The organism is Saccharopolyspora soli, from assembly GCF_022678645.1.
Taxonomy (GTDB): domain Bacteria; phylum Actinomycetota; class Actinomycetes; order Mycobacteriales; family Pseudonocardiaceae; genus Saccharopolyspora; species Saccharopolyspora soli.
On the sequence record NZ_JALBWV010000015.1, the window covers coordinates 1 to 57,671 of the forward strand.

Sequence of the window (57,671 nt, forward strand, 5' to 3'; positions counted from 1 at the left end):
CCCCCCGCCCCCCCCCCCCCCCCCCCCCCCCCCCCCCCCCCCCCCCCCCCCCCCCCCCCCCCCCCCCCCCCCCCCCCACGACGGCAAGCGCCGCGGGCACACACCGCATGCTCAGCGGGAGCCTGGCTTGCGGCTCGCCGTCCGCGTAGGCCAGCCAGCCGTTCTCGCCGCCCAACCGCACCCGCTGCGCCCGCAGCGTGCAAACCGCTGGGTGCTCGACGTGCCTACCGGCCCGCAGCGTCGGCAGCATCCGCGCCAGATCGCGCCGGGACACCTCGCCGACCACGGTCAGGTCGAAGAAACCGTCGCCCGCGTCCGCGTCCGGGCAGATCGGAATGCCGCCGCCGTAGCAGGCCGTGTTGCCGACCGCGACCAGCGTGGCGTCCAGCTCGGTGGTGCCCGACTCGGTCTCCACCCGCAACGGCATCGCGCGCAACCCCACCAGCTCGCGCACCACCGCCAGGTCGTACCTGCGCTTCCCGCGCGGCCACCACATCCGGTTCGCCCGCGCGTTGACCCGCGAATCGAACCCGGCGCACAGGACCGTCGCGAACCACCCCGCACCGGCGACCTTGCCGAGATCGATGCGGCGGCGCTGGTCCGTGCGCAGCGCCCGCGCCACGGCGCGCGACGCGGCGATCGGGTCTAGCGGAACACCGAGCCCGCGGGCGAGGTCGTTACCGGTCCCCGCTGGGATCAGGGCCAGCGCCGTCTCCGACTCCGCGCACGCCTGCACCGCCAGATGCGCGGCCCCGTCACCGCCGACCACCGCGAGCACGTCAGCTCCGTCGGCCACCGCGCGCTTCGCCGCGTCGGAGGTGCCGCCGGAATCCGTGGCGACCACCGTTCGCACGTCGCAGGCAGCACGGAGCTGGCCGACGAGTTCGCCAGCGAACTTCGCGGAGAGCCCACCACCGGCCGCGGGATTGATCACCAGGACACAGCGCACGACGCAGCATCCTCGTCCACCCGACCCCGGATTGGCCAGCGGATCAGGTGACGTCGTCGTGCTGCTTCGGACTCGGCGAAGGCGTCGGGTCCAGTTCGGAGGCCCGGTAGTCGATCTTCGACGCCTCGTCCAGCCCCAGACCGTCCAGACCCTGGTCCGCGAGCTTCTTGGCCTTGCGCTTGTCGTTGGCCCGGCAAATGGCCAACGCGATGCCGAACAGCACCGACAGCGCCGCGGCCAGCGCCAGCATCGAGAACGGGTCCTGCCCCGGCGTGGCGACCGCGGCGAACACGAACAGCGCGAACACCAGGCCCCGCCACCAGCTCTTCAGCTTGGCGTAGCTGACGATCCCGGCCAGGTTGAGCATCACCAGGACCAACGGCAGCTCGAAGCTGACGCCGAAGATCAGCAGCAGGAGCAGCATGAAGTTGATGTACTTGCCACCGGTGAACGCGGAGAAGAAGGCATCCCCGCCGAACCCGGACATGAAGGTCAACGCCTCCGGCAGCACGAAGTACGCCAGCACGGCGCCCGCGATGAACAGGATGGTCGCGAAGAACACGAACGTCCGGGCGAACTTGCGTTCCTTGTCGTACAGCCCCGGCGTGATGAACGCCCACAGCTGGTACAGCCACACCGGGCTGAACAGCACCGCGCCAACCGACAGACCGACCTTCAGCGTCAGCATGAAGATCTCGAACGGCTCGGTCTGCAACAGCTGGCAACGGCCGTTCGGGCTCAGCCGCTGTTCAACGGGCAACTGGCAGTACGGCCCCAGCAGGAGGTCGCTGAGGGTGGGCAGCCCGAAGGGAGCGTAGGTGAACCAAATGAACCCGAAGATGCCGCCGATGACCACCGCCGTGATCGCCACGCCCAACCGGTACCGCAACTCGTAGAGGTGGTCGACGAGCGTCATCGTGCCGTCTGGGTTGTGCCTGCGTCCCCACCGGCGACGGCCCTTGCGGAACGGGTTCAGGCGACGCAGTGCGCTGGCACCCACCGTGTTGTCCCGTCCTCAGTCAGTTCTTGGACTCGTTGCGCTGCTTGTCCTCGACCGGCGACGTGACCGGGGGCGGGCTCGGCTCGCCAGCAGTCAGCTCCGGCTTCTGCTCCTTCTCGGAGTGCGCCTTCTTCGCCGCTTCCTCGTCGGCCTTCATGCCGCGCGCCTCGGCCTTGAACACGCGTGCGGACTGGCCGAGCGAGCGGGCCATCTGCGGAAGCTTGGTGGCACCGAAGAGCAGCACCAAGACCAAGACGATGAGAATTAGCTCCCAGCCACCTGGCAAACCCATCCGTGCACAACCTTTCGTGATGTTCCTGCAGGCGCAATGGTACGCGCGGCAGGGGTCGACAAATAGGGCCGTTGCGCGTCACCGGTGGCGACGTTCGGAGAACGCCACCTTCAAACCGGCCACCCGCGCCTTCACCAGGCCGCTGCGGTCGCCGAGGTCGTGGGCGACCTGTCGCTGCACGGCTTTGAACCGGCGGAGTTCCCGGAACAGTCGCAACAGCAGCAGCGCGAGCAGGACCAAGCCCACGGCCAGCAGCACAAGACTCCACACGTACGGCACGTCGATCACCGTATCCCGCTCAGGTGGACGGCAGGTGACGCGCCCGTGCCAATGCGTCTTCTGCTCGTTGACGCACGTCACAGGCCAGCTCCGGCGGGCTGATCACCCGAACCTGGCCGCCCAGCCCCAGCAGCAGCCGGGTCATCCAGGACTGGTCCGAATACCGCATCCGCACCCTGGCCCGTCCCTGCGGCAACTCGACCAGCTCGTCCACCTGGTAGTACTCGGCAACCCAGCGCACGTCCGGTGCCAGCTCCAGCTCCGCGACGGACTGGTCGGGCGTCGGCTGGAACAGCCCGGCCGAGACATCGGTGGGTTCGGCTTCCGAAGGCGGTTGCGCGGCCTCGTCCAGCACCGCGACGTCGTCGATGCGGTCCAGCCGGAACAGCCGCACCCCGGACGCGCTGCGGCACCACGCCTCCAGGTAGCTGCGCCCGTCGATGAGCAGCAACCGCATCGGATCCACGATCCGCTCGCTGATCTCGTCGCGGGACGGGGTGTAGTACCGCATCCGCAGCGCCTTGCGGCGGGTCGTCGCGTCCTGCACCGCCGAGCGCACCCCGGATGGCACCCCGCCTTCCCGGCCTTCCAAGCCGACGACCACGCCCGCCGGGCGGGCCTGCCCGACCGCGTCCTCCACCTTCGCCAGCGTGCGCTGCACCGCGTCGGTGTCGGCGATCCCCGGCGTGTCGGCCAGCGCCCGCAGGGCCACCAGCAGCGCGGTCGCCTCGGACGCGGTCAGCCGCAGCGGTCGGCGCATGCCCGCGTCGTAGGTGACGGTGATCGAATCGCTCTCGAAGGACAGGTCGATCAGGTCACCGGGTCCGTAGCCCGGCAGCCCGCACATCCACAGCAGTTCGAGGTCCTTGCGCAGCTGCTGCTCGCCGACCCCGAAATCCGCCGCCGCGTCGGCGATCGGGATCCCGGGACGGCTCAGCAGGTACGGCACCAGCGCCAGCAACCTGGGCAGCCGTTCGGTAGCGCTCGTCATGAGGCCCCCCGGTCGACGACGTCCAGGTGGAGCTCGTGCACCGTCTTGCGCAGCGTGTCCGGCTCCAGCACCACGACGTCCGGCCCGTACCCGGCGATCCAGCTCGCCGCCGACTCCGGGTAGATCAGCTCCAGTTCCAGCACGTCGCCCGGATCGCCGCCCAGCTGCATGGTGTCCACGACGGTCGCCTTGCGCCGCAGGCCCTGCGCCCGACCGGCCGCCACCCACACCCTGGCGGGCGTGCGGGGCGGGGGCTCGCGCTGCTCGCCCGCCACGAACCGCAGCAGGTCGGTGTCCGGCGGTCGCTGCACCTGCCCGGCGGCTCCCACCGTCCGAACCTGCCCCAGGATCCGGGACAGCCGGAAGCAGCGGGGCGCCTGCCGGTCGCGGTCGTGCCCGACCACGTACCACCGGCCCCGCCAGGACACCACGCCCCACGGTTCGACGGTGCGGCGATGCACTTCCGGGCTGCTCGGGCGCCGGTAGTCGAACTCCACCACGCGACCGGACTGCACCGCTGCCAGCAGCGGCGCGAACGCGGGCTCGCTGGTGCGCACCTTGGGTTCGACGGCAGCCGAGGAGCGTTCGTCGACGTCCACCCCCGCGGCACGCAGCTTCAGCAGCGCCCCGCGGGCAGCCGCGGTGAACTCCGGCGAATCCCACAGCCGCACCGCCAAGGCGACCGCGGCGGCTTCGTCGGGTTCCAGGTCGATGTCGCCGAGTTCGTAGTCGCGGCGGGCGATGCGGTATCCGTCGGCCGCGTCGAACGCCGAGTTCCGCCCGGTCTCCAGCGGGATCCCCAGATCGCGCAGCTCGGCCTTGTCGCGTTCGAAGGTTCGGAAGAACGCCTCGCTGGTGGGCGCGTCGGCATAGCCCGGCACGATCGCCCGGATCCGCTCCGCGGTGAGGTACTGGCGCGTCGACAGCAGGCACAGCACCAGGTTCACCAAGCGTTCAGCACGCACAGTGGCCACTTCGAAACTCTAGCTCCGCAGTATTCGATCATGTGTTTGGGTCGGGACCCATCATCCCTAGTGGTGCGGGGTGAGACCACTGTGGCGCGCCGAGCGCGGCCAAATCCGACCGAAACCTGGTGTTCGAATCCCGCGAGGATCGGACTCGGCTCCGGCGCTTCGCGCTCCGACACACCGAAGCGAGCCGGATTTCCCGGCCGATCCAGCCGAATGCCCTTGTCGCGGCATGTATTTTGATCGGCACTGAAGATATCGCGGAGATGAAGAATGTTCATGTGCCGCCCGCGCCTTCCTAGGCTGGCGGCATGTCCGATCCCGTCATGTTGATCACCGGCGCATCGCGCGGCATCGGCGCGGCCACCGCGCGGGTCGCCGCCGCGGCCGGTTACCGCCTGGCCCTGCTGGCCCGTTCCGCCGATGCCCTGACCGCTCTGGTCGACGAAATAGGCGCCGCGAAGGCGCTCGCCCTGCCCTGCGACATCACCAGCTGGCCCGACCTCACCGCCATCGTCCAGCAGGTCGAAGACCACTTCGGACGCCTGGACGTGGCCTTCGCCAACGCCGCGATGAGCGTGCCGTCGTCGTTCCTCGGCACCAGCGGCGCGGAACCCGAGAAGTGGCGCGACATGGTCCTGACCAATGTCTACGGCGCCGCCATCACCGCCCGAGCGGTGCTACCGGCGCTGACCCGCACCAAGGGCCACCTGCTGCTGACCGGCTCGAACGCCGGGCGCGGCATCCGCCCCGGAAACCTCTACTCGGCGACCAAGTGGGCGGTGACCGGCATGGCGCAGAACATCCGCGCGGAGTGCGTCGGCACCGGCGTCCGAGTGACCCTGATCCAACCGGGCATGGTCGAAACCGAAATGACCGCAGCCACCCTGGATGTCCCCAAACTCCACCCGGAAGACATCGCCAACGCAGTCCTCTACGCCGTCAACCAACCCCCCACGGTCGACGTCAACGAACTGACCATCCGCCCCACCGGCCAACACCCGAACCGCTGATTCGTTCGAGGCGAGGGGCACCTGTGACCCAGTAAGTTGGTCACAGGTGCCCCTCACTTTTCACTCGATCGAGTGATTTGCGGTCAGAGGGAGCTGATCAGGCGCTCCACCCGCTCGTCCACCGCTCGGAACGGGTCCTTGCACAGCACCGTGCGCTGGGCCTGGTCGTTGAGCTTGAGGTGCACCCAGTCGACCGTGAAGTCCCGGCCCGCGGCCTGCGCGGCGGCGATGAAGTCACCGCGCAGCTTGGCCCGGGTGCTCTGCGGCGGGGTGTCCTTGGCCGCCTCGATCTCGCCGTCCTCGGTGGCCCGGTCCACCAGGTCCTTGCGCTGCAGCATGTCGAACAGCCCGCGACCCCGGCGGATGTCGTGGTAGGCGAGGTCGAGCTGGGCGATGCGCGGGCTGGACAGCTCCAGGCCGTGCTTGTTGCGGTAGCGCTCCAGCAGCCGGTGCTTGATCGCCCAGTCGATCTCCCGGTCGATCAGCGAGTACTCCTGCTGCTCGATCGCCTCCAGCGTCCGGCCCCACAGCTCCAGGATGCGTTCGGTCATCGGGTCCGAACCGCGCCGCGCCACGTGGTCGACCGCCCTGCCGTAGTACTCCCGCTGGATGTCCAGCGCGGACGCCTCCCGGCCACCGGCCAACCGGACCGTGCGCCGCCCGGTGAGGTCGTGGCTGATCTCCCGGATGGCGCGGATCGGGTTGTCCAGGCTGAAGTCCCGGAACTGCACGCCCTGCTCGACCATCTCCAGCACCAGGTTCGCCGAGCCGACTTTGAGCAGCGTGGTGACCTCGGACATGTTGGAGTCGCCGACGATGACGTGCAGTCGGCGGTACCGCTCGGCGTCGGCGTGCGGTTCGTCGCGGGTGTTGATGATCGGCCGCGACCGCGTCGTCGCGCTGGAGACGCCTTCCCAGATGTGCTCGGCGCGCTGCGACAGGCAGTACACCGCGCCGCGCGGCGTCTGCAACACCTTCCCGGCACCGCAGATGAGCTGGCGGGTCACCAGGAACGGCAGCAGGACGTCCGCGATCCGGGAGAACTCCCCGGACCGGCCGACCAAGTAGTTCTCGTGGCAGCCGTAGGAGTTGCCCGCCGAGTCGGTGTTGTTCTTGAACAGGAAGATGTCGCCACCGATGCCCTCGTCGGACAGTCGGCGTTCAGCGTCGATGAGCAGGTCCTCCAGGATCCGCTCGCCTGCTTTGTCGTGGGTGACGAGCTGGACGAGGTCGTCGCATTCGGCCGTGGCGTACTCGGGGTGCGAGCCCACGTCGAGGTAGAGCCGGGCCCCGTTGCGCAGGAAGACGTTCGACGACCTTCCCCACGACACGACCCGCCGGAACAGGTACCTGGCCACCTCGTCCGGGGACAGTCGACGCTGCCCGTGGAACGTGCAGGTGACCCCGAACTCGGTTTCGATGCCGAAGATCCGCCGCTGCATGCCTCCACACTAGGCGCAAACACCGGTCCTCGGCGGTCCGCCGTTCGGGCACCGGTAGCGTGTTCCACGTGCTGGACCGGTTGCACCGCGTCATCAGCGGCGTCGGCAAGACCGACCGCGACCTGGCCATGCGCAGCGCGCGAATGCCGCGAACGACCGCCGACGTGGCACTGAGGGTGCTCGGCAACGCGGCCAACCACAGCATGTTGTGGCTGACCGCTGCGGCGGTCCTGGGCTTGCGCAGCGGCAGCACCCGTCGTGCAGCCATCCGGGGAATCGCGGCCATCGCCTGCGCCAGCGCGGTCACGAATTTGCTGGGCAAACCGTTGCTGCCGCGCCGCCGACCGCCCGCCGAACTCGTCGCCTCGCACCGCAGGTTGACCGAGCCTCCGATGTCGTCGTCGTTCCCGTCCGGGCACGCCGCGTCGGCCGCAGCGTTCGCCACTGCCGTAACCATGGAATCTCCGGTCACCGGTGCGATCATCGCGCCGATCGCCGCCGCGGTCGCTTATTCGCGGGTGCACACGGGCGTGCACTGGCCCAGCGATGTGGTGTGCGGCGCCGCGTTGGGCGCCGGGATGGCCTGGGCGACCCGGCGGTGGTGGCCGGTGCGCCCGGCCGAGCAGGCCGCCTACGCCAGCCCGGCGCAGCTCCCGGCGCTGCCCGACGGGGCGGGGCTCGCGGTGCTGGTCAACCCGGAGGCCGGGGACGGCACGCTGGTTCCGGAGAAGTGGATCACCCAGCACTGGCCCGCAGCGAAGGTCGTCTACCCCGCCTCGACCGGTGATCTCGCCACCGAGATCGACCGGCTGGCGACTGCGAACTCGGTGCGTGCCCTCGGGGTGGCCGGTGGTGACGGCACGGTCGCGACGGTCGCCGCGGTCGCCGCCCGGCACCGCATTCCGCTGGCGGTGCTACCCACCGGCACGTTGAACCACTTCGCCACGGACCTGGGCATTCCGGGGGCGACGCCGGTGATCGACGCGGTGCGCCACGGCCGGGGGTGCACGGTGGACCTCGGCACCGCACGCGTCGACGGCCACCCGATCCGCTGGTTCCTCAACACCGCCAGCCTCGGCGGTTACCCGGACATGGTGCGGTTCCGGGAGAAGTGGGCGCCGCGCTGGGGCAAGTGGCCCGCTGCCGCGGCGGCCTCGGTCCGGGTGCTCTACGACTCGACACCGCTGGACCTGGAGATCGCGGGTGTGCGGCACCGGGTGTGGGTGCTGTTCATCGGCAACGGCGCCTACGCGCCGCGCGGATTCGCCCCGACCTGGCGGCCAAACCTGGACAACGGCCTGCTGGACGTCCGCTACGTCCGCGCCGACACCCGCTTCTCCCGGTTGCGCTTCGTCCTAGCGGCGATGGCCGGTGCCCTGAAGCACAGCCGAACCTATGTGGAGCGTTCCTGCCCCGAACTGGAAGTGGTGGTGCACGGCCGCCCGGTCACGGTAGCCACCGACGGCGAAATCGGCCTCACCGGCAACAAATTCACCTTCGCCGCCCACCAAGACGCCCTACAGGTCTACCGACCATCCACAACGGATTGAGGAAGATGCCCGACTCGTTTTGCGTGGCGGTGCGAGTAGCGGAACCTCAGAGGCATTCTCGACTCCGGGATCCCCGACTTACGTATGACCAATACGCGGCGTCGGGGCTGTCCTCGCGGGGAGAACCCCAGAAGGGTGGGCACCGTGAACCCGCGGCCGTGCAAGTTGCATAGGTGGGCCAAGCGGCTTCGCCGCTTGCGACGGGACAGGTGCGGGTCAGTTGCTTGTCGCGGTAGCGGTTCACCGCCGAAAGCGGCTACGCCGCTTGCCTGACGGGACTCACATTGAGCGCACCAACCCGCCGAACTATCCAGTCACTCGCCGGTTTCCGTCGTGCCTTCGGTGTCTTCCTTGGACTCTTCTTCCGCGTCCGACGACTCCTCTTCTGGGAGCAGGGCTTTGAGGGCTGCTCCCTGGATTCGGCGGAAGGTGCGGTGCGGGCGGGCTCGGTCGAGGACTGCCACTTCCAACTGGCCCATGCCCAGCTCTCGGGTGCTGTCCCCTCCGGAGGACAGCGCCTCGATCGCCAGCTTCGCCGCGTCGGCGAGTTCCAGCCCGTCGCTGAAGGAGTCCTTTAGCGTGCTCGCGATCGCGTCGGCTTGGCCGCCCATCACGACGTACTGCGGTTCGTCCACGATGGACCCGTCGTAGGTCAGCCGGTACAGCTGGTCGGTTTCAGCCGTGAACCCGACCTCGGCCACGCAGATCTCCACCTCGAACGGTTTGATCTGCTCGGTGAAGATCGCCCCCAGGTGCTGGGCGTAGGTGTTGGCCAGCGACCGGCCGGTGACGTCCCGGCGGTCGTAGGAATAACCGCGGACGTCGGCGATGCGCACCCCGGCCACCCGCAGCGCCTCGAACTCGCTGTAGCGGCCGACCGCCGCGAATCCGATGCGGTCGTAGATCTCGGCGACCTTGTGCAGCGTCGGCGACGGGTTCTCGGCGACGAACAGCACGCCACCGGCGTATTTCAGCACCACCACGCTGCGGCCCCGCGCGATGCCCTTGCGGGCCAACTCGGAGCGCTCCCGCATCAACTGCTCGGGAGAGGTGTAGAAGGGCATCGTCACGGCTGTGCACTCCTGGTTCGAATCTGCTCGCTCGGGCAGGCGGGATCGGGCGCGGCGTCAGCCGCCGGGGTTCTCCAGTCGACCGTTGACCACCTCGGTGGCGATCTCGGCCGCCCGGTCCTCGGACACCCGCACGGCGCCGTCCGCACCGGTGATCGTGATGATCGACGGGTAGATGCGCCGGGACACGTCGGGACCACCGGTCGCGGTGTCGTCATCGGCGGCGTCGTAGAGCGCCTCGACCGCGGTGTGCGCGGCCTCGTCGACGTCGGCGTCCGGGTCGTAGCGCTTCTTCAACGCCGATTTCGCGTACGGCGAACCCGACCCGACCGCGTGGTAGCCGCTCACCTCGTTGTACCGGCCGCCGACGACGTCGTAGGAGACGATCCGACCGGCCCGGTCCGGGTCGTCGGCTTCGGTGTCGTAGCCGACGAACAGCGGCACCACCGCGAGGCCCTGCATCGCGGCTGGGAGGTTGCCGCGCAGCTGGGTGGCCAGCTTGTTCGACTTGCCGTCCAACGAGAGCGGGACACCTTCGAGTTTCTCGTAGTGCTCCAGCTCCACCGCGTACAGCCGAACGATCTCCTGCGCGACCCCGGCGGTACCGGCGACGCCGACCGCCGAGTAGGCGTCGGTGACGAACAGCTTTTCCATGTCCCGCTGGGCGATCAGGTTGCCCATGGTGGCCCGGCGGTCACCCGCCAGCAGCACGCCGCCGCGGAAGGTCACCGCGACGATCGTCGTGCCGTGCGGGGCCTGCACAGCACCCTCCGGTACCTGCCGACCGCCGGGCAGCAGTTCGGGCGCGGCGGCGCGGAGGAAGTCGGTGAACGAAGAAGATCCCGGCGTGAGGTAGGCGGCGGGCAGGGCCTGACCCGGAAACTGGGCCGAGCTCGGTTCCATCAGCGACATCGTCTCCCGATCGAAGGCTTGCGTCAGAGTGCACTTTAGTCATGACCCGACACGCAGCGAACGCTGCCGGGCCGGTCGACACCGGCCCGGACTCGGCACGCGCGGACAGCGTCGGACTCCGGGCCCGCTGGCTACTGCCCGCCCTTCTGCACGTAGGCGCGGACGAAGTCCTCGGCGTTCTCCTCCAGGACGTCGTCGATCTCGTCCAGGATGGCGTCGACGTCCTCGCCGAGCTTTTCGCGACGTTCCTGACCGGCAGCCTCTGGGCCCTGCTCTTCGTCCCCGTCGCCGCCGCCGTGCCGCTGAACCTTTTCCTGGGACATCTTGCCTCCCGGTGGTTTCCCGTCGGGTGTCCCCTGGCCGTGGGGACATCCTGCTGTGAACACTACCTATCCGACCACCCGTTCGCCCACAGCCAGCCGGGCGTCATTTCGATCTTCGCGCACAGCTGACATGCGCGAAACGTGGTTTTCGGACCGCTAGGTCACCCTTTTGTCAGCGAGTCGACCAGTTCCTCCGCACTGGCCGCGGCCTCCAGCAGCGCGCCCACGTGGGCACGTGTGCCGCGCAGCGGTTCCAACGTCGGGATGCGCACCAGCGATTCCCGGCCCAGGTCGAAGATCACCGAGTCCCAGGACGCCGCGGCCACCTCGGCCGGGTAGCGCTCCAGGCAGCGGCCGCGGAAGTAGGCGCGGGTGTCCTCCGGCGGCGTCGTGACCGCGGTCCGCACCTCGTCCTCGCTGACCAGGCGTTTCATCGAGCCGCGGGCGACCAGCCGGTTGTACAGGCCCTTGTCCAGCCGCACGTCGGAGTACTGCAGGTCGATCATGTGCAGCCGCGGCGACGCCCAGCCCAGGCTGTCCCGGGTCCGGTAGCTCTCCAGCAGCCGCAGCTTGGCGGGCCAGTCGAGCCGGTCGGCGCAGTCCATCGGGTCGCCGCCGAGCAGGTCCAGCACCTCGCCCCAGGTCTCCAGCACGTCCCGGGCGGCGCGCTCGCCGCCGTGCTCGTCGAGGTGCTGCGCGGCACGTTCGTGGTAGGCGCGCTGCAGGTCCAGGCCGGTGAACCGGCGCCCGTCGGTGAGCTCGACGGTCTGCTTGAGGGTGGGGTCGTGGCTGATCAGGTGCACCGCCTGCACCGGATCGGCCAGCTTCAGGTCGTCGAAGCGCAGCCCGGCCTCGATCATGTCCAGCACCAGCGCGGCGGTGCCCAGTTTGAGGAACGTCGAGGTCTCCGCGAGGTTGGCATCGCCGATGATGACGTGCAGTCGGCGGTACTTGTCCGCATCGGCGTGCGGTTCGTCGCGGGTGTTGATGATGCCGCGCTTGAGGGTGGTCTCCAGGCCGACTTCGACCTCGATGTAGTCGGATCGCTGCGAGAGCTGGAAACCGGCCTTCTCCCCGGCCTGGCCGATGCCGACCCGACCCGATCCGCAGATCACCTGGCGGGACGCGAAGAACGGGGTGAGGCCACCGATCACCGAGGTGAACGGGGTGCTGCGAGCCATCAGGTAGTTCTCGTGGGTGCCGTAGCTGGCGCCCTTGCCGTCGACGTTGTTCTTGTACAGCTGGATCGGCGCGGTGCCGGGCACGCTGGCCGCCCGGATGGCCGCCTCTTCCATGACGCGTTCGCCCGCTTTGTCCCAGATGACCGCATCGCGCGGATTGGTCACCTCCGGTGCCGAGTACTCCGGGTGCGCGTGGTCGACGTACAACCGCGCGCCGTTGGTGAGGATGACGTTGGCTGCCCCGAGGTCGTCACCGTCCGAGCCGTTGGTCTGCTGCGCCGCAGTGCTGAGGTCGAAGCCGCGGGCGTCGCGCAGCGGCGACTCGACCTCGTAGTCCCAGCGCGCGCGCCGCGCCCGCGGGATGTCGGCCGCCGCCGCGTAGGCCAGCACGATGTGCGTGGAGGTCAGCACCGGGTTGGCGCTGGAGTCGCCCGGCACGACGATGCCGTACTCCACCTCGGTTCCCATGATCCGCCGCATACCTCGCAGCGTACGGGGTATCGCCGACCAAGCGGAGTGCCGCACGCCACAGGCACCCGACTCGTTCGAACTCATTTCCCGGTTCGGCGCAACACGTGTGCTTCGGCGGGCAGGTGCGACGATCGGGATGTGGGTTCAGAACGTGTCTTCGAACTCGTTTTGCATGGCGGCGCGGGTAGCGGAACCTCGGGGGCCGTCTCGGTCCGGGTCCCCGACATCATGTATGCCAAATACACCACGTCGAGGCTGTCCTTCCGAGACGGCCCTTGAGAACCCGGGGCGGTGCAAGTTGCAAGGGTGGGCTAGGCGGCTTCGCCGCTTCAAAAAACAAGAACAAGACAGCCACTCAGACGAGGAATCGGTGGCCGTGTACGACGCGGCCGGGCGTGTCGTGGGCAGCGCGTCGCGGCGGCGGATGCGCGCCGAAGGTCTTTGGCACGCGGCGTCGTCGGTGTTGGTGCTCTCCCCCGACGGCAGCGAGGTCTACGTGCACCGCCGCACTGACACCAAGGACATCTATCCCGGCATGCACGACTGCTGGGCAGGCGGCGTGGTCGCCGCCGGGGAGGACCCGGACGTCACCGCGCGGCGCGAACTCGCCGAGGAACTGGGGGTGCGCGAGGTGCCGGTGCGCTTCCTGTTCCGAACCGTCCACGAGCTGGGCAGTGTGCGGTTCCACGGATACCTCTACGAAACCCGTTGGGGCGGCTCAATCGTCCACCAGCCCGAAGAAGTCGCCGAGGGCTGGTGGATGCCGCTGAGCGAGCTCCGCGAGCGCCTGAGCGACCCGCACTGGCCATTCGTACCCGACGGACGCCAGTTCATCGAAGAATGGTTCGCCCGGTCCTAGCCTGCATCTGGACCCGTTTTGCGTGGCGGTGCGGGTAGCGGAACCTCAGAAGCCATCTCGCTGTGGGATCCCCGACATCATGTACTTCCAATTCGCAGTTTCACTGCGCTGTCGGGGCTGTCCTCGCGAGAAGACTTCTGAGAACCTGCGGCGGTGCAAGTGCCGTACGTGAGCTAAGCGGCTTCGCCGCTTCAAAACAAGAGCAAAAACACATTCAGAACGCCTTCAAACCTCAGTGCCAGGGGAGTTCGGCGCGTTGGCCCCAGTAGGTCGCCGCATCTCGCGCTAGTGGTTGGAGCGCGTTGATGTCCTGGTCGGTCAGTTCCACTCGGCAGGCCGCCAGGTTCGACTCCAGCTGGGCCACGCTGGCCGCGCCGAGCAGCACCACGTCGGCCCACGGCTGCCGCAGGACGTGCGCGAGTGCGATGGCATCGGTTCCCACCCCGTGCCGATCCGCGACCTTGACCAGTTCCGGTGGCGGGTCCACCACCAGCCGCCCGTTCGCCAGGGTTTCCTTCACCAGCACCCGCCAGCCCCCGGTGTGCACCTCGGCGAGCGTCCGGCCCACGGACGGCTCCAGCGAGTTCCAAGTGGACTGCACTGCGCCGAACAGCTGCCGCCCGCCCACCTCGATCTCCCAAGCGCGCTCGATGGTTTCGCCCTGCGCGGCGCCGCTGGTGGAGAACCCGAGCTGCACTCCGGCGTCCCGGATCCGGGCCAACTCGTGCTGCAGCGCCAGATCCTCGAACAGCGGGCTGCTGGTGGTCAGCGAATGCACCTGGTACAGGTCGATCCGGTCGCCGAGCAGGGTCCGGGTCTCCGCCCACTGGCTGCGCAGCCGTTCCACCGAGTGCTCCTTGACCTCGTGCACCTCGGTCTCGATGCGCCATTGCGCGACGTAGGCGTAGCCCCACTTGCTGGACACCGCGACGTCCTGGTGGCCGCGTTCGCGCAGCCAGTCGGCCAGGAACTGCTCGGCGCTGCCGTAGGAGCGGGCCGTGTCCACCCAACGGATCCCGTTGGCGTACGCGGCGTCGAGCACCGTGCGGGTGCGCTCCCGCATCGCCGCCGCGGTGCGCTGGGCGGGCAGCACATCGACGCGACCGACGTTGATGTAGGCCGGTCTGCCGAGCGCGGCGAGTCCGACTCCGAGCCGCTGCACCGGTTGTTGCGCTGGGATCATGCCTCGAAACCTAACCGCTGTCGGTCCTCAGCACAGCTCGGGACCGCCACCCCGCAAGGGATGGCGGTCCCGAGTTTCGGCCTTAGCTCTCTTTCTTTGTAAGCGGCGCCAGCCGCTTGCGGTGAGGCAAGCAACTGGCACCGCCGCGGGTTCTCAGACGTCGTCTCGCGAGGACAGCCCCGACGTGGTGAATTGGACATTCATGATGTCGGGGATCCCACAGCGAGACGGCGTCTGAGGTTCCGCTACCCACACCGCAACGCAAACCAGCCCTGGAACAACTCTTGTTACAGGTACTGGCCGGTGTTGGTTGCTGTGTCGATCGCTCGGCCGGATTCCTGGTTCTTCCCGCTCACCAGGGTGCGGATGTAGACGATCCGCTCGCCCTTCTTGCCGGAGATGCGGGCCCAGTCGTCCGGGTTCGTGGTGTTCGGCAGGTCCTCGTTCTCCGCGAACTCGTCGATGATGGCGTCCTGCAGGTGCTGCACCCGCAGGCCCGGCTGGCGGGTTTCCAGCACCGACTTGATCGCCGCCTTCTTCGCCCGGTCCACGATGTTCTGGATCATCGCGCCCGAGTTGAAGTCCTTGAAGTACAGGACCTCCTTGTCACCGTTGGCGTAGGTGACCTCCAGGAACCGGTTCTCCTCGGTCTCGGCGTACATCCGCTCGACCGTGGTCTGGATCATCGCCTCCACGCACGCGCCCTTGTCGCCGCCGAACTCCTTGAGGTCCTCCTCGTGGATCGGCAGTTCCTTGGTCAGGTACTTGGAGAAGATGTCCTTGGCCGACTCGGCGTCCGGACGCTCGATCTTGATCTTCACGTCCAGTCGACCGGGCCGCAGGATCGCCGGGTCGATCATGTCCTCCCGGTTGGAGGCGCCGATGACGATGACGTTCTCCAGCCCTTCGACGCCGTCGATCTCGCTGAGCAGCTGCGGCACGATGGTGGTTTCCACGTCGGAGGACACCCCGCTGCCGCGGGTCCGGAAGATCGAGTCCATCTCGTCGAAGAACACGATCACCGGAGTGCCCTCGGATGCCTTCTCCCGCGCCCGCTGGAAGATCAGGCGGATGTGCCGCTCGGTCTCCCCGACGAACTTGTTGAGCAGTTCGGGGCCCTTGATGTTCAGGAAGTAGGACTTGGCCTGACCATCGTCGTCCCCGCGGGCGGCGGCGACCTGCTTCGCCAGCGAGTTGGCGACCGCCTTGGCGATCAGCGTCTTGCCGCAGCCCGGCGGGCCGTAGAGCAACACGCCCTTGGGCGGCCGCAACTGGTACTCGATGTACAGGTCGGAGTGCAGGAACGGCAGCTCCACGGCGTCCCGGATCTGCTCGATCTGGCCAGCGAGCCCACCGATGTCCTGGTATCCGACGTCGGGGACCTCCTCCAGCACGAGGTCTTCGACCTCGGCCTTGGGCACGACGTCGTAGGCGTAGCCCGCCTTGCTGTCGACCAGCACCGAGTCGCCAGCCTTCAGCCCGGACGTGGCCAGCGGTTCGGTCACCCACACCACGCGTTCCTCGTCGGTGTGGCCCAGCACCAGCGCACGCGGACTTTCCCCGGCGCCGCTGGACAGGAGCTCCCGGAAGGTGCAGACCTCACCGGTTTGCTCGAACGCACCAGCCTCTACCACCGTCAGGGCCTCGTTGAGGCGCACTGACTGGCCCAGTCTCAGTTCCTCCGTCTCGACGTTGGGTGACACCGCCACCCGCATCTTGCGACCAGACGTGAACACGTCGACCGTGCTGTCCTCGTAGCGGTGCAGGAACACTCCGTAGCCGCTCGGCGGTTGGGCTAGTCGGTCGACTTCCTCGCGCAGGGCCATCAGCTGGCTCCGCGCTTCCTTGAGGGTCTCGGTGAGTTTGGCGTTCCGTTCGGTGAGCTGGCTCACTCTCTCGGATGCCTCGGCCAGCCGCTTTTCCAGCAACCGGACCTGTTGGGGAGACTCGTTGAGCCTGCGGCGAAGCAGAGCGACCTCGTCTTCCAGGAGACGAATCTGGCTGCGAAGTTCTGCGGAGCCACCGCTGTACTGCTCGCCGCCCTCCTCATTCGGTCGGCTGCCGGGACGGTCGTGCTGCATGTCGGCACCCTCCTCCCGTGCTCGTACCACCACGGTACCGGCGATCACCGACGACGGCGGCGTCGTGAATGCCCGCCGGATCGCCCAGCGTGCCACAAAAATCCGCGAATACCCATGAGGTAGGCCAGGTTGGTACCGACGGGTCTGAATACGACCTGGTCGAGCGGACACGTTGCGTTGACGATCATGGTCCGTTCGATACGTTCCGCATCGGACCCCGCGGCTCACCGGACGCCTGGCGAACACCGGTTTTCCGTTGCGCCACACGGATCGCGGCGAATGGCGGACATCCGGGTTAACCGATCCGGCAACCGGGTGGCGTTACCGCTGAACGGCTGCCGACCCACCCGGCACTTCTCCCATCATTTGGAACAACTGCATTCCGGGACAACCGGTGGGAGGCGAACTCCCCGTGACGATTCGATGCCGAAAAGTCCACTCCGTGCACCTCGCGCCGCGGGCTCTGATCTACTTACGGCCGCCGCGCGCACACCGCGGCCGCAAGCCGCACACCACTCCGGGAGGAGTTCATGACCTATCCGCCACAGCAGCCTGGACCGGGCGGGTGGGGCCAGCAGCCCACGGGCAACGGATTTCCGTCGCAGCAGGGTCCGCAGGATACCCCGCAGCAGCAGCCCGCCTGGTACGGCAACCAGCACACGGGCTGGGGCCAGCCGGGGCAGGAGCAGCCGCAGCAGGCGCCCATGGCACCCCAGTGGGGCAGCGAGTTCGGCCCCGGTTCCTGGATCCAGGAGCCCAATGGCTTCGCCGACGTCGAGCCGCCGGTGAAGAAGAAGTCCAAGCTTCCGTTGATCCTGGGGCTGGTCGGGGCGCTGGTCGTCCTCGCCGGAATCGGTGTCGGAGTGTACTTCTGGCTGGGCAGCGGGCCGGGCGAGGCCCGACCGGTGGCCCAGCAGGTCGTCGACAACGTCAACGCACACGACTTCAACAGCGTCCGCGGCCTCTTCTGCCAGGCCAACAGGGCGGAACTGCAGAGCCAACTCCAGCAACTGGAGTCGGGCCGGTTCAACATCCGGCTCGGCCAGGTCACCGAGCGTGGCGAGCAGGCCACCGCACAGTTGCTCGGAACCTACGAAATGGGCGGCGCGTCCCAACCTGTCGACCAGACCATGGCCCTGACGGTCGAGAACGGCGAGTGGAAGGTCTGCCAGCTCGACCAGTGAGCCAGCAGTTCGAGAATCCCATCTAGGGGGAGGACCAGTGACTTACCCACCGCAACAGCCGCCCGGCCAGGGCGGCTGGGGGCAGCAGCCGGGCGGGCATTACCCGCCCAGCGGCCCGCAGCAGCCAGGCGGCGCCTACCCACCCAGCGGCGGCCAGCCCCAGCCGGGCTACGGCCAGCAGGGCTACCCCCAGCCCGGCGGCGGATACCCGCAGAGCGGCCCGCAGCCGCAGCAGGGCTACGGCCAGCAGCCGCCGTACCCGCCGCAGGGCGGCGGCTACGGCCAGCCGGGCTTCGGCGCGGAGCCGCCGAAGAAGAAGTCCCCGCTGCCGTGGATCCTCGGCGGTGTGGGCGGCCTGGTCGTGATCGGCGTGGTGATCGCCCTGATCGTGGTCTTCACCGGCGGCCCCGGCGACCCCCGCAACACCGCGCAGGACTTGGTGGACAAGATGAACTCCAAGGACTTCGCCGGGCTCGCCACGCTGAGCTGCGAGAAGGAGAAGGCGAAGCTGCAGGAGTCGCTCGACCAACTGCAGGGCAAGGGCAACCTGGAAGAGCTCAAGGAAATCGGCTTGACCGAGGCCGACATTCAGAAGCTCCTCGAAGGGGTCAAGTTCAACGTCAAGTTGGGGGAGGTCAAGGACAACGGCGACGAAACGGCCACGGCCAAGATCTCCGGCGAATTGACCATGACCGGTGAGATCATGGGCCAGCAGCTCAACGAATCCCAGCCGCTCGACGAAGAGTTCAAGATGATCGTCGAGAACGGCGATTGGAAGTTCTGCGACGGCTTCGCCTGATCTAGACCACCAGAACGGCCCGCCCCAGTGATCGGGGCGGGCTGTTTCAGCTTTCAGCCCTTGCTGGGGCGGCGTTGGGGGCGGGGTGGGGTTACGCCTTCCGCCAGGCGGCGGGTGGTCAGGAGGAAGGCCGTGTGGGCCACCATTCGGTGTTCTGGGCGGACCGCCATGCCCACCACGTGCCACGGGCGCAGCAGCGTTTCCCAAGCTTGGGGTTCCGTCCAGTTCTGCTGTTCTCGGATCGCTTCCGTGATTCGGGACAGCTGGGTCGTGGTGGCCACGTACACCACCAGCACACCGCCCGGACGCAGCTTGTCGTGGATCGTTTCCAGCACTTCCCACGGCGCCAGCATGTCCAGCACGACCCGGTCGACCGGGTCGCCGTCGTACTCCCGCACGTCACCCAGGCGCAGCGTCCAGTTGTCCGGCTTCCCGCCGAAGAAGCGCTGCACGTTGCGCTCGGCGTGCTCCGCGTGGTCCTCGCGCACCTCGAACGACGTGACGCTGCCTCCGGGACCGACGGCGCGCAGCAGCGAGCAGCTCAACGCACCCGATCCGGCACCCGCCTCCAGCACTCGGGCGCCAGGTCGGATGTCACCCCACATCAGGATTTGCGCCGCGTCCTTGGGGTAGATCACCTGGGCGCCGCGCGGCATGGACAGCACGTAGTCGGCCAGCAGCGGACGCAGCGCCAGGAACGACGTGCCGCCCGACGAACTCACCAACGACCCCTCCGGCTGGCCGATCAGGTCGTCGTGCGCCAGCGCACCGCGATGCGTGTGGTACTCCCCTCCCCGCTCCAGGACGACCGTGTACTTCCGCCCCTTGGGGTCGGTCAACTGGACCCGGTCGCCGGGCTGGAACTCACCGCTGACGGTGCTGCTCAAGTGCTGCCTACCTTCTCCGCTGGTACGACCGACCATCGTCGCAGAAGGCCCGGATGGCGGACGGGGCGGCTTGCGCGGCGGCGGGCCGCAACCCCGTCGCCGAACTCACCTGAGCGCCTGTTCCAGCGCCTCACTCGCGGCTGGAGCGGAGGGCGCCGCGCAGGTCCTCGCGGCGCAGCACGCCGCTCGGCCTCCCCTCCTGGTCCACCACCAGGAACTGCCAGGCCAGCACCGACTGCACCCGTTCCAGGATCGCGTCCGGCGGCTCGCTGTCGAGCAGGATGGTGTCCGGGTCGACCGGTTCGGCGGCTCGTTCGGCCGGTTCGTTCGGCGCGTGGGTGGCCAGCCGCTCCGCGGCGGTCTGGTCGAGCAGCCCCACCGCGATGCCGTCGGCGCGCACCAGCACCACACCCCGACCCGCCGCGGCCAGCAGTGCGTCGCCCACCGGACTTTCCGCCGGGAGTTGCAGGACCGGCCGCACCAGGTCTTGCAGCTTCAGCCCGGTCGGCCAGCGTCTGCGCTGCTCAGCGGCGTGCTCCGCGCTCGCACCGGCCACCACGAACCAGGCCATCAGCACGCACACGCCCAGCCGCAGCCACTGGTCCTGGGCGTTGTTCAGCAGGCCGATGAGAGCCCAGGCGATCAGGGCCGCTGCGACGACGCCCGCGCCGATCACACCGGCCGTGGTGCCTGCGCCGCGCTTCCCGGTGAGCCGCCAGGTCAGCGCGCGCAGCATCCGGCCGCCGTCCAGCGGCAGTCCCGGCAGCAGGTTGAACACCGCCACCGCGAGGTTCGCCACGCAGGTCTGCGCGACCAGCAGCCAGATCGCGCCGCCGGGCACCAGCGCCAGCCAGCCGATCCCGGTGACCACCGCGAGCACCAGCGAGACCGCCGGTCCGGCGGCGGCGATCAGCCCTTCCTGGGTGGGTTTCGGCGGTGTTCGGGAAATCTCGGAGAGCCCGCCGAGCAGGAACAGCCGGACACGGCGCACCGGCAGGCCCAACCGCAGCGCGACGATGCAGTGCCCGAGCTCGTGCAGCAGCACCGAAGCCGCCAGCAGCACGGTGAACACGGCCGCCAGGACCGCGCTCTCCCAGATGCCCGCGCTCGGCAAGATGCGACCCACCAGCGGCGTGTAGAGCAGCACGATCAGCGCCGCTCCCACCCACCACGACGGGGACAGCAGCACCGGCACCCCGGCGACGCGGCACAGCAGCAGGCCGCCGTCGTTGAGCTTGGGCCGGGCAGGCGGCGTCGCGGTCGGCGGCATGCGCGAAGGGTAGTCCCCCACTTGTGAGGCAGTTGTGATCCGCACATGGATGATCGCGTGTCGGACAGCTCGATTAGGGTTTCGGGGCATGACGGAACCGGCGCGAGCAGCAGCAGGCGGGACACTCCGGAACAGCGGGACCAGGCGCCCCGCGCTGTCCCCGTCCCGCGCGAGCGACTTCAAGCAGTGCCCGCTGCTGTACCGGTTCCGCGCCGTGGACCGGCTGCCGGAGACACCGACCAAGGCGCAGGTGCGCGGCACGGTGGTGCACTCGGTGCTGGAGCGGCTGTTCGGACTGCCGACGGGCGAGCGCGATCCAGCCCAGGCGCGGGCGCTGCTGAACCCCGCGTGGCAGGACCTGCTCGCGCAGCAGCCCGAGCTCGGCGAGCTGTTCGACGGGCCCGACGACCCCGAGCTGGCGGGCTGGCTGGAATCGGCGAACACGCTGCTGGACGCCTACTTCGAGCTGGAGGATCCGCGGCGGCTGGAGCCGGAGGCATGCGAGCTGCGGGTGGAGACCGAGCTGGCTTCCGGGGTGCTGCTGCGCGGGTTCATCGACCGGGTCGACGTGGCGCCGACCGGCGAGATCCGGCTGGTCGACTACAAGACCGGCGCCGCGCCTCGGGAGATCGGCGAGGCCAAGGCGATGTTCCAGATGAAGTTCTACGCGCTGGTGCTGTGGCGCACCCGCGGCGAGATCCCGCGCCAGCTGCTGCTGATGTACCTGGCCAGCAAGCAGTCGTTGGCCTACACGCCGGACGAGACCGAACTGCGCCGCTTCGAGCGCACCCTGGAAGCGATCTGGCAGGCCATCCTGCGGGCCGGGAAGACCGGCGACTTCCGCCCGAACCCCAGCCGCCTGTGCGACTACTGCGACCACAAGGCGCTGTGCCCGGCCTTCGGCGGGACGCCCCCGCCCTATCCGGGCTGGCCGGAACCCGACCCGGGCCCGGAGTCAGTCCTCGACCGCACCGACTGACCGGGAACCCCGGGCGGGGTTCGGGGCCTGTCGTGGTTCTTGTTTTTGAAGCGGCGCCAGCCGCTCAGCCCACCTACGGCGCTGGCACCGCCGCGGGTTCTCAGAAGTCTTCTCGGGAGGACAGCCTCGACGTGGTGTATTGGACATATATGATGTCGGGGATCCCGGACCGAGAAGGCTTCTGAGGTTCCGCCACCCGCACCGCGGAGCAAAACGAGCTTGGAAACAGATTCAATCCTCGTAGGGGTCGTAGTTGGCGGCTGTGCCGAAGTCACCGGCTTGGGTCGGGTCGATGACCGCGAAGCGGCCTCCGGTGGGGTCCCGCAGCACCGCGACTCGGCCGATGCTTGAGTCGTACGGATCCACCCGGACCCGGCCGCCGAGGGCGATCGCGTTGTGCACCAGGTCGTCGGTGCCGATCGCCGCGTCCACACCCAGGTACAGCAGCCAGTGCGGGTGGGTGTTCTCGCTGATGAACTCGCGGATCATGCTGACCCGCGCGAACACCGACTCGTCGCCGAGGTACCAGACCGAGTAGTCCGAGCGGTGTTCGGTGCCGAACTGCTCGGCGGTGTAGCCGAACAGCTCCTGGAAGAAGTGGTCCGCGGTCTGCGCCTTGATGGTGACCAGCTCGGCCCACATCAGGGTGCCCGGCAACCCGACGTCGAACTGCCAGGACTCCTCGGGTTCCAGCAGTCCGAACTCGGCGTCGGCCGGACCCATCAGCACGGCCTTGGCGCCCACCCGCGGCACGTGGTTGCGCGGCACGGTCAGCGCGGCGCCGAGCGACTCGGCCTGCGCGATGGACGCCGCGCAGTCCGATGTCGCGAGGTAGAGCCGCCAACCTGACTGGTCGCCGGAGGCGGCACGCAGGCTCGCCACCGGGAATCCCTCGCGCAACGCGATCACGTGCTCTCCGGAGACCGGGTCGCGATGTGTCTCGTACTCCCAGTCGAAAAGCCCCGCGTAGAACTCGCAAGCCCGTTCCAGATCCGTGCTGATCAGCTCTATCCAGCAGGGCATCCCCGCGTAGAGCTCCCACCGCGGCGGGGTCGTTCCCGGTACCACGACGGCCATTTCCTCACCCCCACCGGCTCGTTTCAAGATCGTCCAGGCACCCCATTATCCGCAGTGGGCGCGGCTCGGTGGGCCAGTCTGGTCACATTCCGATGGAGCAACCCGACGTTTCGGACAACATCACGAAGATTGCGGCGTTCGTCGGAAGACCGAACGAGAACGCCACGTCCAGCCTCGCGCGATGCGAGCGGCGTGAACATCACATTCGCCCGAACAGCCCAACGCCTGCGCCAAAACGGGCTTGGTAGCCCTTGGAGCCCGTCTTTGGTCCTTTTTTGAAGCGGCGAGCCGCTTAGCCCACCTACGCAACTGGCACCGCCGCGGGTTCTCAGACGTCGTCTCGCGGTGATGTCGGGGATCCCACAGCGAGACGGCGTCTGAGGTTCCGCTACCCACACCGCAACGCAAAACAAGCTTGGAAGACAGGCTTAGAGGCGGCAGGCGCGGATGTCCGAGGACAGGATGGCCTTGGCCCCCACCGTGACCAGGCGGTCCATGATCGCTGGCGCTTCCTTGCGGGAGACCATCGCGCGCACCGCCACCCACCGTTCGTCGGCCAGCGGCGACATCGTCGGCGACTCCAGGCCGGGGGTCATCTTCGTGGCGTCGTCCAGCAGCTCGCGCGGGCAGTTGTAGTCCAGCATCACGTACTGCTGCGCGAACACCACCCCCTGCAGCCGGGCGACGAGCTGGTTCTTGGCCGACTCCGCGTCCGAACCGCGCCGTTGGATCACCACCGCCTCGGATTCGCAGATCGGGTCGCCGAAGGCGACCAGGCCGTGCTGGCGCAGGGTGCGGCCGGAGCCGACCACGTCCGCGATGGCGTCGGCGACACCGAGCTGGATGGAGATCTCCACCGCGCCGTCGAGTCGGATGACCTCGGCGGTCACGCCGTGCCGGGCCAGATCGTCGGCGACCAGCTTCGGGTAGGAGGTGGCGATCCGCTTGCCCTGCAGGTCGGCGACGGTCCACTCGTGCGGACCGGCGGGTGCGGCGTAGCGGAAGGTGGAGTTGCCGAAGCCCAGCCCGAGCCGCTCCTCCACCGGGGCGCCGGAGTCCAGGGCCAAGTCGCGGCCGGTGAGCCCCAGGTCGAGCTCGCCGGAGCCGACGTAGATCGCGATGTCCTTGGGGCGCAGGAAGAAGAACTCGACGTCGTTGGTGGTGTCGAGCACCGTCAGGTCCCGCTGCTCATGGCGCTGCCGGTACCCGGCTTCCGCGAGCATCTCGGATGCGGGACCGGCCAGCGTGCCCTTGTTGGGCACAGCCACACGCAACATGGGACTCGATCTCCTTCTTTTTGTATTACACGGGTCGTCTTGGATAGCGGTGCGGGTAGCGGAACCTCAGACGCCCTCTCGGTCCGGGATCCCCGACATCATGTATGTCCAATACACCACGTCGAGGCAGGTCCTCCCAGAGAACGCCAGTGGGCACAGTCTGAGAACCCGCGGCCGTGCAAGTCGTGGAGGTGGCAGGAAGCGGCTTCGCCGCTTGCCTGACGACACGCCCACTTGCGCACATCCCTACTCCGATCCGTGCGCTCTCGTAAGAGGGTTCACAGGTGGCGGTAGACGTCCTCAAGGGACAGTCCCCGCCCCAGCATGATGACCTGCAGCCGGTACAGCAGCTGCGAGATCTCCTCGGCGAGCTGGTCGTCGGATTCGTGCTCGGCCGCGATCCACACCTCGCCAGCTTCTTCGAGGACCTTCTTGCCCTGGGCATGCACCCCGGCATCGAGCGCGGCCACCGTCGCCGAGTCCGCTGGGCGGGTGCGGGCTCGTTCCTGCAGTTCGGCGAACAGCTCGTCGAAGGTCTTCACACGCACGATCCTTGCATCTCGCCTCGCCGAGGTTGACGGCGGATCGGTTCGTTGCGGGCTGCATCACGGCACGTCACCGCGAATCCACGTCACCGAAATCCGGTCGTCGCTTCCAGCGCCGCACCCAGCGTGTCCTTGACCATCGCCAGCGCGGCACCCCGCGGGCTCGATCGTCCGCCGGACACGGTGACCGCACCAGCGTCACCGCAGTCGTATCGCACCGCCTTCTCCGGGCCGACCAGCGCTCCCAGCGGGCTCGCCACCGGCTCGGCCCGCAGCTCGACGCGCACCAGGCCGGGCTCGTCGCGGCGGGCGCTGGCGACCTGCCGGAGCCGATGTCCGGGCTCGGTCGGCGGCAGCGGTTCGCGGATCGGCTCGGCCTCGACCGTGGCACCGGTCACGTCCCAGTCCCACAGCAGCCCGGTGACCAGCCGCAACTTGGTGGCGGCGTCCTGGCCGGAGAGGTCCGCGGTGGGGTCGGCTTCGGCGATGCCGCGCCGCTGCGCCTCGGCGACGGCCGCGGCGATGCCCTGCCCAGCGGCGAGCTGGTCGAGGACGAACGTCGCGGTGCCGTTCAGGCAGCCCTGCACGTCGCGGACGTCGAACCCGCGCAGCACCGATCGGGCCAGGTCACCGGCGGGCATCGCAGCCCCGGTCGCCCCGGAGATGCGCACCGACCGCCCAGCCTCCCGCGCGGTCTCGTCGAGCTGGCGCCAATGCGTGAGCAGGTGCGATTTGGTCGCTGTCACGACGTGCGCGCCCAACTGGAGAGCTCGCAGGGCGTCCAGACCGGGCTGATCGCCGCCGTCGGAAGGCACCGCCTGCGCCAGCACGCGGGCTGCGGTGCCCACGAGCAGTTCGGTCAGATCGCCTGCCGGATCCCACTGCTCGCGGGGTGGCACGAGCCCGTCGACCTCGGTCTGGGTGCTCCGGCCGCGCACCGCGACGATGCGCAGGTCAACGCCGTACCGATCACGCCACTGCGCGCGGTGCTGCCGGACGAGTTCGACGTACTCCTGCCCGACCGGGCCGTACCCGACCAGGACGATCGGCACGTCGATCATCATGCGACCTGGCGGAACAGCTCTCCGAGCCCGGCGAAGTCCACGTCCGCCAGCGAATCGCGCAGCACCCGGTTCGGGCCTGGTTGCAACGGGACCTCGCACGGGATGGCGATCACCACGCAGCCAGCGGCTTCGGCCGCGGCCACCCCCGTCGGCGAATCCTCGATGGCGACGCATTCCGCCGGGTCCACGTCGAGCAGCCGAGCGGCCTTCAGGTAGGGCTCGGGGTCGGGCTTGTTCTTGCCGCCCACCTCGTCGCCGCAGACCGTCACGTCGAACGAGTCCCGGCCGAGGGTCTCCAGCGCCAGATCGGTCAGGGAACGGATCGTCGAGGTCACCAGTGCGGTGGGAATGTCCAGGGCACGGGCTTCGCGCAGCGCCTCCGGCGCGCCCGGCCGCCACGGCAGGCCCCGGTGGAACAGCTCGACCATCCGGACGGTGACCCACTCCGCCGCCGCGTCGACCTCCGCATCACCGTCGGCGACGCCGATGTCGGTCAGCAACATCCGCATGCTGCGGTTCATGTTGGAGCCGACCATCGCTTCCCTGGTGGCGTCGGTGAGCGCGCCCCCGCGATGCGCCGCGTAGTCGTCCAGCGCGATGGTCCACAGCTTCTCGGAGTCCACGAGCGTGCCATCCATGTCGAACAGCACGGCGGCGGGTCCGACCGAGTTCCGACCAGCATCGCGGGTCATCAGGCAGCGATCTCCGTATCAGTTGGGGTTGAACCAGTGCCGCACCCAAGTACAGCACCCGAACCGCGAATACCCCACCAAACGTGTCCAATCCCTCGCCCAACACTCTTCACCCGATCAAGTGTTGAAGTACTTGGCTTCGGGGTGGTGGGCGACGATCGCGTCGGTGGATTGCTCGGGGTGGAGCTGGAACTCCTCGGACAGCGCCACGCCGATGCGCTCCGGCTGCAGCAGGTCGACGATCTTCGCCCGGTCCGCCAGGTCCGGGCAAGCGCCGTAACCCAGCGAGAAGCGGGCGCCCCGGTAGCCGAGCTTGAAGAACTCCTCCACAGTGGACGGATCTTCCGCGGCGACCGCAACGCCCGGTGCGAACAGCAGTTCCTGCCGGACGCGGCGGTGCCAGTACTCGGCCAGTGCTTCGGTGAGCTGCACGCCGAGACCGTGCACCTCCAGGTAGTCCCGGTAGGCGTTGCGGGCGAACAACTCGCCTGCGTAGTCGGCGATCGGCTGGCCCATCGTCACCAGTTGCAGCGGCAGCACGTCCAGCTGACCGGATGCCTCGGCGTGCTCCCGCGAGCGGAAGAAGTCCGCCAGGCACAGCCGTCGGTCGCGGTTCTGCCTGGGGAACGTGAAGCGGCAACGCTCCGGCGCGTCCACTTCGTCCTTGTCCAGCACCACCAGATCGTCGCCTTCGGACACGCACGGGAAGTAGCCGTAGACCACCGCCGCGTGTTGCAGAATCCCTTCGGTGGCAAGCTGATCCATCCAGTAGCGCAGCCTCGGCCGCCCCTCGGACTCCACCAGGTCCTGGTAGGACGGCCCCTGCTTCGCACCGCGCAACCCCCACTGCCCGAAGAAGGTGGCGCGCTCGTCCAGGTACGCCGCGTACTCGCCGATCGGCACGCCGCGCACTGCGCGGGCACCCCAGAACGGCGGTGCGGGCAGCGGCACGTCGGTGGCCACATCGGACCGGCCCACCGGGGCCGGTTCCGCTGCCACCTTGCGCTTCTCGGCGATGCGCAGCGAACGTTCCCGACGCGCCTTGCGTTCCGCCTTCTTCGCCTCCTCGGCCGGGTCCGGGACCACCACGCCGCCGCGCTTGCGGGCCATGATGGAATCCATCAGCCGCAGGCCCTCGAAGGCGTCCCGCGCATAACGCACCTCGCCCTGGTAGAGCGCGTCGAGGTCGTTCTCCACATAGGACCGCGTGAGGGCCGCACCGCCCAGCAGCACCGGGAACCGGTCGGCCACTCCCCTGGCGTTGAGCTCCGCCAGGTTCTCCTTCATGATCACCGTCGACTTGACCAGCAGGCCGGACATGCCGATCGCGTCCGCACCGTGCTGCTGCGCGTTTTCCAGGATCGTGCCGATCGGCTGCTTGATGCCGAGGTTGATCACCTGGTAGCCGTTGTTGGACACGATGATGTCGACCAGGTTCTTGCCGATGTCGTGCACATCGCCCTTGACGGTGGCCAGCACCAGGGTGCCCTTGCCGTCTGCGGAGTCCTTCTCCAGGTGCGGTTCCAGGTGGGCGACCGCTGCCTTCATCACCTCGGCGGACTGGAGCACGAACGGCAACTGCATCTGCCCGGAACCGAACAGCTCGCCGACGACCTTCATGCCCGCCAACAGGTTCTCGTTGATGATCTCCAGCGGCGGCTTCTCGGTCATCGCCGCGTCCAAGTCGGCTTCCAACCCGTTGCGCTCGCCGTCGACGATCCGCCGCTCCAAGCGCTCGAACAGGGGGAGCGCCGCCAGTTCCTCGGCGCGCGACGCCCGGCTGGATTTCGCGGTCTGGCCCTCGAAGAGCTCCATCAACTTCTGCAACGGGTCGTAGTCCGCACGACGCCGGTCGTGAACCAGATCGAGCGCGACCTGCCGCTGCTCGTCAGGAATCTTGTTCATCGGCAGGATCTTCGAGGCGTGCACGATCGCGGTGTCCAACCCGGCCTGTCGGCACTCGTTGAGGAACACCGAGTTGAGCACCTGCCGCGCCGCCGCGTTCAACCCGAACGAGACGTTCGAAACACCAAGCGTGGTGCGGACTTCCGGATGCGTTCGCTTGAGCTCCCGGATCGCTTCGATGGTTTCGATGCCGTCCCGGCGCACCTCCTCCTGACCGGTGGAGATCGGGAAGGTCAGGCAGTCGATGATGATGTCGGATTCGACCAGCCCCCAGTTGGTGGTGAGGTCGTGGATCATCCGGTTGGCGACCCGCAGCTTCCAGTCCTTGGTGCGGGCCTGTCCGTCCTCGTCGATGCACATCACCACGACCGCCGCGCCGTGCTCGCGGACCAGCTCCATGACCCGCCGGTAGCGGGAATCCGGGCCGTCGCCGTCCTCGTAGTTCACCGAGTTGACCACGCACCGACCGCCGAGCCGTTCCAGTCCAGCGCGCAGCACCGGTGGTTCGGTGGAGTCCAGCATCACCGGCAGCGTCGATGCGGTGGCCAGCCGGGACGCCAGCTCGGCCATGTCGGCGGCACCGTCCCGGCCCACGTAATCCACGCAGAGGTCGATCAGGTGCGCGCCCTCGCGGGTCTGGGTCTTGGCGATCTCGACGCAGTCGTCGTGGCGGCCCGCCAACATCGCCTCGCGGAACGCCTTGGAACCGTTGGCATTGGTGCGCTCGCCGATCACCAGCACCGACGCGTCCTGGTCGAACGGCACCGCCTGGTACAACGAGCTGACGCCCGGTTCGGGCCGTGGCTCGCGCCGCGGCGGCGTCAGGTCGCGCACCGCCGCGACGACCTGCCGGATGTGCTCCGCGGTCGTACCGCAACAGCCGCCCACCAGGCGTGCGCCGAAGTGCGTGACGAACTCGGCGAGCGCTTCGGCCAGTTCTTCCGGGGTCAGCGGGTACACCGCGCCGCTGGGGCCGAGTTCGGGCAACCCGGCGTTCGGCATCACCGACAGCGGCACGCGCGAGTACTTGGCCAACTGCCGCAGGTGTTCGCTCATCTCCGCCGGGCCGGTCGCGCAGTTCATCCCGATCAGGTCGATGCCCAGCGGCTCCAGCGCGGTCAGCGCGGCCGTGATTTCGGTGCCCAGCAGCATCGTGCCGGTGGTCTCGACCGTCACCTGCGCGATGATCGGCACCCGCCGCCCGGCTCGCGCCATGCCCCGCTTGGCGGCCAGCACCGACGCCTTGGTCTGGAGCAGGTCCTGGGAGGTCTCCACCAGCACCGCGTCGACCCCGCCGTCTAGCATGCCGACGGTCTGCTGCTCGTAGGCGTCGCGCAGCGCCTCGAAGCCCACGTGCCCCAGCGTCGGCAGCTTGGTGCCCGGCCCCATCGCACCCAGCACGAACCGCGGCTGCTCGGCGGTGCTGAACTCGTCGGCGCAGCTGCGGGCCAGCTGCGCGCCGCGCTCGGCGAGCTCGCGGATGCGGTCGGCGATGCCGTACTCGCCGAGGTTGGCCAGGTTCGCGCCGAAGGTGTTGGTTTCGATGGCGTCCGCGCCCGCCGTCAGGTAGCCGCGGTGCACGCCGCGCACCACATCCGGCCGGGTGGCGTTGAGGATCTCGTTGCAGCCCTCCAGCCCCGCGAAGTCGTCCAGGCTCAGCGGCACCTCCTGCAGCATGGTGCCCATCGCCCCGTCGGCGACCAGGACCCGGCGCTGAAGCGCCTCCAGCAGGGGCGACCAGGAGGAATGCGGCATAGCACCCAGCGTACGAGCGGTTACCAACCCGATTCCCAGAGTGTGGTAGCCGACCGCGCCACCGCTTAACAGGGGCGCGCGGATTGGGCAAAACGAGCCGCGCACCCTCTAGATGACGTCGTGGTGTTGCAGGTAGCGGAACACCGCGATGCCGGGGAGGACCGGGAGCCAGTAGGTCAGCAGCCGGGAGACCAGCACCGCGGTCACCGCCGCCGTCGCGGGCACGCCCATCGCGCCGAGCCCGGCCAGCAGCGCGGCTTCCACCGCGCCAAGTCCGCCGGGCGAGGGCACGAGGTGGCCGAGCGTGCTGCCGACGATGAACACGACCGTCACGGCCGTCCAGGAGAAGTCCGGGTGGAAGGCGGCCAGGGTCGCGGCCAAGCCCAGGCCCGACACCACGAGGTAGCCGAACGCACCGCCGAAGAGCTGGACGGCGCGGACCGGATGCCGCAGCGTGTCGAGCAACTCGCGGCTGACCTCCAGCGCCGGGCGGACGACCTTCCGGCGACCGAACGGCGAGCCGACCACAACACCGGCGACCGCCAGCACCGCTGCGACGGCCGCGAGCACCGGCCAGCCGGTCGGGATGGACAGGTGGCCGAACGTCCCCGCCATTCCCGCGCCGAACGCCCCGACAACGGCCACGACGAACGCCACCGCCCCGGTGCCCGCCTGGTTCAGCAACGTCACCCCGACCGCCAGCGGCCGACGCAGCCCCAGTCGTTCCATGTAGACCACGTTGATGCCGAAGAACCCGGCACCGCCCGGCGTGGTGCGCCCGGTGAACGCGGCGGCCATCTGCACCGCGAAGGTGCGCCAGAACGGCAGCGGGATCCGGCTGGAGCCCTGCACGGAGATCGACGACAGCAGGATCGCCGCGAACCCGGTCAGCACGGCCACCACCAGCCAACCCCAATTGGCCTGCCGCACCGCCGCTAGCACATCGCCCATGCTGGACAGCTCCGGCAGCAGCAGGTACACCGCAGCACCGATGAGCAGCAGGCCAACCACGGTGATCGGGCGAACCGGGGAGCGGAACCCCGGAATCGGGCGGCCGAGGCCGTCCGCGAGCGTCTCGCGCAGCTCGGCCATCAGATAGCGCCTGCGCTCCGCTTGGGCCTGGATCCGCCTCGGCAGCGCCAGCGGGTTCAAGTTCCGCAGCGCCGCGGCCAGTTGCTCGCTCGGCAGCGCGCGCATCGCGGTGGACACTGCCCGATCAGTGCCGACCACCGAGGCCAGCGACACCAGGGCCTCGGCCAGGTCCTGGGCGCAGCGCGCGGCGTCCGCGCCCGCGTGGCTGAACGTGAAGCTGAGCAGCCAGGGCCGGTTCTCGGTGTCGACCAAGATGTTCTTCGCGCGCAGGTCGTGGTGGGCGATGCGGGCTCCGGCCAGGGCGGCGAGCTGGCCCCAGATCGCCGCCAGCAGCTCGTCGTCGATCTCGTCGGGTCGCATTTCCGGCAACCTGCGCCCCGCCACCTGGCACACCACCAGCAGCGCCGGGGCGTGCTTGACGTCGCAGGCCAGGACGACCTCCGGGGTGCGCACCCCGGCCCGTTCGGCGAGCAGCGTCACGTACGCCTCGTGCTCGACCTCGTGGTGCGGGGTGGACAGCCGCGGCTCGTCCTGGACGTCGAGCAGGGCGAGCAGCCGCTTGATCTTGTACCAGGGCCCAGCGCGGCGGCTCAACCGCCGCACCACCTTGACCCGCAACGTCCGCTCGTCCTCGGTGCGGACCGCGAACTCGCGCGGTTCCAGCAGCCGTTGCCGCAGCGCGACGATCGAAGTCGGTTTCAGCCCCGCCAACTCCAGTTCGCCGTAGATCACCTGATCGGAGATCTTGCGGCCCGGCGCACCCCAGACGACGTGGGACAGCGTCCCGACACCCCAGCCCAGCAGCGCGCCACCCACCGCGTCCAACGGCAGATGACCGCCGAGGTGCACCACCGCCACCCCGACCAGCACGGTCAGCCCCCACCCGGCGTACCGCGCCAAGCCGCCCAGGTACGGCGCGGCGACCACCACCAGCACCGCCGTGATGGCCACTTCCTCGGCGGGGAAGGGAAACAGCCCCGGCATTGGCGCGAACACCGAACGGGCGCCCAGCAAGTGGTGCATGAGCTGGGCCAACCCCCAGGTCAACGCGCCCGAAACCGCGCACAGCAGCGCCACCCGGATCCAACCGAAGTACAACGCCACCGCGGTGACGCCCGCGATCCCGACCCACGAGCCGAGCCAGGTCAGCGCCACCCAGAGCGGGTCCGAGATCGCCGGAATGCGGTCGAGCTGCAGGTAGATGGCGATCTCGACCGGGTTGGCTGGCACCAGCACCAGCAGCACGCTGAGCACCAGCAGCCCGCCGACCAGGCCGAGCTGGGCGAAGTCCCGTGGGCGTCGGCCAATCGACAACCGCAACCGGGATCGCGGCGAGATCCCGATCTCCTCGCTCGATGACCTGGTGCTGTCCACTGCCCGGATCGGACTTCCTCTCCCGCTGACCCACGCCGCCCAGCGCGGCGATCCGAGAAAGAGCATTCGTTGCACTTGATTCGCGGGGCGGGGCGGGTGGCGGAACCGCAGGGGCCGTCTCGCTCTGGGATCCCCGACATCATGTACGCCCAATACACCACGTCGGGGCTGTCCTCGCGAGATGGCCCCGGACAACCCGCGGCGGCAAGTCGCACGGGTGGGCCAAGCGGCTTCGCCGCTTCAAAGACCGGGCGATGGATCTTGCCCACGCACCCCGCGTCAGACCGGCATCCGGCAACCCGACCAGGGCACATCCGGCCAGCCGGGACGAGCTGCGGGATGTCGGGAGCTGGCGTCGGCGCGGCGTCGTAGGCTGACGCAGTGACCGATCGCGACGCACACACCACCGAACAATCGCGCGCCGAACTCCCCCAGCTGACCGATCCGATCGTGGTCAGCGCATTCGAAGGCTGGAACGATGCGGGTGACGCCGCCAGCTCCGCGATCGAGCACCTGCAGCTCATCTGGGACGCGACGCCGTTGAGCGAGGTCGACCCGGACCCGTACTACGACTTCCAGGTCACCCGCCCGACGGTCAAACTGGTCGACGGCATCACCCGCCAGGTCACCTGGCCCACCACGCGGCTGACGGTCTGCCGCCCGCCCGGCTGCGACCACGACGTGGTCCTGGTGCACGGCATCGAGCCGAACATGCGCTGGCGGGCGTTCTGCGCTGAGCTCGTCCAGCAGATCGAGCAGCTCGGCGCTCGCACCGTGGTCACGTTGGGCGCGCTGCTCGCGGACGCGCCGCACACCCGGCCGGTGCCGGTCAGCGGCGCCGCCTACGACGCCGACTCGGCGGCCCGCTACGGCCTGGAGCGCTCCCGCTACGAGGGGCCGACCGGCATCGTCGGGATCTTCCAGGACGCCTGCGTGCAGGCCGGGATCCCGGCGATCTCGTTCTGGGCGGCGGTGCCGCACTACGTGTCGCAACCGCCGTCGCCGAAGGCGACGCTGGCGTTGCTGCACCGGGTGGAGGACGCGCTCGACGTCGAGGTCCCGCTGGGCAACCTGCCCGAGCAGGCCGAGGAGTGGGAGCAGACCGTCAGCGAGATGGCCGAGGAGGACGAGGACGTCCGCAACTACGTCCGGGCGCTGGAGGAGCGCGGGGACGCGGAGGTCAGGTTGACCGAGGCCAGCGGCGACGCCATCGCTGCCGAGTTCGAGCGCTACCTGCGCCGTCGCGGCCCCGGTGGCAAGGGCCCGCTGGGCCCCGGACCGGGCTGATCCGCGAGCGCGTGGCGACAAATGGACGCGGGCTTGACGCGAGCAGTGGTCTAGTCCACTTTCCGGGGTGCCCAGATCGTTTCCCCCGGATCGGAGCACCGCATGTCCCGCCCCCGTTTGCGCACCGCGCTCGCCGTCCTGATCGGGCTGCTGCTGCCCGCCGTCCCCGCATCAGCCGCACCGCAATCCGCCGCCATCCCGAGCCACGCCCTGGTCGGGTACCTGCACGCCAGCTTCGCCAACGGCTCCGGCTACCTGCGCATCGCCGATGTGCCCGCCGAATGGGACGTCATCGACCTGGCCTTCGCCGAACCCACCTCGCCGACCTCCGGGCAGCTGGAGTTCAACCGCTGCCCCGCCCAGGAATGCCCGAACGTCGAGCCGGAAGCGGAGTTCATCGCCGGGATCAGGGCGAAGCAGGCCGAAGGCAAGAAGGTGCTGCTGTCGGTCGGCGGCGCGAACGGGCAGGTGCGGTTGGAAACCGCGGCCGCGCGGGACGCGTTCGTCGAGTCCGCCGCCGCGATCATCGACCGCTACGGCCTGGACGGCATCGACATCGACTTCGAAGGCCACTCGCTGGAACTCGCGCCCGGTGACACCGACCTGAAGAACCCGACGACCCCCGTGGTGGTCAACCTGATCGACGCCCTCCGGGCGTTGGCCGACCGCTACGGCGAGGCGTTCGTGCTGACCATGGCGCCGGAGACGTTCTTCGTCCAGGTCGGCTACGAGCACTACGGCGGCGGTACCGGCGCCGACCCGCGCGCGGGCGCCTACCTACCGGTGATCGAGGCGCTGCGGGCGGATCTGGACCTGTTGCACGTGCAGAACTACAACTCGGGTCCGGTGCTGGGGCTGGACGACCAGTACCACACGATGGGCACCGCCGACTTCCACGTGGCGATGATCGACATGCTGCTGACCGGGTTCCCGCTGGCGAAGAACCCGGACAACTTCTTCGCCCCGCTGAGCCCGGAACAGGTAGCCATCGGCCTGCCCGCGGCCAACCCGGCGGGCAACGGCTTCACCCCGGTGCCGGAAGTCCACAAAGCGCTCGACTGCCTGCGCGCGGGCACCAACTGCGGCCCGTACCAACCGCACGGCACCTACCCCGCGCTGCGCGGCCTGATGGCGTGGTCGATCAACTGGGACGCCTTCCACAACAACGAGTTCGCCCGAAGCCACGACGCCTACCAGTCCTCGATCAGCTGATGGGTGAGGGGCACCCGTGACCAAGTAACTGGGGCACGGGTGCCCCTCACCCAGCTCCAATCGACCGGATCGGGTCAGGTGGCGCGGCGGCGGAGGAACAGCGTTGCCGCGGCGCCGAGGAGTAGGCCGAGTGCGGCCGCGAGCGTTACCGGTAGCCAGGGGAAGGGTTCGTCGGTGCGGGTGGGTGCGCGGTAGTCGGGGACCGCGTTCGGGTCGCCTAGTTGGCCCTTTCGGTCCACTGTGGTCCCTTCCGCCCAGCCGTTGCCGAGGTCGCAGTTGAGCCGGTCACGCGCCGAGATCGAGCCCTCCGGCAGCGACATGTCCAGGCTCTCGGCCTTGGCGGTCACCCCCGGCGGCGGTTCGACCCCGGGCGGGCGGATGCCGAACTGCTCCTTGGTGCGCGCCTCCACGTCTTCGACCAGGTACTCGGTGAGATCCAGGCCGTCCATCGCCCACTTGCTGCTCCAGTCGGTCAACAACGCTCGGGCCCGCTGGGCGTCGCCGGTGCGGTAGGCGTCGGCCGCCTGCTGCTCGACATCGCCGATCTCGCTGAGCATCTGCGCCTCGAAGCCTTCCAACGCCCTGGTGACCTCGCCGAGGAACACCTCCGGGCGGTCGCAGGTGTAGTACAGCAACCGCTTCGACACGTACGTTGCCGAGCGGGTCGCCTCCTGGGCCGCATATGCCGGGTTCAGGTAGTTGGCCGCCGCCCCGGAGGTCAGGTAGCGGTGCTGGCTGTACTCCGGCGGCACGGTTTCGGCGCCGATGTGCAACGGGATGTACGGCGCGGTCACCGCACCGGTGGTGGCCACCCACAGCGTCGCCAGTTCCGGGTGCGCCAGGTTCGACTTCAGCTCGGCGACCTGCCCGTAACCGGAGCGGTCGTCGGACCAGCGCGGGTCGCGGACCATCCGCTGCATGTCGACCAGCGACACCCTGCCGAGCTGCCGCAACTCGGCCTCCAGCGTCGGCGGATGCCGCCAGGGCGCCTCGTCGTCCGGGGTGGACTTGCCGGGGTGGCCGGGAAATGGCGTGCCGTAGACCTGCTGGATGTTGAACGGCTGGCCGCTGCCGGGATTCCACCAGCCCTGCCCGATCGCGAAGTCGACCAGGTTCGGCGACCCCATGAAGTCGGGATTCCGCTGGTAGTCCAACGGAAAATCGCCGATGTAGCCGGGGTAGGACACCCGCACGTCGTCCGGCCCGAGCCGCTGCGCGGCCCACAAGCCCTTGCCTCCGGCGAACTCGATGAACACCCAGCCCTCGTTGGCATCGGCGAACAGGTGCGAATTGCCGCCGTAGGTGGTGTAGCCGTACTGGTTGATCAGGTCGCCGAGGATCTGCACGGCTTCCCGCGCGGTGTGCGCGCGTTCCATCGCGATCCGGGACAGATCGCTGTAGTTCGGACCGGTCTGGCCAGGTGGGGTCATCGCGACCAGTTCGGGCCGCGAATCCGACCACACGTCGCGCGCCGCCACCTGGTGCTCGTTGAGCCCGCCGTTGGTCAGCGGTGCCGGGAATCCGGCGAACTCCGAGTAGTTCGAGGTGATGTACTTGGCGGTCTCCGGCACCTGCGGGATCTGGGTCAACCGGCCCGGCAGGTCCGCCTCTTCGGTAGCCCCCACCGTGATCGTCGAACCGGGCTCGTGCCGCTGCCGGGGCACGATCTCCAACCAGTGGCTGGAGGGCTCGTGTCCGAAGCCACCGAGCAGCGTCGCGCCGCTTTCGGTGCGGTTCTTGCCGACGTAGAAGGCGATGCTCTTGTCCGGCATCGGCCGGGGATGCTGCGGAGGCGGGCTGGCGACAGCGGCCGGTGCGGTGAGCACCGACACCGCCACCGCCAGTCCGAGCGCGCCGAAGCGGTATCGGAGCCGGGACACGACGACCTCCTCCGTCGAGATGATCAACCGTGTCCTTCTTAAACCAATTGGGCGAATATTCTCAACTCGCGCGATCGAGGTATTCGGCGGCACCGGCCAGGTCGAGGAACCAGTCCTGGAAGTCCGCGGGGTTGCCGAACCCGTCCGGACGCCGTGGGGAGCGGGCGATCGGCACGGTCCTCAGAGTTCGACACCCAACAAGCCGTCCACGGCGGTGCGAATCAGCTGCGGGGCATCTCGATCGGAGCCGCCGCTGACCAGCGCCTCGTCGACCCAGGCGTCGATCGCGCGCAAGGCCTGCTCGGTGTCCAGGTCGTCGGCCAGCCGCTCGCGCAACCGCGCGACCGTCGCCTCCGCCGCTGGCGCGGCCTCCAGCGCGACGGCCTCCCGCCAGCGCGCCAGCCGGGCGGTGCCCCTGGTCAGCGCATCCGTCGTCCAGGACCGGTCGGTGCGGTAGTGGCCGTCCAGCAGCGCCAGCCGGATGGCCATCGGGTCCACCCGGTCACCGCGCAACCGGGACACGAAGACCAGGTTTCCCTTGGACTTCGACATCTTCTCGCCATCCAGCCCGATCATCCCGGCGTGCACGTAGTGCTTGGCGAACGGGAACTCGCCGGTGAGCGACTCGGCGTGCGCGGCGCTGAACTCGTGGTGCGGGAAGATCAGGTCCGAGCCACCGCCCTGCACGTCGAAGCCGAGCCCGAGCCGGTTCAGCGCGATGACCGAGCACTCCAGGTGCCAGCCCGGCCGCCCCGCGCCGAGTTCGGACTCCCAGGACGGCTCGCCGTCCCGCGCCATCCGCCACAGCAGCGCGTCCAGCGGGTGCTCCTTGCCGGACCGGTCCGGGTCGCCGCCGCGTTCGGCGAAGAACCCGATCATCGTCGCCTCGTCGTAGTTGGACTCGTAGCCGAAGTTGCCGGTGAAGCCGTGCCGGAAGTAGATGTCCGGGTACTCGTCGTCGACTCGGTAGGCCGCGCCGGAGGACAGCAGCTTGCCGACCGCCTCGACGATCTCCGGGATGGATTCGACCGCGCCGACGAAGTCGACCGGCGGCACCACCCGCAGGGCCTCCATGTCCTCGCGGAACAACGCTGTCTCGCGCATCGCGAGCACGATCCAGTCCTCGTGGTCGCGCTCGGCGCGCTCCAGCAGGGGGTCGTCGATGTCGGTGACGTTCTGCACGTAATGCACCTGGTGACCGTTGTCCAACCAAACCCGGTGGACCAGGTCGAACGCCAGGTACGTCGCGGCGTGGCCGAGGTGCGTCGCGTCGTACGGCGTGATGCCGCAGACGTACATCCGCGCGACGGGCCCAGGTTCGGTGGGCCTGATCTCACCGGCGGCGGTGTCGAAGAGGTGCAGGGGCGCAGGCGTGCCGGGCACCTGTGGCACGGGAACCGATGACCAGGGTTGCATGCATCCGACCTTAAACGTGCCCGCCAGGTGAGCTCCCCCGTCCGGGCCATCGCCGGTATCACATGGTGGGACACCTGGCCGCTTCCACGGCCCGCCGAGTTGCTAAAAAGATCTTGTCGAAAAAGCATCAATTCCGGCCAGCAATTCACCGAACCGATCCGGCAAGATCATTTCAACGCCTGGAAATTTCGGGCAAAACAGCCCAGAACGACCCTTTGTGATCCATTGCATCCAACGCATCGCAACGCCTGTCGCGAAGTGGGATCATTTTGGTTAGAAAATGCGATAACCGCACCTCACAGGCACACAATGGGCTTGCACAAAAGGATCTGAACAACCAAAACGGACACCGGTATCGCAATCAGATCTTCACCCGAATGGCTGGACACAGCCGTACCGCTAAGTATGATCTAGGGCCTCGTGAAAGGACTCGAACAAAAATACGGAACATGGCGATTCGATCGGCGAGATCCGATTATTCGCACAGCCACCGGCGACCCGGGTGAACCACCCGGCACCGGTAGAGCAGGTGGAGGCGATCGGTGACATCGGTACGTGTGGAGCGGCTCTACAAGATCTTCGGGCCACAGCCGAGTGAGCTGGTCCGCCGTCTGCAGGAGGGAGCCGACCAGGAGGAGATCCGGTCGGCCGGTGCGACCGCCGCGGTCGTGGACGCGTCGTTCACCGTGTCCGAGGGCGAGACGTTCGTCGTCATGGGCCTGTCCGGCTCCGGCAAGTCGACCCTGATCCGCATGCTCAACGGGCTGCTCACGCCCAGCTCGGGCCGGGTGTTGGTGGACGACGAGGACGTCACCGCGATGTCCGGCAAGGCGCTGCGCACGATGCGCCAGCAGCGGATGAGCATGGTGTTCCAGCACTTCGCGCTGTTCCCGCACCGCTCCGTGCTGGACAACGCCGGGTACGGACTGCGCATCAAGGGCGCCAGCAAGTCCGAGATAACCGAACGGGCCCGCGAGGCGCTGAGCATGGTGGGCCTGGAGGGCTGGGAGGAGCGCTACCCGCAGCAACTCTCCGGCGGCATGCGGCAACGCGTCGGCCTCGCCCGCGCGCTGGCCGCGCAGACCGACGTCCTGCTGATGGACGAGGCGTTCAGCGCGCTGGACCCGCTGATCAAACGCGAGATGCAGGACCAGCTGCTCAACCTGAACGCCAAGCTGGGCAAGACGATCATCTTCATCACCCACGACCTCAACGAGGCGATGCGGCTGGGTGACCGCATCGCGATGATGCGGGCCGGGCGCATCGTGCAGATCGGCACCGCCGAGCAGATCCTCAACGAACCGGCCGACGACTACGTCGCCAAGTTCGTCCAGGACGTCGACCGCAGCCGGGTGCTCACCGCGGCATCGATCGCCGAACCGCAGGCCACCCCGCTGGTGGCCGGGGCCAGCCCGGACGAGGCGCTCGCCCTGATGCACCGGCAGCACGCCGACCTGCTGTTCGTCACCAACGGCAACCGGCGCCTGCTCGGCGAACTGAGTTCCACCGCCGCCGAACTGGCTCGCCGGGACGGCCGCGGCGACGTCGCCTCGGCGCTGACCCCGGTCGCGGATCCGGTGACCGACAACACGCCGATGAAGGAGCTCTTGAACCGGATGAGCGTCCGCTCGGCCCCGTTGCCCGTGGTCGACAAGCAGCACCGATTGCTCGGCGTGGTCACACCCACCGCGCTGTTCCAGGCGTTGAGCCAGGAGCCAGCGTCGGCCGCCGAGATCGAGGAGGCATCCGATGGCTAGTGGCACCCTCTACCTGGCCGCCCAGTTCGAACTGCCCAGATTGCCGGTAGGGACGTGGTTCGCGGCCCTGGTGGACTGGCTGAACAACAACATCGGCCCGGTTTTCGACTTCATCTACCTGGTGCTGAACTCGGCGGTCAGCGGGCTGAGCTACGCGCTCACCTGGCTTCCCGATCTGGTCATGGTGCTGTTGTTCACCGCGCTGGCGCTGTGGCTGCGCAGTTGGCGGTTCGCGTTGTTCAGCCTGATCGGATTCAGTCTGGTCGCGAGCATGCAGGAATTCGAAGCGGCGATGCAGACCCTGTCGCTGGTGCTGATCGCGGCCGTCATCGCGGTGGCCATCGGGATTCCGGTGGGGATCCTCGCGGCGCGCAACGCGCGGGTCAGCATGGTCGTGCACCCGGTGATGGACCTGATGCAGACCATGCCCGCGTTCGTCTACCTGATCCCGGTGATCTTCTTCTTCAACATCGGAGTGGTGCCGGGCGTGGTCGCCACGGTGATCTTCGCGTTGCCGCCGGGGGTCCGGCTCACCGAACTGGGCATCCGGCAGGTCGACGCCGAGGTCGTCGAGGCCGGTGAGGCGTTCGGCGCACCCAACCGCCAGATCCTCACCGGGATCCAGCTCCCGCTGGCGATGCCGTCGATCATGGCGGGCATCAACCAGGTGATCATGCTCTCGCTGTCGATGGTGGTCATCGCGGGCATGGTCGGCGCCACCGGACTGGGCTCCGAGATCTACCAGGCGGTTACCCGCGTCCAACTGGACCTGGGTTTCGAAGCCGGACTTTCGGTGGTGATCCTCGCGGTTTACCTGGACCGCATCACCGCCGTGCTGTCCGATCGCGCGCCGGTGGCGCGAGCGGCGCGCAGGGCTGCCCCAATGGGGATCCAATGAGCCGATTGAGCGATCACCACGGAAAGGCAGGACAGGAATGTTGACCGGAAGAAGATCACGCAGACTCTTCGCTCTCCTCGCCGCGCTGGCCGCGCTGGTGCTGGTGGCAGCCGGGTGCGGCGGTCGCGAGGCCCAGACCGGGCAGGAGCAGAAGACGATCAACATCGGGTTCATCGCCTGGGACGAGGACATCGCGGTCACCCACCTCTACAAGGTGTTGCTGGAGCAGAAGGGCTACCACGTCAACACCCAGGAGTTGGAAGCTGGCCCGATGTACGCCGGGCTCTCGCAGGGCAACGTCGACCTGTTCCTGGACGGTTGGCTGCCAGCGACCCACTCCGACTACTGGCGGCAGTACGGGCCGCAACTGGAGGACCTGACGGTCTGGTACGACCAGGCGACGTTGAACCTCGCGGTGCCGAAGTACATGACCGACGTCAACAGCATCGCCGACCTCAAGGGCAAGGCGGTCCAGTTCGGCGGGGTGATCACCGGTATCGACCCGGGCGCCGGGGAGACCCGCATCGTGAAGGACAACGTGATCCCGGCCTACGGTCTCAACGGTGAGTACACCCTGCAGACCTCGTCGACCACCGCCATGCTGGCCGCGCTGCAGAAGGCGACCGACGAGCAGAAGCCGATCGTGGTCACGCTGTGGCACCCGCACTGGGCCTACGCGCGGTACCCGATCAAGGACTTGCAGGACCCGCAGGGCGCGATGGGCCAGCCCGAGCAAATCCACGCGATCGGGCGCAAGGGCTTCAGCCAGGACTTCCCCGAGGTCACCGACATGGTCAAGAAGTTCAAGCTGGACGACCAGCAGCTCGCTTCGCTGGAGAACGCGATCAACAATGCCGGGAAGGGCAAGGAGGACGACGCCGCCAGGCAGTGGGCGGCGCAGAATCCGGCCGTGGTGAACACGTTCTTCACGCCGTGAGCTGACGAGCCGCCAGCGGCCGGTGGGTGCTGCCCACCGGCCGCTCGCGTCATCGGGGTTCGCGGATGCCGTCGATCAGCCGGGTCCAGTTGTCCGCGCCCCTGCCCGCGGCGATGGCCCGGTCGTAGTGCGCCTTGATCGCGCGCGGCAGTTCGACGTCGATGCCCGCGGTCTGGCTGGCCGCCAGGATGTGCGCCGCCGTCGCACCCATCATGGTCGCGGTGCTCAGGTCACCGGGGTGCTCGTCGTTGTCGATCTGCTGCGCCGCCTGCGGCAGGTAGTGCGCGATCATGTTGAAGTTGTCCACGGCCCAGGGCAGGAACTCCTGCGCGGACACGCCCGCCGAGCCGACCAGCGCGGTCGCGTGCAGGAACGCGGACAGACTGGTCAGGAAGATGTCGAGCTGCGCCTGGTAGTACAGCTGCGCCATGCCCGGATCCGCGCCGACGTAGTTCGGCTTCCCGATGAGCCGCAGGGTTTTCGCGTGCGCTTCGAAGGTCTCCCGCGGTCCGCTGTAGAAGACGTAGGCGGATTCCTGGCCGACCAGCGGAGCCGGGACCATGACGCCGCCGGTGATGAACTCGGCGCCGCGCTGGGCCGCCCACTTCGCCGCTTCGCGGGTCTGCTCCGGGGTGTCGGAGCTGAGGTTGACGATTACCCGGCCGCTGAGGTCTTCGACCGGGCCCAGGATGTCGTGCATGGCCTGGTAGTCGGTGAGGCTGAGGATGACCAGTTCGCTGGCCCGCACCGCCTCCGCCGGGGTGGCGGCCCGGACCGCGCCGCGGGCGACCACGCCGTCGGCGCGGCTGGCGGTCCGGTTCCACACGGTCACCGGGTGGCCGCCGGTCAGCAGGGCGTCGACCATGGCCTGCCCCATCGGACCGAGGCCGATCAGGGTGACTGGTTGATTCATTGCGTTGTCCTCCAAGGGATTCCACGGGCAAATCTGACAATTCGCCGCTATTTCTCCAACAATTCGATGACGCCGGTGAGGTCTTCGTGGCCGTGGCCGTCGGCGACCCGGCGTCGCATCAGCGACTCCAGCGGGGCGAGCAGTTCGAAGCTGATGCCCAACTCTTCGGCGGCCGTTGCGAAGTTCGGGTAGGCGGCGGCCTGCATCGCGAGGTTGGAGACCACGCCGCTGCCGTAGTCGCCCTTGTCGATCTGCTCGGCTGCGGCGGCGGGCCAGCCGCTCATGTTGCCCAGCCAGCGGCTCAGCAGCGGCGCGAACTCGGTGGTCGGCACTCCCGCGGCGCGGACCAGCGCAAACGCCTGCAACGTGCCGATGATCATGCCGTACATGCCGCTGAGCAGGGCCAGGTCGTGCAGCGCTGCTAAGCCGGGGGCGTTGCCGAGGTAGATGCTCTCGCCGAAGACGTCCAGCACCGGCCGCGAACTTTCGAAGGCACCGCTGGGACCGCTGTAGAGCAGGAACGCCGCCGGTGTCGCGATCATCGGTGGGACGGCCATGATGCCGCCGTCCAGGTAGTCGGCGCCGTGGTCGGCCGCCCACTCGGCCATTTCCTCTGCTTGGCCCGGAGTTCCGTTGGTCAGGTTGATCAGCGTGCGCCCGGCCAGCACGTCGGTGTGCGGGGCGAGCACCTGGCGGACCGAGTCGTAGTCGAGCAGGCAGACGACCACCAGCCGATTCGCGATGATTGCGTCGGCGGGCGTGTTCGCACCGTTCGCACCTTTTGCCAGCAGCGGATCCGCCTTCGCGCCGGTGCGGTTCCACACAGTGGTCGGATGGCCCGCCGCCAGCAGCGCTTCGGCCAGCGCCGTGCCCATCGCGCCGAGGCCGAGCACGCTCACCGGTTCGTGGTCGGACATTTCGCTCCTTCCGTCGCTTTCCACGTCCACCCTGCTGACCGCCGCGCACGATTCGCGCATGATCGACTGGGGGTGCTTGCACAATCACGGGCTAACGTGGCGGTTGTGCGTTTCGGAGTGCTCGGCCCGCTGGTGGTGTGGACATCCGACGGCAGCCCTGTTCAGGTGCCGGAGGCGAAGGTGCGCGCCCTGCTCGCGGTCCTGCTCGCCCACGACGGACCGCTGTCCGCGGACCGGTTGATCGACGTCCTGTGGGGCGACCAGCCACCCGGCAACCCGACGAACACCTTGCAGACGAAGGTGTCCCAGCTGCGCCGGGCGCTGGGCGAGAGCGGCTTGATCAGCTACCGGGCATCCGGGTATGTGCTGAACATCGCCCCGGCCGCCGTCGACGCGCACCAGTTCCGCAGCCTCGTCGCGCAGGCGCGCGAAACCGGCGCGCCCGCGATGCGAAAAACCCTGCTGGCCGACGCGTTGGCACTGTGGCGGGGTCCCGCGTTCGCCGACGTCGCCGACGAACCGTTCGCCCAGCCCGCCGTCCAACGGCTCACCGAGGAACGCCTCGGCGCACTGGAAGAGCTCGCCGAAACCCGACTGGAACTGGGCGAACACGCTGCGCTCAGCAGTGAGCTCGGCGAACTGGTGGCCCAGCACCCGTTGCGCGAGCGGCTGCGTGCGGTGCAGGTGCGCGCGCTCTACCGCACCGGGCGGCAGAGCGAAGCGTTGGCGAGCTTGGCGGATCTGCGGGAGCGGTTGGCCGACGAACTCGGCATCGATCCGAGCCCGGAGCTGGTCGAGTTGCAGCAGGCGATCCTGACGCAGGACGTCGCGCTCACCGCTCCGCCGCCACCCGCGCACAACCTTCCGGTGTCGGTGACCGAGCTGATCGGCCGGGATGGGGAAGTCGAGCGGGTCGCGTCGCTGCTGGGCACGTCGCGGCTGGTCACCCTGACCGGGCCGGGCGGGGTGGGCAAGACGCGGCTGGCCGTCGAGGCCGCGCGCAACTCGGCGTTCCGGGACGGCACGTGGCTGATCGAGCTCGCCGGAATCCGCGCCGATGGCAACGAAACCTGCTCGTTGGAGCATGCGGTGCTGGGGGCGTTGGGGATTCGCGAGAACGCCTTCGCAGTGCCCATTTCACCCGTTGATCCGCTCGTCGAGGCGTTGCGCACCAAAGAAGTCCTGTTGCTGCTGGACAACTGCGAGCACTTGATCACCAGTGCTGCCGGGATGGCCGCGCGGCTGCTGCGAGCGGTGCCGGGACTTCGGGTCCTCGCCACCAGCCGGGAGGCGCTGGGCATTTCCGGCGAAACGCTGCTCCAGGTATCGCCGCTCGAAGTTCCCGCACCCGGTGCCGAGCTCGCCGACGTGCGGGCCTCCGGCGCGGTGCGGCTGTTCACCGCGCGGGCCACCGCCACGTCGCCGGGCTTCGACATCGACGCTGACAACGCCGCGGCGGTGGCCGCGATCTGCCGCCGGTTGGACGGCATCCCGCTGGCGCTGGAACTGGCCGCCACCCGCGTGCGGGCGCTCGGCACGAGCACACTCGAGTCCAGATTGGACGATCGGTTCGCACTGCTGACGTTCGGCACCCGGGATGCCCCTGAACGGCAACGAACGTTGCACGCGGTGATCGACTGGAGCTGGCGACTGCTGCCGACGGCCGAGCGGATCGTGTTGCGCCGCCTGGCAATTCACCGCGACGGCTGCACCCTGGAGAGCGCCGAAGCGGTGTGCTCCGGAGACGGTGTCCGGCCCGCCGAAGTGCTGGACCTGCTGTCCCGGCTGGTGGACCGGTCGCTGGTCGTCGCGACCGAAACGGCCGCCGGTGGCCGCCGGTACCGGCTGCTGGAGTCCGTCGCGGCGTACTGCCTGGAACGGCTCGGCAAGGCCGAGGAATACGAAGCGCTGCGTCAACGGCACAACGCCCACTACCTGGCGCTGGCCGAGCAAGCCGAGACGCGGCTGCGCGGCCGGGACCAGCAGCGCTGGCTGGAACGGCTCGACGCGGAGACTGCGAACCTGCGCGCGGCACTGGACGACAGCCTCCGGCACGCCCCCAAGACGGCGCTGCGGCTGGTCAGCGCGTTGACCTGGTACTGGTTCCTGCGCGGCAGGCTCAGCGAGGCCCGGCTGTCGCTGGCCGCGGCGCTGGGCGTGGGCGGTGGACAGGCGTGGGCCAAGGCGGCGAGTTGGTACGCCGGGATCGCACTGCTGACCGGTGCGCCCGTCGACCGGCTGGATGCCTGGCGGAGCATCGAGGACCGCGCCGATCGGGCGCGGGCCAGGTGGTTCCTCAACCACGCGAAGGCGACCATCGGCGACATGTCCAGCACCGAACGCGAGATGGACGAACTGGTCGCGGAGTTCGAGGAACTGGGCGATCAGTGGGGGTTGGGCGCCACGCTCAGCGACCGGATGACGCACGGCATGGCGCGCGGCGATCTGGCCGGGGCGAACCGGGATGCCGCGCGCGGCGCAGAACTCTTCCAGGAAATCGGCGACAGCTGGGGTCTGGCGCAGGCATCGTACGGCCTCGGCACGATCGCGCAGATCACCGGCGATTACGCCAGCGCCGAGCGGCACCACGCCGAGGGCCTGCGCAGGGCCGAAGCCCTCGGGCTGTGGGCGGAGGTCTCGTACCAGACGTCCTGGCTGGGCCGGGTCGCGCTGCTCGTCCACGACTACCCGCGGGCACGCGAACTGCACACCCGCGCGATGCGGATGGCCACCGAGCGCGGTTTCACCCCGGCGGAGATGTACGCGGAAATCGGGCTGGCGCTGGGTGCGCGCCGCGAAGGTCTGTTCGCCGAGGCGGAGCAGCGGCTGCGCCGGGTGCTCGAATGGCACCGTCGCGTGGAGTTCGAGCCGGGAAACGCGCTGATCCTGGCCGAATTGGGCTTCCTCGCCGAACAGCGCGGCAACGCCGAGGCAGCCCACGACCTCCACCTGTCGGCCTACGCCATAGCCCGACGCGGCATGGACCCCCGAGCGATGGCACTGACCCTGGAGGGCCTGGCAGGAGCCGAAACCCTGGCAGGCCGACCAGAGCAAGCCGCCCGGCTGCTCGGCGCGGCCACGGCGGCGCGGAATTCCATCGGCGCTCCACTACCCCGGCCGGAACGCCAAGACGTCGACCGAATCACCGCGGCAGCCAACAAAGCCTTGGGCAGCAAGGCTTTTGACGAAGAGTTCCACCGAGGCACCGCCGTGCCGCTCGCCGAACTCGACGCGCTGACCACCGACCGCGGATCGGAGCAGCGCCACGAGTACGGCACGTCCAGCTGAAGGTTTGCTGGACCCGACCGTTCTTGAGGTTGCTCAACACCATTTCCGGCGATTCGCTCCGATTCCGCAGCAGTACTCGCGTGGACGTTTCTCGCTGGAACGGCCCAACTCCCGTTGCGCATGAGGCGCATGCGGCTGGGGTGGCTCGCTCTTGCCGAGGTCCGGCGCGCTGACGTCCGTGCTGGCCAGCGGGGGGCCGGACTTTGCGAGACCCTGAGCTGGTGGTGAGCGCTCCCACCAGCGGCGGACGCGCAAGCGCACCCAATCGAGGGGATGGCCTCAGCACATGGAGGGGGATTTCGATGAGCAAGTCGAACACCGGCGCGTCATCCGGGTTGGCCAGTGGTAGGGCCGTTGAGCGCGGCGCGGACGAGGCGGGGCAACTGCTGACGATCACGTTGCGCGTCAACGGCCGCGAGCAGCGCCTCGTCGACCTGGATCCCCGCACCTCGCTGCTCGACGCGCTGCGCGAACACCTGCGCCTGTCCGGGACCAAGAAGGGATGCGACCACGGGCAGTGCGGCGCGTGCACGGTGCTGGTCAACGGCCGCCGCATCAACTCCTGCATGACGCTGGCCGTCATGCGCACCGACGACGACATCGTCACGATCGAAGGTCTGGGCACGCCCGACGCCCTGCACCCCGTGCAGGCAGCGTTCGTCGAGCGGGACGGTTTCCAGTGCGGCTACTGCACCCCCGGCCAGGTCTGCTCGGCGGTCGGCATGCTCGCCGAAGCGCAGGCCGGTTGGCCGAGCCACGCCACCGCCGATGTGGCGTCGGCGCAGGTCGCGCTGACCGACGAGGAGATCCGCGAGCGCATGAGCGGCAACATCTGCCGGTGCGCCGCCTATCCGAACATCGTCGCGGCCATCCGCGATGTCGCCCGAGGAGGCCCGGAATGAGGTCCTTCAGCTACGAGCGAGCGGCGGACGCGCGGTCCGCGGTCACGGCGGCATCCAGACCGGGCGCGAAGTTCATCAGCGGCGGCACCAACCTGCTAGATCTGATGAAGCTTGAGGTCGAACACCCGAGCCACTTGGTCGACATCAGCCGATTGCCCTTGCAGGACGTCGAAGAACTGCCCGACGGCCGACTGCGGATCGGCGCCCAGGCGACGAATTCCGACGTCGCAGCCGACAACCGGGTGCGCACCCGCTACCCGGTCCTGTCCCAGGCGCTGCTCGCGGGTGCCTCCGGCCAGTTGCGCAACATGGCATCCGTGGGCGGCAACCTGCTGCAGCGCACTCGCTGCCCCTACTTCTACGACCCGGCAGCGGGCTGCAACAAGCGGAACCCCGGCTCCGGCTGTTCGGCGATCGGCGGTTTCAACCGGATCCACGCGATCCTCGGCGCCAGCAGCTCCTGCATCGCCACCCACCCCTCGGACATGGCCGTCGCGATGACGGTGTTGGAGGCGCAGATCGAGCTGCTCGACGCCGAGGAGCGGGTGCGCCACGTGGCGATCGCGGATTTCCACCGACTACCGCACGACACGCCGCACATCGAGACCGTGCTGCGTCCCGGCGAGATGATCACGAGCGTGATCCTGCCGCCGCCCCCACCGGGCCGACAGGTGTACCGCAAGGTGCGCGACCGGGCGTCCTACGAATTCGCGCTGGTGTCCGTGGCGGCGATCGTCTCGGTGGACGGGGCAACGATCAGCGCGGCGCGGGTGGCGTTCGGCGGTGTGGCGCACAAGCCCTGGCGGTCCGTCGAGGCCGAGGCCGCGTTGACCGGCAGTCCCGCCACGATGGCCACCTACCGCACCGCCGCCGACGTGGCGATGCGGGGCGCGGTGGGGCAGGGGCACAACAACTTCAAGATCGACCTGGCCAAGCGCACGCTCTGCCGCACGTTGGCGCAAGCGGCCCAGGCGAGTTGAGGAGATGCCATGATGATCGGGGAAGCGCTCAACCGCGTCGACGGCCCGTTGAAGGTCGCGGGCCAGGCCACCTACGCGTACGAGCAGTGGGCGGCGGACCAACCGCTCTACGGGTTCATCGCGGGCGCGACGATCGGCAAGGGCCGCATCACGCGCATCGACACCTCGCTGGCCGAACGCTCGCCCGGCGTGCGCATGGTCATGACCCACCGGAACGCACCGGCGCAAGGCACCCCCGACTTGTCCACCGCCTGGGAGTACTGGCGGGCCTATCCGGCGCTCAGCGGTCCGGACGTCAACCACTACGGCGAGCCGGTGGCGTTCGTCGTGGCCACCACCTTCGAGCAGGCGCGAGCGGCGGCGAACCTCGTCCAAGTCGATTACACCCAGGAGTCGGGGCACTACGACATCACCGCGCACCGAGATCAGGCGTACGCCCCGGAAGCGGTGAACGCCGGACTCCAAACCGACACCGCGGTGGGCGATTTCGACACCGCGTTCAGCACCGCCGCGGTCCGGGTTGATCAGCGCTACACGACGCCGTACGAGCTCTCCCAACCGATGGAACCGCATGCGTGCCTCGTGGTACCCAGCGGTGCTGACCTGACGGTCTACGTCAGCTGCCAGATCGTCGACTCGGCCCGCTCCTCGATCGCCAGCACCTTGCAGCTCGACGAGCAGCGGATCCACATCGTCACCCCGTACACCGGCGGGGGTTTCGGCTCCAAGCTCCGGGTCCACCACGAAACGATCCTGGCGGCGCTGGCCGCGCGCGCCCTGGGCCAGCCGATCAAGGTCGCGTTGACCCGGCAGCAGATCTTCCACCTCGTCGGCCTGCGCCCCACCTCGGACCAGCGGGTTCGACTGGGCGCCGAACGGGACGGGCGGCTGGTCGCGATCGCCCACGAAGTCACGATGAACACGAGCCCGCTCAAGGAGTACGCCGAGCAGACCGCAGCCACCACCCGCAGCCTCTACGCCGCGCCCAACCGGCTGACGCGACACCGGTTGATACCGCTCGACCTGCCGCGCGGCGAAGACGTCCGCGCGCCGGGCGAAGCGCCGGGAATGCTGGCGGTCGAGTCGGCGATGGACGAGCTGGCCGATGCGCTCGGAATGGATCCGGTCGAGTTGCGGATCCGCAACGAGCCCGAGTACGACCCCGAGCGAGATGTGCCGTTCAGCGACCGGCACACGATCGACTGCCTGCGCGAAGGGGCGCGCCGGTTCGGCTGGGAGCACCGCCCCACCAAGCCCGCGAGTCGGCGCGACGGGCGGTGGCTGGTCGGCTACGGCATGTCCGCCGCCATCCGGGGGCACTTCCAGATGCCGACCAGGATGCGGGTCCGGTTGACGCCGGAGGGGACTGCCGTCGTCCAGTCGGACATGACCGACATCGGCACCGGGACCTACACGATCCTCACCCAGGTCGCGGCTGATGCCCTGGGACTTCCGCCGGATCGCGTGCGGGTCGAGCTCGGGATCTCCGAGTACCCCGTCAGCTCGGGCTCAGGCGGCTCGTGGGGTTCTGGCAACACGAGCACGGCGGTGCATCGCGCGTGTGCGGTGCTGCGCGAGAAGCTGCTGGCCGAGGCGTGCACCGACGCACACTCCCCGCTGCACGGGCTGGATCCCGCGGAAGCGGTGTTCTCGGACGGCAACGTGCGCATCGGTCGCGCTTCCGAGGCGCTGCGCGAGATCGTCGTGCGCGGCCATCCCGAAGGCGTTGATGCGGAGGGCGAAACCGCTGGCATGGCGGATGATCCGAACTACAAGTCCTACTCGATCAACACCTACGGTGCGCATTTCGCCGAGGTCGGCGTTGATGCGGACACGGCGGAGATCCGCCTCCGGCGGATGCTCGGGGTGTTCTCGGTGGGGCGCGTCCTCAACGCCAAGACGGCGCGTTCGCAGCTGATCGGCGGCATGATCTGGGGGCTGAGCGCGGCCTTGGACGAGGACGCGGTCGTCGACACGCGCTCCGGCGCCTTCGTAACCCGCGATCTCGCGAACTACCTGGTGCCGGTGCACGCCGACGTCCCCGAAATCGACGCGGTGATGCTCGAAGGATACGACGAGAAGGCCAACGTCCTCGGCGCGAAGGGGGTCGGCGAACTGGGCATCTGCGGATCCGGCGCAGCGGTGGCCAACGCGGTGTTCAACGCCACGGGGATCCGAGTACGAGACTTCCCCATCACGCTCGACAAACTGCTACCCCACCTACCCCTGGTAGCCACCTGATCGATATCGAGGTGAGGGGCACCCGTGACCCAGTTACGTGGTCACGGGTGCCCCTCACCCATGCCCTGATCGGTTTAGCGGCGGCGTTTGGTGCGGAGGTAGTCGCCGACGACCGCTGCTCCCAGGCCGTCCGCTGTTGGCGACAAGACCCGGCCGCCGCCTCGGCGGGCGACGATGTCCACGAACGCCGCCAGGCTCGGGTCTTCGCCGAGCATGAACACGCTCAGCGTGGTGCCCAGGCGCTGCAGGGCGTCCACTTCGGACAGCGTCACGCTGAGGGTGTGCGGGCTCGGCGGGTACTGGAACACCGCTTCGCCGTCCGGTTCCAGGTGGGCGGTGGGTTCGCCGTCGGTCACCACCAGCACAACCGGTTGCGCGTCCGGGTGGCGGCGCAGGTGCCGACCGGCGAGCAGCAGGGCGTGGTGCAGGTTCGTGCCCTGCTCCCAAACCCCTTCCAGCGCAGCCAGCTCACCTACGTCCACAGTGGATGCATAACGCCCGAAGGTCACCAGCTGCAACGCATCCGAGCGGAACCGGGTCGCCACCAGGTGGTGCAGCGCGAGCGCGGTGCGCTTCATCGGCACCCAGCGGCCGTCCTGGACCATCGACCACGACGTGTCCACGCACAGCACCACCGCCGCACGGGAGCGCTGCTCGGTCTCGGCCACTTCGAGGTCCGAAATGTCCAGTCGCGCGGCATCCGGCCCCTCCGCGGCCCGCCGCAGCACCGCGTTGCGCACCGTGCGAACCGCGTCCCACGGCTCCGCGTCGCCGTAGCTCCACGGCCGCGTCGTACCGGTCAGCTCCCCTGCCGCGCCCGCGCGGTCGGTATCGCGCTCGCCGCGCCGCGAGCGCAGCTGGGAGATCACCGATCGCAGCGCGGTCTCACCGAGCCGACGCATCGCCCGCGGGCTGAGCCGCAGGCTGCCATCCGGCGCCCGCTGCAACAAACCCTGCTGCCGCAACTGCTTCTCGATGTCCGACAACCGCTGCGCGTCGACGACGGCCTGCCGGCCGAGCTGCCGCTCCAGCGCCTCCAGGTCGATGTCGTCCAGACTCGCGCCGGGATAGGACTGCCCGAGCTGTTCCGCCAGCCGGTCGAGCTCGCCGAGCTCCGCCATCGCCGCCGTCGCCTCGGACAGGCCCATCGGCTGGTCGCCGCGGAACCGCGCTCGCCCCGTCCAGTCCTCGCCGGGCCGCAACCCCTGCAACTGCTGGTCGAGCCGCTGCAACGCCTGCCCGATGCGCGGGTCGCCGAAAGCCTGCTGCGACAACGACATCAGCTCGGCCCGCTGCTGCTCGCTCATGGAGTTCAGCAACCGCTGCGCAGCCGCCGAGCGGGCCGCCAGGGCATCGATCAGCTCGTCGACGTTGCGCGGGTTCTCCGGGAAGAACTCGCCGTGCTGGGCCATGAACTGCTCGAACTTCTGCTGGATGTCGGCGTCCCCGCGGGCGTGCGCGGCCAGCAGCATCGACAGGTCGTCGAGCATCTGCCGCACCCGCTCGACGTCTTCGGGCGAGACCTGCTGCATGGCCTGCTTCATGCCCTGGAAGCGCTGTTCGAGGAACTCGGTGCCCAGCATCTGCTGGATCTCCTCGAAGGTCTCCCGCGCATCCGACGAACGCCAGTCGTAGTTGGCCAGCTCCGCGACCTGACCCGCGACATCCGGCGGCAGCGCGTCCAGTTGCAGCTCGCGGAACCGCGCGTCCTCGCTGGTGTCGGCGGCCAACGCCAGGCGTTCCTGCTCCAGCGCCCGATCCAGCAGCCGCCGGACCTCGTTGATCGTGCCGTCCAGCCGGTGCCTGCGCTGCAGTTCGCTGCGCCGCTGCCACAGCCGCCGGGTGAGCTCGTCCAGGCCGGAGACATCGCGCGTGCCGGTGCGCAGCAGTTCCTCAAGCGCGGAGCGCGGTGACCCGCCTTCCATGACGTCGCGGCCGATCTGGTCCAGCGCCGCGCGCAGATCCACCGGCGGTTCCAGGGGATCGGCCCCGCCGTGCCACGCGTTGTACCGAAACCGGCGGCTCATCAGCTGTACACCGACCGATCGTCCTCGGCGTCCTTGCCGAGCCGCTTCGCCAGGTACAGCGACTCCAGCGCCAGCTCCACCGCGCTGGCGATCCGGCCCGGCGGTTCTCCGGACCGCACCCCGGCCCGCTCGGCGACCTGGTGCAGCACCGGCAGTTCCGGCAGCGCGGTGAGCACATCGCGGGCGGCGACGCGCTCCCCGGTGGCCACCGGGTGGCCGTCGATGACGGCCTGGGCCAGCGATTGCAGGTCCAGCCCGGCGAACAGGCCCCGCGCGGTGTCGGCCACCGAGCGCCGCAGCAGGTAGCCGAGCAGTTCGTCTTCGCGGCCCTCTTCACCGGCCTCGAACTCGATCTTGCCGCGCAGCACGGCGGGCACCGCAGCCAGGTCGACCGGCCGGGCCACTGCCGGATTCTCGCCGGTAACCGCGGAGCGGTGCAGCGCGGCGGCCGAGACGGTTTCGGCGGCGGCGATGGCGAACCGGGCCGACACTCCGGAGCGCTGGTCGACCGCGGTGGACTCGCGCAGGTGGCCGACGAACCGGGCGAGCACCTCCAGCAGGTGGTCGCCGACCTCCGCTGGCAGGTCGGCTTCCTGGCGCACCAGGGACACCTCGTCGTCGATGTCCAGCGGGTAGTGGGTGCGGATCTCCGCGCCGAAGCGGTCCTTCAGCGGCGTGATGATCCGGCCCCGGTTGGTGTAGTCCTCGGGGTTGGCGGTGGCGACCAGCAGCACGTCCAGCGGCAACCGCAGGCTGTAGCCGCGGATCTGGATGTCGCGCTCCTCCATCACGTTCAGCAGCGCCACCTGGATTCTCTCGGCCAGGTCGGGCAGTTCGTTGACGGTGACGATGCCGCGGTGCGCGCGGGGCACGAGTCCGAAGTGGATGGTCTCCGGATCGCCCAGCGAGCGGCCTTCGGCGACCTTCACCGGGTCCACGTCGCCGACCAGGTCGCCGACCGAGGTGTCCGGGGTGGCCAGCTTCTCCACGTAGCGTTCGCTGCGGTGCCGCCAGTCCACCGGCAGGTCGTCGCCCAACTCGGCGGCGCGCCGCCGGGACGCCGGGGTGATCGGCTGCAACGGATGTTCACCGAGCTCGGAGCCCTCGATCACCGGGGTCCATTCGTCCATCAGCTCGGTGAGGCTGCGCAGCAGCCGCGTCTTGCCCTGGCCTCGTTCGCCGAGCAGCACGACGTCGTGCCCGGCGATCAGAGCGCGTTCCAGCTGGGGCAGCACGGTCTGGTCGAAGCCGACGATGCCGGGCCACAGCGCCCGGCCGGAGCGCAGCGCGGTCAGCAGGTTGGCGCGCAGCTCGGCCTTCACGCTGCGCGGTGCGTGGCCGCTGGTGCGCAGCTCCCCCGCGGTGCGGGGCAGCCCTTGGGGTGGAGTCGGGATCGTCACCCCTTCGACGCTACCGCCCGGAGCCGACATGTGCCGCCGTACCAGAAAGGATTTCGCATGTCGGCACACCGGAGTAGAAACGACGTAACCCGTTACGCATGCGCAGGAGGACCAAGTGGGCTTGGAAATCGAGGTCGACCCCGCAGAAGTCGGTTTCGACGCGGAACGATTGGGACGAATCGACCGACACTTCGCGCAATACGTGGAATCCGGCAAACTGCCCGGCTGGCTGGTGCTGGTCGCCCGGCACGGCAAGATCGCGCACCTGTCGACGTACGGCATGCGGGACGTCGACAGCGGCGCACCGATGCAGTCGGACACCTTGTTCCGGATCTATTCGATGACCAAGCCGATCACCTCGGTGGCGATCATGATGCTGCACGAGGAGGGCGCCTTCGAACTCACCGATCCGGTCAGCGACTTCATCCCGTCCTTCGCCGACGTGCGGGTGTACACCGGCGGCACCGCGCAGGCGCCGCAGACCCGCCCGGCCACCGAGCCGATGCGCATCTGGCACCTGCTGACGCACACCTCCGGGCTCACCTACGCCTTCCACTACCTGAATCCGGTGGACGAGCTCTACCGCCGCGCCGGTTTCGAGTACGGCATGGCCGACGACCTGGACCTGGCGGGCTGCTGCGACGAGTGGGCCGGCATGCCGCTGCTGTTCGACCCCGGCCAGTCCTGGAACTACTCGGTGGCCACCGACGTGCTGGGCCGGATCGTCGAGGTCGCGTCCGGGCAGACGTTGGACGAGTTCTTCCGCACCCGGATCTTCGAACCGTTGGGCATGACCGACACCGGCTTCGCGGTCGACCGCGCCAACGCCGACCGACTGGCCACCCTCTACGCCGCCGACCCGCAGGGCAAGGCCCGCGTGCACCCGCGACAGGCGCAGATGCACGCGGCGGCCTTCGAGCTGCCCAAAGCGCTCTCCGGCGGTGGCGGGCTGTTCTCCTCGGCGCACGACTACCACCGGTTCACGCAGATGTTGCTGCGCGGCGGCGAACTCGACGGAACGCGCCTGCTCGGCAGCCGGACCGTGCGGTACATGACCCGCAACCACCTGCCCGGCGGCGCGGACCTGGAAACGCTGGCGCTCGGGTCCTTTTCGGAGGTCGCCAACGCGGGCAAGGGCTTCGGGCTGGGCTTCGCGGTGATCGACGACCCGTTGGCGGCGAAGGTGATCAGCTCACCGGGCGAGTTCTCCTGGGGCGGCCTGGCCAGCACGGCGTTCTGGGTCGATCCGGCCGAGGACCTGACGGTGGTGTTCCTGACCCAGCTGATCCCGTCGAGCGCCCATCCGATCCGCCCCCAACTCCACCAACTCGTCTACCAGTCCCTCGTGGACTGATGCACTCACGACCCCGTTCAGGTGAGGAGTGAGGGGCACCCTTTACCCAGTTACTTGGTAAAGGGTGCCCCTCACTCCGTTCCCGTTGCGCGGTGGGGTGGGTTAGCCCCGGTTTCGGGCTCATGATCGGAGCGCGCGGGATTCGCCGATCGCCAGGTCCCAGAGGCGCTCCGGGTCGCGACCGGCTTCGCGCCATGCCTTGCGCACCCGGTTCAGCGGCTCCGTGACCGGCTCGCGGGTCAGCACGAACGTTCCCCAGTGCATGGTCGCCGCGTGCTCGGCGCCCAGGTCGGCCACCGCCTGCACGGCCTCTTCCGGATCCATGTGCACCGGCTTCATGAACCACCGCGGTTCGTACGCCCCGATCGGCACCATTGCCACGTCGATGTTCGGGTAGCGCTGCGCGATCGCGGCGAAATGCGGACCGTAGCCGGTGTCCCCGGCGTGGTAGACCCGGTGTTCCGGGCCGCTGATCACCCAGCTGCCCCACAGGCTGCGGCAGGTGTCGCGCGGTCCGCGTCGGCTCCAGTGCTGCGCGGGCGCGAAGTCGAACGTCAGTCCGGCCACCTCCGCCGACTGCCACCAGTCCAGCTCGACGACCTCGCTGAACCCGCGGCGGCGGAACCATCGCCCCAACCCGGCGGGCACCAGCACTGGAGTCGATCGCGGCAGCCGCAGCACGGTGGGCGAGTCCAGGTGGTCGTAGTGGTTGTGGCTGATCACGACCGCGTCGATCGGTGGCAGCTCACCGAAGGCGACGCCAGGTGGGGTCAGCCGTCGCGGCACGCCGGGGATCCGCGATGACCACACCGGATCGGTCAGCACCGCGGCCCCACCGATGCGCACCAGGTAGGTCGCGTGGCCGACCCAGGTGATCGCGGTGTCCTGCGCCGTGACCGGCGCCAGCCCGCGCCGCAGCACCGGGATCCGGTCGACGTCCCCCACCCGGCCGCGGTAGTGACCGGTCCACATCAGCCGCATCACATCGCGGAAGTTCGGCAGCGGCGCGTGCAGCCGGTCCGCGTACGAGGGCTGGATCAACGGCTGCTGGTACTGGATTCGCACCCGACCAGACTGCCTCGCGCGACCAGCGCCCCGCACCCGGAGCAAGACTTGTCCTTGATGTTGTTTTTTCGGCGTACATGATGTCGGGGATCCCGGACCGAGAAGGCTTCTGAGGTTCCGCCACCCGCACCGCAAAGCAAAACGAGCACGAATGCAGGCTCTCAGAACGCGGGCCAGGGGATGGCTGGCCAGTCGCCGGACGGCGCGGGGAACACCTCGGCCTCCAGCAGCCGTTCGATGCGCGCGTTGATCGCCTGGACTTCTTTCGGCGTGATGTGTTCGGCCAGCTGGACGGCGAGATCGCCTTCCATGAGGGCGCGCAGTTCGCCGAGGCGGTCGACGGTGTCGGCCGATAACCGCTGCCCGACCCAGCCCCACAGCACGGTGCGCAGCTTGTCGTCGGTGTTCAGGCTCACGCCGTGATCGACGCCCAGCACCCGGCCGTCCGGGGCGTGCAGGATGTGGCCGCCCTTGCGGTCGGCGTTGTTGATCACGATGTCGAGCACCGCGAGCTGCCGCAGCTGCTGGTGGTCGGCGTGCACCAGCACGACCGCGTCGCCGCGGTGGTCCTGGGCGCGCAGCACCGGGAGCCAGCCGGGCGGAACCTCGTCCGGGGGGACGATGTCGACCAGCTGCGAGTCCTCTTCGACGTCCACCCACAGCTGCACCATGCCTGGACCGAACGGACCGTCCCGCAACAACGTCGGCGGGATCAGCCCCCACCCGGTGGCCT

Annotated in this window: 46 protein-coding genes (1 of these 46 running past the window's edge); 16 read left to right on the top strand and 30 right to left on the bottom strand. The window is 69.0% G+C overall.

Going from position 1 to position 57,671, the window contains the following annotated elements:
- The 6 genes from MOQ72_RS13510 to MOQ72_RS13535 all read right to left on the bottom strand — a co-directional run.
- Window positions 1-949: diacylglycerol/lipid kinase family protein (locus MOQ72_RS13510; RefSeq protein ID WP_242183725.1), on the bottom strand; the 949-nt coding region annotated here is incomplete at its 3' end.
- Window positions 950-992: 43 nt separating this feature from the next.
- Window positions 993-1,949 carry a twin-arginine translocase subunit TatC gene (gene tatC / locus MOQ72_RS13515; RefSeq protein ID WP_242183727.1) on the bottom strand — a complete coding sequence of 319 codons (957 nt, stop codon included), beginning with the start codon at window positions 1,947-1,949 and terminating at the stop codon, window positions 993-995.
- Window positions 1,950-1,968: 19 nt separating this feature from the next.
- Window positions 1,969-2,241, bottom strand: coding sequence for a Sec-independent protein translocase subunit TatA (gene tatA / locus MOQ72_RS13520; protein ID WP_242183728.1), 273 nt, complete (start codon window positions 2,239-2,241; stop codon window positions 1,969-1,971).
- A gap of 78 nt (window positions 2,242-2,319) precedes the next feature.
- Window positions 2,320-2,520, bottom strand: a complete 201-nt coding sequence (locus tag MOQ72_RS13525) for a bacteriophage holin (protein ID WP_242183729.1) — start codon at window positions 2,518-2,520, stop codon at window positions 2,320-2,322.
- Between the two features lie 19 nt (window positions 2,521-2,539).
- Window positions 2,540-3,511: a helix-turn-helix transcriptional regulator gene (locus tag MOQ72_RS13530; RefSeq protein ID WP_242183730.1), complete on the bottom strand. Its 972-nt coding sequence runs from the start codon at window positions 3,509-3,511 to the stop codon at window positions 2,540-2,542.
- On the bottom strand, window positions 3,508-4,485 hold the full coding sequence (locus MOQ72_RS13535) for a helix-turn-helix transcriptional regulator (protein ID WP_242183731.1): 978 nt from the start codon (window positions 4,483-4,485) through the stop codon (window positions 3,508-3,510). The genes MOQ72_RS13530 and MOQ72_RS13535 overlap by 4 nt, the downstream gene beginning before the upstream one ends.
- A 305-nt stretch (window positions 4,486-4,790) precedes the next feature.
- On the opposite strand from MOQ72_RS13535, the gene MOQ72_RS13540 reads away from it, so the two are divergent.
- Window positions 4,791-5,492: an SDR family oxidoreductase gene (locus MOQ72_RS13540; RefSeq protein ID WP_242183732.1), complete on the top strand. Its 702-nt coding sequence runs from the start codon at window positions 4,791-4,793 to the stop codon at window positions 5,490-5,492.
- 83 nt (window positions 5,493-5,575) lie between these two features.
- Here MOQ72_RS13540 and pafA read toward each other — a convergent pair whose 3' ends face one another.
- On the bottom strand, window positions 5,576-6,934 hold the full coding sequence (gene pafA / locus MOQ72_RS13545; protein ID WP_242183733.1) for a Pup--protein ligase: 1,359 nt from the start codon (window positions 6,932-6,934) through the stop codon (window positions 5,576-5,578).
- A gap of 68 nt (window positions 6,935-7,002) precedes the next feature.
- On the opposite strand from pafA, the gene MOQ72_RS13550 reads away from it, so the two are divergent.
- Window positions 7,003-8,484 (top strand): bifunctional phosphatase PAP2/diacylglycerol kinase family protein, encoded by a 1,482-nt coding sequence (locus MOQ72_RS13550; protein WP_242183734.1) that lies wholly within the window; start codon window positions 7,003-7,005, stop codon window positions 8,482-8,484.
- A gap of 314 nt (window positions 8,485-8,798) precedes the next feature.
- On the opposite strand, the gene prcA is transcribed toward MOQ72_RS13550, so the two are convergent.
- The 4 genes from prcA to dop all read right to left on the bottom strand — a co-directional run bounded on the left by prcA (window position 8,799) and on the right by dop (window position 12,450).
- On the bottom strand, window positions 8,799-9,554 hold the full coding sequence (gene prcA, locus MOQ72_RS13555) for a proteasome subunit alpha (RefSeq protein ID WP_242183735.1): 756 nt from the start codon (window positions 9,552-9,554) through the stop codon (window positions 8,799-8,801).
- Window positions 9,555-9,611: 57 nt separating this feature from the next.
- Window positions 9,612-10,457, bottom strand: a complete 846-nt coding sequence (gene prcB / locus MOQ72_RS13560) for a proteasome subunit beta (protein WP_242183737.1) — start codon at window positions 10,455-10,457, stop codon at window positions 9,612-9,614.
- 140 nt (window positions 10,458-10,597) lie between these two features.
- The gene (locus tag MOQ72_RS13565) at window positions 10,598-10,789 is read right to left on the bottom strand and encodes a ubiquitin-like protein Pup (RefSeq protein WP_150068176.1); all 192 of its coding nucleotides are present in this window, start codon (window positions 10,787-10,789) and stop codon (window positions 10,598-10,600) included.
- Between the two features lie 161 nt (window positions 10,790-10,950).
- Window positions 10,951-12,450 carry a depupylase/deamidase Dop gene (dop, locus tag MOQ72_RS13570; RefSeq protein WP_242183739.1) on the bottom strand — a complete coding sequence of 500 codons (1,500 nt, stop codon included), beginning with the start codon at window positions 12,448-12,450 and terminating at the stop codon, window positions 10,951-10,953.
- A 415-nt stretch (window positions 12,451-12,865) separates the two neighbouring features.
- On the opposite strand from dop, the gene MOQ72_RS13575 reads away from it, so the two are divergent.
- Window positions 12,866-13,300, top strand: a complete 435-nt coding sequence (locus MOQ72_RS13575) for an NUDIX hydrolase (RefSeq protein WP_242183893.1) — start codon at window positions 12,866-12,868, stop codon at window positions 13,298-13,300.
- A 232-nt stretch (window positions 13,301-13,532) separates the two neighbouring features.
- Here MOQ72_RS13575 and MOQ72_RS13580 read toward each other — a convergent pair whose 3' ends face one another.
- Together MOQ72_RS13580 and arc are read right to left on the bottom strand one after the other, a co-directional pair.
- Window positions 13,533-14,483: an aldo/keto reductase gene (locus MOQ72_RS13580; protein WP_242183740.1), complete on the bottom strand. Its 951-nt coding sequence runs from the start codon at window positions 14,481-14,483 to the stop codon at window positions 13,533-13,535.
- A 287-nt stretch (window positions 14,484-14,770) separates the two neighbouring features.
- Window positions 14,771-16,564, bottom strand: coding sequence for a proteasome ATPase (gene arc / locus MOQ72_RS13585; RefSeq protein WP_242183741.1), 1,794 nt, complete (start codon window positions 16,562-16,564; stop codon window positions 14,771-14,773).
- Between the two features lie 530 nt (window positions 16,565-17,094).
- Here arc and MOQ72_RS13590 point away from each other — a divergent pair.
- Entirely contained in the window at window positions 17,095-17,748 is a 654-nt protein-coding gene (locus MOQ72_RS13590; protein WP_242183742.1) for an Rv0361 family membrane protein, read from the top strand.
- 37 nt (window positions 17,749-17,785) lie between these two features.
- Complete coding sequence (locus MOQ72_RS13595) at window positions 17,786-18,547, top strand: DUF2076 domain-containing protein (RefSeq protein WP_242183743.1); 762 nt, start codon at window positions 17,786-17,788, stop codon at window positions 18,545-18,547.
- A 53-nt stretch (window positions 18,548-18,600) separates the two neighbouring features.
- On the opposite strand, the gene MOQ72_RS13600 is transcribed toward MOQ72_RS13595, so the two are convergent.
- Window positions 18,601-19,470: a tRNA (adenine-N1)-methyltransferase gene (locus tag MOQ72_RS13600; RefSeq protein WP_372495355.1), complete on the bottom strand. Its 870-nt coding sequence runs from the start codon at window positions 19,468-19,470 to the stop codon at window positions 18,601-18,603.
- A gap of 94 nt (window positions 19,471-19,564) precedes the next feature.
- A complete protein-coding gene (locus tag MOQ72_RS13605) occupies window positions 19,565-20,704 on the bottom strand; it encodes a site-2 protease family protein (RefSeq protein WP_242183745.1) in 1,140 nt (379 codons plus the stop codon).
- A gap of 88 nt (window positions 20,705-20,792) precedes the next feature.
- Here MOQ72_RS13605 and MOQ72_RS13610 point away from each other — a divergent pair, with 88 nt between their 5' ends.
- Window positions 20,793-21,683 carry a RecB family exonuclease gene (locus MOQ72_RS13610; protein ID WP_242183746.1) on the top strand — a complete coding sequence of 297 codons (891 nt, stop codon included), beginning with the start codon at window positions 20,793-20,795 and terminating at the stop codon, window positions 21,681-21,683.
- A 231-nt stretch (window positions 21,684-21,914) separates the two neighbouring features.
- Here MOQ72_RS13610 and MOQ72_RS13615 read toward each other — a convergent pair whose 3' ends face one another.
- The 7 genes from MOQ72_RS13615 to MOQ72_RS13645 form a co-directional block, all read right to left on the bottom strand.
- Window positions 21,915-22,760 carry a VOC family protein gene (locus MOQ72_RS13615; protein ID WP_242183748.1) on the bottom strand — a complete coding sequence of 282 codons (846 nt, stop codon included), beginning with the start codon at window positions 22,758-22,760 and terminating at the stop codon, window positions 21,915-21,917.
- A gap of 428 nt (window positions 22,761-23,188) precedes the next feature.
- Entirely contained in the window at window positions 23,189-24,037 is an 849-nt protein-coding gene (hisG, locus tag MOQ72_RS13620) for an ATP phosphoribosyltransferase (RefSeq protein ID WP_242183750.1), read from the bottom strand.
- A 278-nt stretch (window positions 24,038-24,315) separates the two neighbouring features.
- Window positions 24,316-24,579: a phosphoribosyl-ATP diphosphatase gene (locus MOQ72_RS13625; protein ID WP_242183752.1), complete on the bottom strand. Its 264-nt coding sequence runs from the start codon at window positions 24,577-24,579 to the stop codon at window positions 24,316-24,318.
- A gap of 89 nt (window positions 24,580-24,668) precedes the next feature.
- Entirely contained in the window at window positions 24,669-25,643 is a 975-nt protein-coding gene (locus MOQ72_RS13630) for a homoserine dehydrogenase (protein ID WP_242183754.1), read from the bottom strand.
- Complete coding sequence (locus MOQ72_RS13635) at window positions 25,643-26,338, bottom strand: HAD family hydrolase (RefSeq protein ID WP_242183756.1); 696 nt, start codon at window positions 26,336-26,338, stop codon at window positions 25,643-25,645. Before MOQ72_RS13635 ends, MOQ72_RS13630 begins: the two co-directional genes overlap by 1 nt.
- A gap of 117 nt (window positions 26,339-26,455) precedes the next feature.
- The gene (metH, locus tag MOQ72_RS13640) at window positions 26,456-29,998 is read right to left on the bottom strand and encodes a methionine synthase (RefSeq protein ID WP_242183758.1); all 3,543 of its coding nucleotides are present in this window, start codon (window positions 29,996-29,998) and stop codon (window positions 26,456-26,458) included.
- 108 nt (window positions 29,999-30,106) lie between these two features.
- Window positions 30,107-32,530 (bottom strand): lysylphosphatidylglycerol synthase domain-containing protein, encoded by a 2,424-nt coding sequence (locus MOQ72_RS13645; RefSeq protein ID WP_242183760.1) that lies wholly within the window; start codon window positions 32,528-32,530, stop codon window positions 30,107-30,109.
- 315 nt (window positions 32,531-32,845) lie between these two features.
- Here MOQ72_RS13645 and MOQ72_RS13650 point away from each other — a divergent pair, with 315 nt between their 5' ends.
- Window positions 32,846-33,751 (top strand): PAC2 family protein, encoded by a 906-nt coding sequence (locus MOQ72_RS13650; protein ID WP_242183762.1) that lies wholly within the window; start codon window positions 32,846-32,848, stop codon window positions 33,749-33,751.
- A 102-nt stretch (window positions 33,752-33,853) separates the two neighbouring features.
- Window positions 33,854-34,963 carry a chitinase gene (locus MOQ72_RS13655; RefSeq protein ID WP_242183763.1) on the top strand — a complete coding sequence of 370 codons (1,110 nt, stop codon included), beginning with the start codon at window positions 33,854-33,856 and terminating at the stop codon, window positions 34,961-34,963.
- A 74-nt stretch (window positions 34,964-35,037) separates the two neighbouring features.
- On the opposite strand, the gene MOQ72_RS13660 is transcribed toward MOQ72_RS13655, so the two are convergent.
- Both MOQ72_RS13660 and mshC read right to left on the bottom strand, forming a co-directional pair.
- Window positions 35,038-36,843 carry a C69 family dipeptidase gene (locus MOQ72_RS13660; RefSeq protein WP_242183764.1) on the bottom strand — a complete coding sequence of 602 codons (1,806 nt, stop codon included), beginning with the start codon at window positions 36,841-36,843 and terminating at the stop codon, window positions 35,038-35,040.
- 180 nt (window positions 36,844-37,023) lie between these two features.
- Complete coding sequence (gene mshC / locus MOQ72_RS13665; RefSeq protein ID WP_242183765.1) at window positions 37,024-38,259, bottom strand: cysteine--1-D-myo-inosityl 2-amino-2-deoxy-alpha-D-glucopyranoside ligase; 1,236 nt, start codon at window positions 38,257-38,259, stop codon at window positions 37,024-37,026.
- 542 nt (window positions 38,260-38,801) lie between these two features.
- Between mshC and MOQ72_RS13670 the strand changes: the two genes are divergently transcribed.
- Genes MOQ72_RS13670 through MOQ72_RS13680 form a run of 3 tightly spaced genes read left to right on the top strand, consistent with a single transcriptional unit; the run spans window position 38,802 to window position 41,851 of the window.
- On the top strand, window positions 38,802-40,016 hold the full coding sequence (locus MOQ72_RS13670; protein ID WP_372495357.1) for a quaternary amine ABC transporter ATP-binding protein: 1,215 nt from the start codon (window positions 38,802-38,804) through the stop codon (window positions 40,014-40,016).
- Window positions 40,009-40,914, top strand: a complete 906-nt coding sequence (locus MOQ72_RS13675; RefSeq protein WP_242183766.1) for an ABC transporter permease — start codon at window positions 40,009-40,011, stop codon at window positions 40,912-40,914. Before MOQ72_RS13670 ends, MOQ72_RS13675 begins: the two co-directional genes overlap by 8 nt.
- Before the next feature lie 37 nt (window positions 40,915-40,951).
- Complete coding sequence (locus MOQ72_RS13680) at window positions 40,952-41,851, top strand: glycine betaine ABC transporter substrate-binding protein (RefSeq protein WP_242183767.1); 900 nt, start codon at window positions 40,952-40,954, stop codon at window positions 41,849-41,851.
- Between the two features lie 49 nt (window positions 41,852-41,900).
- Here the strand turns inward: MOQ72_RS13680 and MOQ72_RS13685 are convergent, their stop codons facing one another.
- Window positions 41,901-42,764, bottom strand: a complete 864-nt coding sequence (locus tag MOQ72_RS13685) for an NAD(P)-dependent oxidoreductase (protein ID WP_242183768.1) — start codon at window positions 42,762-42,764, stop codon at window positions 41,901-41,903.
- 47 nt (window positions 42,765-42,811) lie between these two features.
- On the bottom strand, window positions 42,812-43,681 hold the full coding sequence (locus tag MOQ72_RS13690; protein WP_242183769.1) for an NAD(P)-dependent oxidoreductase: 870 nt from the start codon (window positions 43,679-43,681) through the stop codon (window positions 42,812-42,814).
- A 105-nt stretch (window positions 43,682-43,786) separates the two neighbouring features.
- Here MOQ72_RS13690 and MOQ72_RS13695 point away from each other — a divergent pair, with 105 nt between their 5' ends.
- The 4 genes from MOQ72_RS13695 to MOQ72_RS13710 all read left to right on the top strand — a co-directional run bounded on the left by MOQ72_RS13695 (window position 43,787) and on the right by MOQ72_RS13710 (window position 51,092).
- Window positions 43,787-46,969 (top strand): AfsR/SARP family transcriptional regulator, encoded by a 3,183-nt coding sequence (locus MOQ72_RS13695; RefSeq protein WP_242183770.1) that lies wholly within the window; start codon window positions 43,787-43,789, stop codon window positions 46,967-46,969.
- Between the two features lie 302 nt (window positions 46,970-47,271).
- On the top strand, window positions 47,272-47,871 hold the full coding sequence (locus tag MOQ72_RS13700) for a 2Fe-2S iron-sulfur cluster-binding protein (RefSeq protein WP_242183772.1): 600 nt from the start codon (window positions 47,272-47,274) through the stop codon (window positions 47,869-47,871).
- Window positions 47,868-48,851, top strand: coding sequence for an FAD binding domain-containing protein (locus MOQ72_RS13705; RefSeq protein ID WP_242183774.1), 984 nt, complete (start codon window positions 47,868-47,870; stop codon window positions 48,849-48,851). The genes MOQ72_RS13700 and MOQ72_RS13705 overlap by 4 nt, the downstream gene beginning before the upstream one ends.
- 9 nt (window positions 48,852-48,860) lie before the next feature.
- Window positions 48,861-51,092 carry a xanthine dehydrogenase family protein molybdopterin-binding subunit gene (locus MOQ72_RS13710; RefSeq protein ID WP_242183775.1) on the top strand — a complete coding sequence of 744 codons (2,232 nt, stop codon included), beginning with the start codon at window positions 48,861-48,863 and terminating at the stop codon, window positions 51,090-51,092.
- A gap of 74 nt (window positions 51,093-51,166) precedes the next feature.
- On the opposite strand, the gene MOQ72_RS13715 is transcribed toward MOQ72_RS13710, so the two are convergent.
- A complete protein-coding gene (locus MOQ72_RS13715; protein WP_242183776.1) occupies window positions 51,167-53,119 on the bottom strand; it encodes a vWA domain-containing protein in 1,953 nt (650 codons plus the stop codon).
- A complete protein-coding gene (locus tag MOQ72_RS13720) occupies window positions 53,119-54,519 on the bottom strand; it encodes an ATP-binding protein (RefSeq protein ID WP_242183777.1) in 1,401 nt (466 codons plus the stop codon). The genes MOQ72_RS13715 and MOQ72_RS13720 overlap by 1 nt, the downstream gene beginning before the upstream one ends.
- Before the next feature lie 115 nt (window positions 54,520-54,634).
- On the opposite strand from MOQ72_RS13720, the gene MOQ72_RS13725 reads away from it, so the two are divergent.
- Window positions 54,635-55,873: a serine hydrolase domain-containing protein gene (locus MOQ72_RS13725; RefSeq protein WP_242183778.1), complete on the top strand. Its 1,239-nt coding sequence runs from the start codon at window positions 54,635-54,637 to the stop codon at window positions 55,871-55,873.
- A 120-nt stretch (window positions 55,874-55,993) separates the two neighbouring features.
- Here MOQ72_RS13725 and MOQ72_RS13730 read toward each other — a convergent pair whose 3' ends face one another.
- Both MOQ72_RS13730 and MOQ72_RS13735 read right to left on the bottom strand, forming a co-directional pair.
- The gene (locus tag MOQ72_RS13730) at window positions 55,994-56,938 is read right to left on the bottom strand and encodes an MBL fold metallo-hydrolase (protein WP_242183779.1); all 945 of its coding nucleotides are present in this window, start codon (window positions 56,936-56,938) and stop codon (window positions 55,994-55,996) included.
- Window positions 56,939-57,099: 161 nt separating this feature from the next.
- Window positions 57,100-57,671, bottom strand: the 3' portion of a protein-coding gene (locus MOQ72_RS13735; protein WP_242183780.1) for an SCO1664 family protein. The gene runs 223 nt beyond the window's last position; 572 of the gene's 795 nt are visible here — the last part of the coding sequence; its start codon lies beyond the right edge, outside the window — the gene reads right to left on this strand; the stop codon is at window positions 57,100-57,102.

Excerpts from the sequence above, each read along its gene's own strand:
- MOQ72_RS13685 (WP_242183768.1), bottom strand. The coding sequence starts at position 42,764 with ATGAATCAACCAGTCACCCTGATCGGCCTCGGTCCGATGGGGCAGGCC.
- MOQ72_RS13645 (WP_242183760.1), bottom strand. The coding sequence starts at position 32,530 with ATGCTCTTTCTCGGATCGCCGCGCTGGGCGGCGTGGGTCAGCGGGAGA.
- metH (WP_242183758.1), bottom strand. The coding sequence starts at position 29,998 with ATGCCGCATTCCTCCTGGTCGCCCCTGCTGGAGGCGCTTCAGCGCCGG.
- MOQ72_RS13630 (WP_242183754.1), bottom strand. The coding sequence starts at position 25,643 with ATGATCGACGTGCCGATCGTCCTGGTCGGGTACGGCCCGGTCGGGCAG.
- hisG (WP_242183750.1), bottom strand. The coding sequence starts at position 24,037 with ATGTTGCGTGTGGCTGTGCCCAACAAGGGCACGCTGGCCGGTCCCGCA.
- MOQ72_RS13690 (WP_242183769.1), bottom strand. The coding sequence starts at position 43,681 with ATGTCCGACCACGAACCGGTGAGCGTGCTCGGCCTCGGCGCGATGGGC.
- prcB (WP_242183737.1), bottom strand. The coding sequence starts at position 10,457 with ATGGAACCGAGCTCGGCCCAGTTTCCGGGTCAGGCCCTGCCCGCCGCC.
- MOQ72_RS13710 (WP_242183775.1), top strand. The coding sequence starts at position 48,861 with ATGATGATCGGGGAAGCGCTCAACCGCGTCGACGGCCCGTTGAAGGTC.
- MOQ72_RS13540 (WP_242183732.1), top strand. The coding sequence starts at position 4,791 with ATGTCCGATCCCGTCATGTTGATCACCGGCGCATCGCGCGGCATCGGC.
- MOQ72_RS13575 (WP_242183893.1), top strand. The coding sequence starts at position 12,866 with ATGCGCGCCGAAGGTCTTTGGCACGCGGCGTCGTCGGTGTTGGTGCTC.
- dop (WP_242183739.1), bottom strand. The coding sequence starts at position 12,450 with ATGCGGCGGATCATGGGAACCGAGGTGGAGTACGGCATCGTCGTGCCG.
- MOQ72_RS13600 (WP_372495355.1), bottom strand. The coding sequence starts at position 19,470 with ATGGTCGGTCGTACCAGCGGAGAAGGTAGGCAGCACTTGAGCAGCACC.
- mshC (WP_242183765.1), bottom strand. The coding sequence starts at position 38,259 with ATGCAACCCTGGTCATCGGTTCCCGTGCCACAGGTGCCCGGCACGCCT.
- MOQ72_RS13700 (WP_242183772.1), top strand. The coding sequence starts at position 47,272 with ATGAGCAAGTCGAACACCGGCGCGTCATCCGGGTTGGCCAGTGGTAGG.
- MOQ72_RS13705 (WP_242183774.1), top strand. The coding sequence starts at position 47,868 with ATGAGGTCCTTCAGCTACGAGCGAGCGGCGGACGCGCGGTCCGCGGTC.
- tatA (WP_242183728.1), bottom strand. The coding sequence starts at position 2,241 with ATGGGTTTGCCAGGTGGCTGGGAGCTAATTCTCATCGTCTTGGTCTTG.
- MOQ72_RS13590 (WP_242183742.1), top strand. The coding sequence starts at position 17,095 with ATGACCTATCCGCCACAGCAGCCTGGACCGGGCGGGTGGGGCCAGCAG.
- pafA (WP_242183733.1), bottom strand. The coding sequence starts at position 6,934 with ATGCAGCGGCGGATCTTCGGCATCGAAACCGAGTTCGGGGTCACCTGC.
- MOQ72_RS13715 (WP_242183776.1), bottom strand. The coding sequence starts at position 53,119 with ATGAGCCGCCGGTTTCGGTACAACGCGTGGCACGGCGGGGCCGATCCC.
- MOQ72_RS13530 (WP_242183730.1), bottom strand. The coding sequence starts at position 3,511 with ATGACGAGCGCTACCGAACGGCTGCCCAGGTTGCTGGCGCTGGTGCCG.
- MOQ72_RS13680 (WP_242183767.1), top strand. The coding sequence starts at position 40,952 with ATGTTGACCGGAAGAAGATCACGCAGACTCTTCGCTCTCCTCGCCGCG.
- MOQ72_RS13580 (WP_242183740.1), bottom strand. The coding sequence starts at position 14,483 with ATGATCCCAGCGCAACAACCGGTGCAGCGGCTCGGAGTCGGACTCGCC.
- MOQ72_RS13675 (WP_242183766.1), top strand. The coding sequence starts at position 40,009 with ATGGCTAGTGGCACCCTCTACCTGGCCGCCCAGTTCGAACTGCCCAGA.
- arc (WP_242183741.1), bottom strand. The coding sequence starts at position 16,564 with ATGCAGCACGACCGTCCCGGCAGCCGACCGAATGAGGAGGGCGGCGAG.
- MOQ72_RS13635 (WP_242183756.1), bottom strand. The coding sequence starts at position 26,338 with ATGACCCGCGATGCTGGTCGGAACTCGGTCGGACCCGCCGCCGTGCTG.
- MOQ72_RS13565 (WP_150068176.1), bottom strand. The coding sequence starts at position 10,789 with ATGTCCCAGGAAAAGGTTCAGCGGCACGGCGGCGGCGACGGGGACGAA.
- MOQ72_RS13605 (WP_242183745.1), bottom strand. The coding sequence starts at position 20,704 with ATGCCGCCGACCGCGACGCCGCCTGCCCGGCCCAAGCTCAACGACGGC.
- MOQ72_RS13610 (WP_242183746.1), top strand. The coding sequence starts at position 20,793 with ATGACGGAACCGGCGCGAGCAGCAGCAGGCGGGACACTCCGGAACAGC.
- MOQ72_RS13655 (WP_242183763.1), top strand. The coding sequence starts at position 33,854 with ATGTCCCGCCCCCGTTTGCGCACCGCGCTCGCCGTCCTGATCGGGCTG.
- MOQ72_RS13615 (WP_242183748.1), bottom strand. The coding sequence starts at position 22,760 with ATGGCCGTCGTGGTACCGGGAACGACCCCGCCGCGGTGGGAGCTCTAC.